Here is a 56039-nt window from a genome sequence, read left to right as displayed (position 1 = left end):
GGCGCGCTGCACAAACCGCCGCGGGCCGGCGCCGGCGGCTCATTCTGCTCTCGACCCGCGCCGAGGCGCCCTACACGGCCAGCAAATATGAGTCCGGCGACATTCTCATGGTCGGCCGCGAATCGGCTGGCGTGCCAGACGACGTCTTCGCGGCGGCGGACCTTGCCGTCACGATCCCCATGAGACCCCAGGCGCGCTCTCTCAATGTGGCGGTTTCCGCAGCCATGGTCGTCGGCGAGGCGTTGCGGCAGATCGGCGGCAACCAAACCGAGTGAACAAGCGTTACCTCCCTGCGCGCCGCCGCATATCGGGCGGGGGCCTGCCGTGCTGGATTGTCGTCGACCGCCAATTTCAAGTCGTGAGCGATTAGGGAGGAAAGAGTGATTGAAGCCGGAAAAGAGCAGACTCCAAAAGTTCAGTCGACCCTGGATATTTGCGAACGCCTGCTGAAATTTCTCAACGGCGTCCTCGTGACGCTCCTTTTCGGCGCGGGCGTCGTGTTCCTCATCGTCGAATTCCCGACGCTGAAGTCGAGCTTCAACGATCTTCTCGGGCGCATCAATCAGGTACAGTCCGTCGAATTCGTCAATCTGAAGGTCGTCTTCGGCGCGCCGGACGTGCTGGGCTCTTTAGCGATCTACAAGACGCTCGAAAAAGACGATCGGGAAAAGGCGGCGACGCTGAAACTGGATTTGCGCGAGTTGCGGCCCGAATGGTTTCCGCGCCTGCTCAACGTGGGCGCCCAAACCAAGCTTTGCGATTTCGAGCGCGCGACCGACGAGATGCAGGAGTCGCGTTTCATCGACAAGCAATTGGAGCGCATGGCTTTCGTGACGCTCTCCGCTTCTCCCGAGGACAAGGCCGCCGTCCTGCGCGATATGGCGACGGCGAAGGCGGAAAAGAAGGAATGGACGATCGGCGCGCCGCGCTCCTGTTATCGGGCGACGTTGACCGGCCGCGGCTGGAACATTCGCACCGCGATCGTCGAATATCTGACCATCGGGCTGACGACCGCCGCCTCGCCGTCGCCAACTCCCGGCAGAGGCAGGAATTTGACGATCGCGACCGACTGACCGCCGATTTGACAAGGCGCGGCGCGCGGCGTTTCTGAGCGCTCGAAAAGGAGACGCTCATGAACGCCGCTCAAGACCAGCTCGAAGCCCGCAAAAACGCCGCGCGCGAGTGGTTCGAGGCGTTGCAATTGCGCATCTGCGCGGCTTTCGAGGCGCTGGAGGAAGAGGCGACGGGCCCCTTCGCGGAAACGACTGCGCCGGGGCGCTTTCAGCTCACTCCCTGGGAGCGGCAGAATCACGACGGGGCTCCGGGCGGCGGCGGGCGCATGGGCATGATCCATGGGCGGGTGTTCGAAAAGGCCGGCGTCCATTGCTCGACGGTCTTCGGCACTTTCCAGCCCGAATTCGCCAAGCAGATTCCAGGCGCCGCCGAAGACCCGCGCTTCTATGCGACCGGCATTTCGCTCATCGCCCATCCCTGGAACCCGAACGTCCCCGCCGTGCATATGAACACGCGCTTTGTCGTAACGAGCAAAGCCTGGTTCGGCGGCGGAGCGGACCTCACGCCCGTCCTCGACGCCCGCCGCACGCAGGCGGACCCGGATTCGGTCGACTTCCACGCGGCCATGCGCGGCGCCTGCGAGCGCCACCCCATCGCCAACTACAAGCGCTTCAAGGAATGGTGCGACGAGTATTTCTATCTCGCCCATCGCAAGGAGCCGCGCGGGATCGGCGGCATTTTCTACGATTATCTCAATAGCGCGGGCGATCCGGCCAATAGCGGCTGGGACAAGGACTTCGCCTTCACCCGGGACGTCGGCGAGAGTTTCCTGGCGATCTATCCCGAGCTGGTGCGGCGCAACTTCGCCCTGCCCTGGACGCCCGAGCAGCGCGAAGAGCAGCTCATCCGGCGCGGCCGCTATGTGGAATACAATCTGCTCTATGACCGGGGCACGATTTTCGGGCTGAAGACGGGGGGCAATGTGGAGTCGATCCTGTCGTCCATGCCGCCGAGCGTGAAGTGGCCTTAACCTGCCCAGCCCTCACCCCGTCATGGCCGGGCTTGTCCCGGCCATCCACGCGGCAAACGCGCCGGCCTCCTTCAGACATTGCCATCGCTGCCCGGCGTGGATGCCCGGCACAAGGCCGGGCATGACGGCGTTACGCCTGCCTCACCCTGCCCGAAACGTCCACGCCCGGTTGAGCGCATAGGTCACGAACATGGCCAGCACCGTCGTCACGGCCTGCGCCGGCAGATAGGGCGCGCCGAGCCGCTCCACGAAGAGGCTCATGAGCAGGTAAGTCACGCAAAAGCCGACAAAGGCGACCAGCCCAAAGCGCCAGCCGGCCTCGGCATGGGGGCGGTCGCTCGCGAAAGTGTGACGGCGGTTGAGGACATAGGCCACGCCGCCGCCGGCGACATAGCCGCACAGCGCCGCCGGCACCGGCGCCCAGCCGCCCGCCTCCACCAGCGCGATCAGGATTGCGTAATGGACGAGCGTCGCGCCGACGCCGACCGACGCATAGGTTGCGAGCTGGCGGAGCATCAGCGCGGAAGCTGGGAATAGTAGCGGGCGAGGTCCTGCATTTCCTCGTCGGAGAGATGGCGGCTTTCGTAGCGCATCTCCTTGTGCGGGCGGCGGCCCGACTTGAAGTGCTGAAGCTGCAGGTAGAGGTAGCGATCGTGCTGCCCTGCGAGATTGGGGATCTCGACGTCATTGCCGATGCCGTCGGGGCCATGGCAGGCGGCGCATTCGGCGACGACCTTGGCGAGGTCGTATTTCGGCTCGGCGCGCGCAGGAGCGGCGAGAAGACAGAGAAGCGCGGCGCAGGCGGCGATGGACCTCATGAAAATTTTCTCCGAAGGGCTCTGCGCCGCTTATGAGCCGGAGGCGCGCGCCCGCGCAAGACCGGCAGAGTCGCGGCGTCTGGTGGACTTGCGCCTGAAGACCAGGGGGTTTTCCACAGGCTTCGCGCTGAAAGACCCGTCATTGCGAGGAGCGAAGCGACGAAGCAATCCAGAGCCGAGATGACGCTCTGGGTTGCGTCGCTTCGCTCGCAATGACGGCCGACCTTCCGGCGCCTGGTCTTGCCTGCCCCTTCACACTCGCGTCATTCTCGTCTAGACAGACCTCGACTTTCGAGCCGGGCGCGCCCGCTCGCCGCCTGCAAGACAGGCATTCGGGACGCGTGCTGGTCCAAAAGGCCGGGAACGCGGCCTTTTTTTATGCGCGCCCATCTCATGGCGCGCCGACGGGCGAAGGCTCCCTCAGCCTCAAGGAGGCCCCTTCAGGGGCCGTCCCGAAGCGGAGGAAGCCGCAAGGACGATTCCCTCCCCGTCCACATGTTTCGAGACGCCTGCCTCGCAGGCTCCTCGGAGATGAGGGCGGGGCTCGAGCGCGTTATCCGCGCGAAACAAAGAAGCGACATGCCGAAAAGAACCGACATATCGACTATCCTGATCATCGGCGCCGGGCCCATCGTTATCGGCCAGGCCTGCGAATTCGACTATTCCGGCACGCAGGCTTGCAAGGCGCTGAAGGCGGAAGGCTATCGGATCGTCCTGGTCAATTCCAATCCGGCGACGATCATGACCGACCCGGATCTGGCCGATCGCACCTATGTCGAGCCGATCACGCCGGAATTTGTCGCCAAGATCATCGAGAAGGAGCGCTACGCCATTCCGGGCGGCTTTGCGCTGCTCCCCACAATGGGCGGCCAGACGGCCCTCAACTGCGCCCTCTCCCTCGAGAAGATGGGCGTGCTCGAAAAATTCGACGTGGAGATGATCGGCGCCACGGCGCACGCCATCGACAAGGCCGAGGACCGCGAGCTCTTCCGCGAGGCCATGACCAAGATCGGCCTCGACACGCCGCGCTCGCACCACATCAAGACGCTCGCCGCGGCGCTCGAGGCGCTGGACGACATCGGCCTGCCCGCCATCATCCGCCCGTCCTTCACGCTCGGCGGCACCGGCGGCGGGATCGCCTATAACAAGGCCGAGTTCATCGAGATCGTCGAACGCGGCATCGACGCCTCGCCCACCAATGAAGTGCTGATCGAGGAAAGCGTCCTCGGCTGGAAAGAATATGAGATGGAGGTCGTCCGCGACAAAGCGGACAATTGCATCATCGTCTGCTCGATCGAGAACATCGATCCGATGGGCGTGCATACCGGCGACTCCATCACCGTCGCCCCGGCGCTGACGCTCACCGACAAAGAATATCAGATCATGCGCGACGCCTCGCTCGCCGTGCTGCGCGAGATCGGCGTCGAGACGGGCGGCTCGAACGTGCAATTCGCGGTCGATCCGCGCACCGGCCGCATGATCGTCATCGAGATGAATCCGCGCGTGTCGCGCTCCTCGGCGCTGGCCTCGAAGGCGACGGGCTTTCCCATCGCCAAGGTCGCCGCGCGGCTCGCCGTCGGCTACACGCTCGACGAAATCGCCAATGACATCACCGGCGGCGCGACGCCGGCCTCCTTCGAGCCGACGATCGACTACGTTGTCACCAAGATTCCCCGTTTCGCCTTCGAGAAATTCCCCGGCTCCGAGCCCGTTCTGACGACCGCCATGAAGTCGGTCGGCGAAGCCATGGCGATCGGCCGCAATTTCGCCGAGTCGCTGCAAAAGGCGCTGCGCTCGCTGGAGACGGGCCTCTCGGGTCTCGACGAGATCGAGGTCGAGGGGCTCGGCAAGGGCGACGATATGAACGTCCTGCGCGGCGCGCTGGGCACGCCGACGCCGGATCGCCTGCTCGTCGTCGGCCAGGCGCTGCGTCTCGGCATGAGGCAGGCCGAAGTGCATGAAGCCAGCAAGATCGATCCCTGGTTCATCGCGCGCGTTGCAGAGATTGTGGCGCTCGAAGAGAAGGTGAAGAAATTTGGCCTGCCGACGGACGCGGAGAATCTGCGCAAGCTGAAATTCGCCGGCTTCTCCGACACGCGCCTCGCGACGCTCACCGGGCTCGAAGAATCAGCCGTGCGCGCGGCGCGCCATGCGCTCGGCGTGCGGCCGGTCTATAAGCGCATCGACACTTGCGCAGCCGAATTCGCCTCCCCCACCGCCTATATGTATTCGACCTATGAGACGCCCTTCGCCGGCGTCCCAGCGAATGAGGCCAATCCCTCCGATCGCAAGAAGATCGTCATTCTCGGCGGCGGGCCGAACCGCATCGGCCAGGGCATCGAATTCGACTATTGCTGCTGTCACGCCTGTTTCGCGCTGGCCGACGCCGGCTTCGAAACGATCATGATCAACTGCAATCCCGAGACGGTCTCCACCGACTACGACACCTCGGACCGCCTCTATTTCGAGCCGCTGACCAATGAGGACGTGTCGGAGATTCTCGACGTCGAGAAGTCGAACGGAACCCTGACCGGCATCATCGTCCAATATGGCGGCCAGACGCCGTTGAAGCTCGCGCATGGGCTCGAAAAAACCGGCGCGCCCATCCTTGGCACGCCCGTCGATTCGATTGATCTCGCCGAGGACCGCGACCGCTTCAAGCGCCTGCTCGACAAGCTCGGCCTCAAGCAGCCCAAGAACGGCATCGCCTATTCGGTCGAGCAGTCGCGCATCGTCGCGGGCGAGCTCGGCCTGCCGCTCGTCGTGCGTCCTTCCTATGTGCTCGGCGGCCGCGCCATGGCCATCATCCGCGACAGCGGCGCGCTGGATGATTATCTGCTCGGGACTCTGCCGAGCCTCGTGCCCTCCGAGATCAAGACGCGTTACCCCAATGACAAGACCGGGCAGATCAATATGGTGCTCGGCAAAAACCCGCTGCTCTTCGACCGCTATCTGACCGACGCGATCGAAGTCGACGTGGATTGCATTGCCGACGGCGCGCAAGCGGCTATCGCGGGCGTCATGGAGCATATCGAGGAAGCCGGCATTCACTCGGGCGACTCGGCCTGCTCGCTGCCGCCGCGCTCGCTCACGCCGGAGACCATCGCCGCGCTGGAGGAGCAGACCAAGAGCCTCGCCATGGCGCTCGGCGTCGTGGGGCTGATGAATGTGCAATATGCGCTCAAGGACGGCGAGATCTATGTTCTCGAAGTGAACCCGCGCGCCTCGCGCACCGTGCCCTTCGTCGCCAAGGTCGTCGGCGCGCCTTTCGCCAAGATCGCCGCACGCGTGATGGCGGGCGAGAAGCTCTCAAGCTTCACCCTGCCCTCCACCCCGCCGAACCATATCGGCGTGAAGGAAGCGGTCTTCCCCTTCGCGCGCTTCCCCGGCGTCGACACTGTGCTCGGCCCGGAGATGCGCTCGACCGGCGAAGTCATCGGCCTCGACGTCTCCTTCGACGCAGCCTTCGTGAAGAGCCAGCTTGGCGGCGGCACCAAGGCGCCGCGCGGCGGCGTGCTGTTCGTCTCGGTGCGCGACGCCGACAAGCCGCGCATCCTGCCGGCGATCCGCCTGCTGACGGACATTGGCTTCAGCGTGGTCGCGACGGGGGGCACCGCCCGCTACCTGCAGGAGCAGGGCATCGCCGCGCAGAAGATCAACAAGGTCTCGGAAGGCCGGCCGCATATCGTCGACGCCATCAAAAACGGCGCGATCCAGCTTGTCTTCAACACGACGGAAGGCGCGCAGGCGCTCGCCGACTCGCGTTCCTTGCGCCGCGCGGCGCTTCTGCATAAGGTTCCCTATTATACGACTCTCGCCGGCGCGATCGCGGCGGCGCAGGGCGTGAAGGCTTATGTGTCGGGGGATCTAGAGGCGCGGGCGCTGCAGGATTATTTCCGGCCCGCAGCCGGTTGAAGATAAGGAAGATAGAAGGCGCGCTTCCCAAGCCGCCTTCGGGCGTTGGCGCGGCGGAATATCGCGCCAAAAGCGCTCGGAAGGCATGGCGCTGCGCCGCTTTCGCGGCAAGACTATCGGACATATGATTCGGGGTTTCCCGCGCCGGCGCATTTGGCCCGCGGGGGCGAGGAAGACATTCCCCGACAATTGATCGGAAAGGCGAAGAGCGAGACCAATGGAGAAGGTGCCCATGACAGCCGCTGGCTATGCGGCGCTCGGAGAGGAATTGCGCCGTCGTCAGCAGGAAGACCGCCCGCGCATCATCCAGCAGATCGCCGAGGCCCGCGCCCACGGTGATTTGTCGGAGAACGCGGAATATCATGCGGCCAAAGAGTCACAATCGCTGAACGAAGGCCGCATCGCAGAGCTCGAAGACAAGCTTTCCCGCGCCGAGGTCATCGACATCTCCAAGCTCACGGGCTCCACGACGATCAAATTCGGCGCGACCGTCACGGTGGTCGACGAGGACACTGAAGAGGAGAAAGCCTATCAGATCGTCGGCGAAACCGAAGCCGATGTGAAGAGCGGCCGCGTCTCCATCTCGAGCCCGATTGCCCGCGCGCTGATCGGCAAGACCGTCGGCGACACCGTGGAAGTGAAGACCCCCGGCGGCGGCAAGAGCTATGAGATTTTGAAGGTCGCCTTCGTTTCGTAAACTTCGTCCGTTTGGGGTATGCGGCGGGACCAGGAGAATTCGTGGCCGGCTCCGGCTCTCGCCCACCCCCTCTCGCCGCAACCGGAAAAGTCGAAGCAGCGCCGGCGCAGCCGACGCTCCGCATCCTCTCGGACGGCCGCGCCGGTCATGAAGCGCAGACGCTCGGCGTCGCCGAGGCGCTCGGCCTGACGCCCGACATCCGCCGGATCGCGCCCCGCCGGCTCTATGAGCTTGTTGCGCCTTTTGGGCCGCCCGATACTTTGGACGCGCAAGCCTACGCGCCGCCCTACCCCGACATCGCCATCGCCGCCGGCCGGCGGACCATCCCGGCGCTGCGGCGCCTCAAGCGCTGCTCGGGCGGGCGGACTTTCACCGTCTATCTCAACGCCCCGGCCACAGGCCTGAAGACCGCGGACCTCATCGTCGCCCCGCGCCACGATAGGCTCACAGGTCCGAATGTCATTGCGCCGATCACGCCGCCGAACCGTATCACCCCCGAGCGGCTCGCCGCGGCCCGCGCGGCGCCCGACCCGCGCTTCGCCGCTTTGCCCCGCCCGCGCGTCGCCATGCTCATCGGCAGCGCCGAGGGGCTTCTTTACGATCTCGATTTCATCGCGAGCACGCTTCTCGACGCCGGTTATGGCGTGATGGCGACCGCCTCCCGGCGCACGCCGCCGGAAATCGCCGCCGCGCTACGGCAAGCTCTCTCTGCGCCCGGGGGCTGGTTCTGGGACGGCGAAGGCGCCAATCCCTATTTTTCCATGCTGGCGAACGCCGACCGCATCGTCGTGACGGGCGACAGCGTCAATATGGTTGGAGAGGCGGCGGCGACCGGCGTTCCGGTTCATGTCCTCGAACCCTTCGTGATCCGGCGTAAAATCAAGGCCTATCTCGCGGCGCTCGAAGGCGCGGGCGCCATCCGTATCTTGCGAGGGCCTTTCGAGGACTGGACATATAAGCCAATCAATTCGACGCCGATAGTCGCGCGGCGGATCGAGAAAGACTACGTCGCTTTCCTCGCGAAGCAGCGCAGTTGCGGCGCGGCGCATAATCGCTAGATTGCCGCCCTCCCCTCTTTCCGCTGGCGGAAAGAGTGAATTGCATCGCAACCCAAGAGTCTCCCATGTCCGCCCCCAACCATGCGCGCGTCATCATCATCGGCTCAGGGCCGGCCGGCTATACGGCGGCGATCTACACGGCGCGCGCCATGTTGGAGCCCATGCTCATCGCCGGCTTCGAGCAGGGCGGCCAGCTCATGATCACGACGGAGGTCGAGAACTACCCCGGCTTCGCCGAGCCCATCCAGGGCCCCTGGCTGATGGAGCAGATGCGGCTGCAGGCCGAGCATGTCGGCACGAAGCTCGTCTCCGACCATATTGTCGAAGCCCGCCTCGACAAACGGCCCTTCACGCTCATCGGCGACAGCGGCGCGACCTACACTTGCGACGCGCTGATCATTTCGACGGGCGCGAAAGCGAAATGGCTCGGCATTCCGAGCGAAGAGAAATTCAAGGGCTTCGGCGTCTCGGCCTGCGCGACCTGCGATGGCTTTTTCTTCCGCGGCAAGAAGGTGATCGTCGTCGGCGGCGGCAATACGGCCGTCGAAGAGGCGCTTTACCTCTCCAACCTCGCCTCGCATGTGACCCTCGTGCATCGGCGCGACACGCTGCGCTCCGAGCGCGTGCTGCAGGAGCGGCTCCACAGGCAGGCGAATGTCACCGTGCTCTTCGATCATGTGATCGACGAGGTGGTCGGCACGGAAGGCCCGCTTTCCGTCACCGGCGCGCGCGTGAAACACTCCAAAACCGGCGAGACGCAGCTAATCGACGCCGACGGCGTCTTCATCGCCATCGGCCATGCGCCCGCCTCGGAGCTCTTCAAGGGTCAGCTCGAATTGAAGTCCTCGGGCTATATCGCCGTCGAGCCGGGCTCGACCCGCACGAATATCCCGGGGGTCTTCGCGGCTGGCGACGTGGCCGATGAAGTCTATCGGCAGGCGGTGACCGCCGCGGGGCTCGGCTGCATGGCGGCGCTGGAGACGGAGAAATTCCTGCTCGACGCCCCCGCCCTCACGACCGAAGCCGTTTAGAGCTCAAGAGAGAGACATGACCGAACGCGTCGTCTTCCAGAAGAAAGCCATGCCGGTCGAGGTCGAGGCCGGCAAGACCTACTACTGGTGCGCCTGCGGGCGAAGCGCCAAGCAGCCTTTCTGCGACGGCGCCCATCAGGGCACGGGGATCGAGCCCGTCGCCTACAAGGCCGAAGCGACCGGCAAGGCTTTCTTCTGCGGCTGCAAGGCGACGAAGAAGGAGCCGCTTCGCGACGGAACACATAAAGAGTTGTAAGCATAAATCGCGCACGCGAGCCCAAACCGGCTTGCCGTCATCCATTCGTCCGCTACCTCCGGCCGCAACCGGCGGGAGCGCGATATGCGGATCGGGCGCGACTTCAAATATATCGCACAGGCGGCGGTGATCGGTCTCATGCTGGTTGCCGCGGACGTCGCTTTCTATGAAGCGCTACGGCACATGATGCGCTGATTTCGCTCAGCCGTTTGATTGCATTTCGGTTTGAACAGCTCGCGTTGGGCCTTGTCATTCCCGGCGGGCTGAAAGCCCGACCGGGAATCCAGAGCCACAAAAGCGCTGGTTTTACCCAGCGCCCGTCATTGCGAGCGAAGCGAAGCAATCCAGGGCGGCGATGCGGCCCTGGATTGCTTCGTCGGCTTCGCCTCCTCGCAATGACGGCGGTGCTTCCAGTGTGTCCAAACGGCGCGAGCGTCGGGAATGACGCCGACCCAATCAAGCGGATCTCGTATGATAGCTTGACCGGGAGTAAACGCCAGAGATCGCATCCGGCGGCGCCGCTGCGTCATCGAAAACCTCCCGCTTCGAAATCGCGCTCGACAAGTCGAGCCTGCCCCATTGGCCCCGGCCGCCCCGCCCATGCTATGCCCTCCGCATGCCTTCCCTCCCCCCGCAAGCCCGCGCGCTGCTCAAATCCGTCTTTGGCTATGATGATTTCCGCCCCGGTCAGGCGGAGATCATTGCGGCTGTGCTCGACGGAGCCCCGGTGCTTGCGGTCATGCCGACCGGCAGCGGCAAATCCATGTGCTATCAGCTGCCGGCGATCATGGAGGAGGCGCTCACCGTCGTCGTCTCGCCGCTTATCGCGCTGATGCGCGACCAGGTGCGCCAGATGCGCGCGCTCGGCGTGGGGGTCGCGACGCTCAATTCCATGAACGGCCCGGAGGAAAACGAGGAGGCCCGCCGCGCCATGCGCGAGGGCGGGCTGCGGCTTCTCTTCGTCTCGCCCGAGCGGCTGATGATGGATGGCCTCCTCGCAGAGCTGAAGCGCGCCAAGCCCCGCCGCCTCGCCATAGACGAAGCCCATTGCGTCTCGGAATGGGGGCACGACTTTCGCCCCGAATATCGCGAGATCGGCCGCGCCGCGGAAGCGCTGGGCAATATCCAGGTCGTCGGCCTCACCGCCACCGCCGACGCCGCGACCCGCGACGACATTGCGCGCCGCCTCTTCCCCGCGCCGCCGCGCCTTTTCCTGCATAGTTTCGACCGGCCAAACATTGCGCTCAACTTCGCGCTGAAGGATCAGCCGCGCCGGCAATTGTCGCGTTTTCTCGAACGCCACAAGGGCGAGAGCGGCATCGTCTATTGCTCCTCGCGCCAGCGCACGGAAGACCTCGCGGCCTATTTCGCCGGGCAGGGCTATGATGCGCTGCCCTATCACGCAGGGCTCGCCCAGGAGACGCGCAATCGCAATGGCGACCGCTTCCTGCGCGAGGACGGCGTCATCGCCGTCGCGACCATCGCCTTCGGCATGGGCGTCAACAAGCCGGACGTGCGTTTCGTGGCGCATGCCGACATCCCGTCATCGGTCGAAAGCTATTATCAGGAGATCGGCCGCGCCGGGCGCGACGGCCTGCCCGCCGATACTTTGACGCTCTACGGCCTCGACGACATGGCCTTTCGCCGTCGGCAGATCGACGCGAAGGATATCGACGAGGAGCGCCGCCGCATCGAGCACGACCGCTTCTCGGCGCTCGCCATGCTCTGCGAGACGCCGCGCTGCCGCCGCCAGACGCTCCTCGCTTATTTTGCCGAGGAAGCGGGCCCCTGCGGGAGCTGCGACGTCTGCCAGGGCAAGGTCGCCGTTTTCGACGGCGTCATCCCCGCGCAAAAGGCGCTTTCGGCCGTCTATCGCACCGGCCAGCGCTTCGGCGCGACCCATATCGCCGACGTGCTGACGGGCGAGGCCACCGAGACCGTGCGCCGCCACGGTCATGACGCGATCAAAACCTTCGGCGTCGGCAAGGAACATTCGAAAACCGAATGGGCCTCGATCCTGCGCCAGCTCTTCGCCGCGGGCGCCTTGCGGACGGCAAGCGCGGAACATGGCGGCTTCGCAATGACGCCCAAAGGCGAGGATATTCTCTTCGGCCGCGAGACGATCCTGCTGCGCAGCGACCCCTTGAGGCGCCGCGAGCGGCGCGAGAAAGCGGCGGCCAATCTCGACGAGGCGACGGACCGCATTCTCTCCGCGCTGAAACGCAAGCGGCGCGAGCTCGCCCAGGAGGAAGGCGTGCCCGCTTATGTGATCTTTGCCGACCGCACGCTGATCGACATGGCCGAAAAGCGGCCTGCGACGCTCGATGAACTGCTGACGGTGCATGGCGTCGGCGAAAGAAAAGTCGCCCGCTACGGCGACGCCTTCTTGGAGGCGCTGGAGCAGGCGTTGCGGTAGAGACACCCCGTCATTGCGAGCGAAGCGAAGCAATCCAGGGCAGCCCATCGGCTCAGTTTGTTGACAAATCTCCAAGGGGCCTCGTCCTTCGAGACGCGAGCTTCGCTCGCTCCTCAGGATGAGGCCTAAGTGATTGTTGCAGAATCCCCTCATGCTGAGGAGCCTGCGCAGCAGGCGTCTCGAAGCGCGAGGGGCGTCAGCCACTTTGTCAGCAGGCCACCTTGGCGCTCTGGGTTGCTTCGTCGGCTTCGCCTCCTCGCAATGACGGCGGCTGGCGCCTTGGTTGCACAACGGCCTCAACCGAAAGGCGCGCCCAGATGAAATTTTACATGACGCCGGGCTCCTGCTCGACCGGCATCCATATTCTGCTCGAGGAAATCGGCCTTGTTTTCGAGGCCTATGTGCTCAATCTCCCGCGCGGCGATCATTTGAAGCCTGAATATCTGGCGATCAACCCCAATGGCACGATCCCGACGCTGCTGCGCGACGACGGAACCGCTCTGACGGATTTCGTCAGCATCGCGACATGGCTGGCGCAACAATATCCGCGCCGCCGGCTTCTGCCCGACGACCCGGCGCTGGCCGACGAAGCGCGCGCCATGCTCGATTTCTGCACGCGCCATATTCACGGCGAAGGCTTCCGCCGCGTCTTCACGCCCGAGCGCTACGGCCCGAACCGGGAAACCACCATCGCCGAGGGGCGCGCCATCGCCGCCTCGGCATTCGAGGCGATCGACCGTGAGATCGCGGGGCGGGATTACGCGGCGGGGGCCTTCTCCATCGCCGACGCGGCGCTGTTCTATGTCGAGTTCTGGGCCGATAAGATCGGCATGGACCTGCCCGCCAATTGCGCCGCCCATTACGCCCGCATGAAGACCCGGCCCGCCGTGCGCCAGGTGCTCGCCGAGGAGGGCTACCGCTGACGGGGCCAAAGCCCCTGCCCGCGCGGCTAGGCGGCGGCGCCGTGAGGAGTTTCAGAAAACAGCGCTAATTCAACACCTTGCAACACAGGGAAAAGCCTTTTCTTCGCTCGCATTCGCAAGCCCTTCCGGAGTAGAATGGGCTTTACGAATCAGGGGCCTCAATCCCCCAAAAAGCCGAGCGAAATGAGCGAGAACGAGAAGCCGAACGACCCCGCCGAATATGGCGCCGACTCCATCAAGGTGCTGCGTGGCCTGGACGCCGTCCGTAAACGTCCGGGAATGTATATCGGCGACACGGACGACGGCACCGGCCTGCATCACATGGTCTATGAGGTCGTCGACAACGCCATCGACGAGGCCCTCGCCGGCCATGCGACGCGCGTCACGGTCACGCTCAACGCCGACGGCTCCTGCACCGTCACCGACAACGGCCGTGGCATTCCCACCGACATCCACCATGAGGAAGGCGTGTCGGCGGCGAATGTCATTATGACCCAGCTCCACGCCGGCGGTAAGTTCGACCAGAACTCCTACAAGGTCTCCGGCGGCCTGCACGGCGTCGGCGTCTCGGTCGTCAACGCGCTCTCCGTCTGGCTCAAGCTGCGCATCTGGCGGGGCGGCAAAGAGTATTTCATGGAGTTCGCGCATGGCGACGCGCTCGAGGACCTCAAGGTCGTCGGCGCGGCGCCGATCGAGGACGGCGCGCCCAAGCGCGGCACGGAAGTCACCTTCCTGCCCTCCCCCGCGACCTTCACCATGATCGATTTCGACTATGCGACGATCGAGCATCGGCTGCGCGAGCTCGCCTTTCTGAACTCCGGCGTGCGCATCCTCCTCACCGACGCGCGCCACGCCGAGGTGAAGCAGGAGGAGCTTTATTACGAAGGCGGTCTGGAAGCCTTCGTGCGCTGGCTCGACCGCACCAAGCAGCCGCTCGTCTCGGCGCCGATCCTCATCAAGGGCCAGCGCGAGCACATCAACGTCGAAGTCGCGCTGTGGTGGAACGACAGCTATCACGAGAATGTGCTGGCCTTCACCAACAACATTCCGCAGCGCGACGGCGGCACCCATCTCGCCGGCTTCCGCGCGGCGCTGACGCGTCAGATCACCGGCTATGCCGACTCGTCGGGCCTCACCAAACGCGAGAAGGTCGATCTCTCCGGCGACGATTGCCGCGAGGGCCTCACCTGCGTGCTGTCGGTGAAAGTGCCGGACCCGAAGTTCTCGTCGCAGACAAAAGACAAGCTCGTCTCGTCGGAGGTGCGTCCGGCGGTCGAGAACGTCATGAATGAAATCCTCGGCCAATGGCTCGAGGAGCATCCGGCAGACGCGAAGAACGTCGTCTCCAAGGTCGTCGAGGCGGCGGCCGCGCGCGAGGCGGCGCGCAAGGCCCGCGAGCTGACGCGCCGCAAGGGCGCGCTCGATGTCGCGAACTTGCCCGGCAAGCTCGCGGACTGCCAGGAGCGCGATCCGGCCAAGGCCGAACTCTTCATCGTCGAGGGCGACTCCGCCGGCGGCACCGCCAAGCAGGGGCGCGATCGCGCCTTCCAGGCGGTGCTTCCCCTGCGCGGCAAGATCCTCAATGTCGAGCGCGCGCGCTTCGACAAAATGCTCTCCTCCGAGCAGATCGGCACGCTGATCACGGCGCTCGGCACGGGCGTCGGGCGCGACGAATTCAACGCCGACAAGCTGCGCTATCACAAGATCATCATCATGACCGACGCCGACGTCGACGGCGCCCATATCCGCACGCTGATCCTGACCTTCTTCTACCGGCAGATGCCGGAGCTGATCGATCGCGGCCATGTCTTCATCGCGCAGGCGCCGCTCTATAAGGTGACGCGCGGCAAGTCGACGCAATATCTCAAGGACGAACGCGCGCTCGAAGATTATCTCATCGACGCGCTGCTCGACGGCGCCGTGCTGCGCACGGGAACGGAAGATCGCGCCGGCGCCGATCTGCGCAAGGTGCTGGAGGACGCGCGCGCCTTCCGCACGGTGATGGGAAGCCTGCATTCGCGCTACGACCGCAGCGTCGTCGAGCAGGCCGCCATGGCCGGCGCGCTGAAGCCGCACGGCGAAAATGGCGAGAGCGAGCGCCTGGCGCAGGAAGTCGCGCGGCGTCTCGACGCCATCGCCGAGGAAACCGAACGCGGCTGGACGGGCGAACCGCGTGAGGACGGCTATGTCTTCAAGCGCACGCTGCGCGGCGTGACACAGGCGGTGGTTCTCGACGCCGCCATGTTGAATTCATCCGAAGCGCGCAAGCTGCAGGAGCGCGCGGACTCGCTGCGCGACGTCTTCTCGGCGCCCGCGACCTTGATCCGCCGCGGCGACGAGGCGCAGCTCTCCGGGCCTGTGGCGCTCTACGACGCCATGAACCAGATCGGCCGCAAGGGCCTCACCATCCAGCGCTACAAAGGCTTGGGCGAGATGAACGCCGAGCAGCTCTGGGAGACGACGCTCGACCGCGACGCGCGCTCGCTCCTGCAGGTGAAGGTGAAGGAAGCCGTGGAGGCCGACGACATCTTCGTGAAGCTGATGGGCGACGTGGTGGAGCCGCGCCGCGAGTTCATTCAGGAGAATGCGTTGAGCGTGGCGAATTTGGATGTGTGATCGCCCTCCATTTCTTCGTCATTGCGAGCGCAGCGAAGCAATCCAGAGCAGCGGTAGCGGCCGCTGGATTGCTTCGTCGCTGCGCTCCTCGCTATGACGGAATCAACGGCGCGCCCAGAAAACAAACCGCCCGCCCGCCTCATCGTCTGCGTCGGCCCGAACTGCGATGCTCATGGCCGCGGGCGCGCCTTGCTGGCCGAGGTTCAGGCGACGCTTTCCGTCGCCTTTCCCGACGCGCTCGCCGACGGCCGGCTTAAAATCGCGACGCGCCAGTGCCTGCGGCTCTGCACGCGCGATCCCGTCGTGCGGCTGGAGCCTTCGGGCGACGCCTTCTCCGACCCGGATGTGGATGAGCTGATCCGCGACATTTCGGCGGCGCTGCGTTAGCAGCCAATCCCCGCCGTCTGCGCGCCTAATTCAAAAAGCTGGAGCGCATTCTTATCGCGAAGGTCTATCAACTTTTGCGAAATGCGCTCTAGTTACAGGGGCGCGCCGTTATCCCGGCGCAGCGAGCCATTCCGATGCTCAAAGTGCCTTGCGCCGGCGCCCTCAAGCTGCTGGCGTCCGCCGCCATTTTCTTCGCCCTCGCGCCGGCGGGCGCGCAGCAGGAACCAGACGCGCCGCGGCCGGGATATGAGCAACCGGATAACGCCCCCGTCGCGCCGCCGCGCCGAGACGAGCAGCCTCTAGACGAACAGCCCCAAGAGGCGCAGCCACGGGTCGAACACCCCCGGCGCGCCTCACCCGCTTATGGTCCCGAAACCGCCAACGCCACCGCCGACGCCGCGCGGCGTTATGCGACAATCGCGGCGTCCGGCGGCTGGCCGCGCATCGCCAAGCCCCGCGTCGACAAGCCGCTCGGCGCCAACGCCAGCGGCAGACCGGTCGCGCTGCTACGACGCAGGCTCGCCATCGAAGGCTATCTCCCCAATGCGCAGGACAGCGGCGACAGCGCATGGGATGACGCGCTCGGCGACGCCTTGCGCCGTTTCCAGGCGCATATGGGCCTCGAGCAAACAGGCAATTTCTCGCGCGAGACATTGCGGGAGTTGAACATCCCTGCAGCAACCCGTGCGCGTGAACTGGAAATGACGGCGGCGCGTCTTGCGAAGATGCATTTTCGCTTCAGCGATCGCTACGTCGACGTCAATATTCCTGCGGCCTCCGTCGAAGCCGTGGAAGACGGCGATGCGATCGCGCGCTTCACGGCCGTCGTCGGCGGACGCCGCCACCGCTCGCCGCAAGTGGCCACACATATCGTCTCGATCGACATCAATCCGACATGGACAGTGCCGGCCTCCATTATCAAAAAGGAGCTTGCCCCGAAGCTCAGACGCAACCCCCATTATTTCGAGCGCGAAAACATCCGCATTCTCGACGCGCGCGGCCGCGAGGTCGATCCGCTCAAACTGCGGCGCGTCTCGAATAAGCGCGCGGCGCATTTCAGTTTTCGTCAGGAGCCGGGACCTAAAAACGCATTGGGTTCCCTGCGCATCTCCATGCCGAATAGCCACGACGTCTATATGCACGACACGCCGAACAAGAAGCTTTTCGACAGGGACTATCGCTTCCTTTCGCATGGCTGTGTGCGCGTCGAGGGCGTCTATGACCTCGCGTCCTGGCTTCTCGACGAAACCTCGCGTGATTGGACTCCCGACGCTCTCCGCGACGCCATCGACAGCGGCCGCAGCGAAAAGATCAGGCTGAGCCAGAGCGTCCCCGTCGCTTGGGTCTATATGACAGGCTGGGCGGAGGAAGACGGCCCCGCCTTTTTCCGCCACGACATCTATAACCTCGACAAGGGCGCGCGATCGCCGACGCGCCGCAGGTGATAGGAGATCGGCTTGATTGGTTCGCTGTCGCGCAGCGAGCGATCGGGAATCCAGAGCCACACTAGCTACTATGGCTCTGGATTCCCGGTCGGGCTTTCAGCCCGCCGGGAATGACATCCCCATGAAGAGCTGTTCAGGAGAGAAGCTTCAGAAATCCGGCTTCGCCACCATCAGCCAGAAGATCACGAGCATGGAGATAAAAGCCGGCCAGCCGAGCGCGAACCACCACCAGAAATAGCGCTTATATTGCGGCGGCAGCAGCGCGCCGGTCGTAAGGCAGTCTTCGGCGATGCGCGCCATTTGCATCTGCAGCCACACGACCGGAAGCCAGCAGGCGCCGACGAAAATGTAAAGCGCGACCGACGCCAATATCCAATGCGTGTCGAACGGCCAACCCTCTTCGAGCATGAGCGCGACGCCCGTCGCCGGCTGAATGATCACCGCCGGGGCCGTGAAGATCCAATCGGCGAGCACGACGTTTTTGTTGCCGGCGACAATGGCGCGCAGATCGCCGCGCATATTGCTCGCAAGGCCGTGAAACGCCGTGCCGAGCCCTGTGCCGAATAAAACGGTCGAGCTGATGATATGGAGCCATTTCAGAAAAGTAATCGTGTCGAACATTCATCCGGCCTCCAAGGCGATCATCACGAGAATGGCGGCGGCGATCGGCAGATTCTTCAGGATCGGCGCAAAGGGATGTAGCCAGTACTCGGTGGGAAGGCCGAGCGCGAGAAGCGTGAAGGCCGCCATGCTCGCGAGCTGCAGCCAACCGACGAGGACCGGCCGAAAGCCGCGCAAAAGCGCCGCGCCGAGCGCAAGATCGATGGCCGCGCCGCCATAGAGCGCGGCGGCGGCGAGCGGCCCGTAAAGGCCGATGGCGGCGAGCATCTCATAGCTTTTGTCGATCGGGTAAAGCCCGAAGGACAGGAGGCCGGTGGCGATCCACAGCAGCGCGAGGCTCCAGCGCAACATCGGCCGCACGAAGAAGAGCCGCGCCGCCACACGGTCCGCATACGACCCCGGCTCCCGCGCCAGCGCGCTGCGCAGATCGCGCGGCGGGCGGCCGAGCGCCATGGTCAAGGGGCCGGGATCGGAGACATTGCCGCGCGCGAGCATCTTCATCACATCCGGATTGAGCGGCCCGCTGGTGAACCGTCCGCCGATCTGCGTGGCGAGCGCCAACAGGCGGTCGGGGATGCGGATGGCGCCCGTCGGCTGCAGGCCAAGCCAGCTTCGCAGGATGCGGGTCAGCTCATAGGCCGTCATCGGCTCCGGACCCACGACGTCGATCATGCGCGGCGACTCGACGCCCTCGACAAGCCGCGCCATAAGCTCGGCGAGATCGTCGACATGGATCGGCTGAAACCGCCAATCATCGGCGCCGATACGCGGCAATATGGGCAGCGTCGCCGAGGCCAGCAGCCAGGTCGTGCTCGCCCCTCCCCGGCCGACCACCACCGAGGGACGCAGCACGCGCCAGTCGAGCCGCCGCCCGTAAGGATCGGCGTCGGCAAAGAAGGCCTCCGCCGTCCCTTTGCTGCGCTGATAGTCGGTCTCGCCCTGCGGCGCGGCGCCCAGCGCCGAGATATGAATGAAGCGCTTTACCCCCGCGGCGGCGCAGGCCGTGAACAGCCGCACGGGGCCTTCGGCGTGCACGGCGTCCATGGTGTTGGCGCCTTGGTTGCGGACGAGGCCGGCGCAATTGACGACGACCTCGAAGCCCGCCAGCTTGATCTCCAGCTTCTCGACGTCGTCGCGGGCGATGTCCACCTCGGCGCGGCCAGCGGCCGACACCGCATGCGCTTCAGCGATGAGCCGCCCGACGATGTGCCGGCCAATGAAGCCGGTCCCGCCGATCACCAAAACACGGGCCAAATGCGCCCCCTTTTTTCGAACAAACAAGCAATCCGACGCCAAGCATATAGGAACGTAGCGGGGGCACGCCCTGCGTTTTGAGCCAATTCATGCGATAAGGGGGGTATGGCGACGATTCGAAACGCATTCGACCCCGGCTTCGGCGTTTACATCCATTGGCCGTTCTGCCTGTCGAAATGCCCCTATTGCGACTTCAACAGCCACGTCCGGCGCGGCGACGTGGACGAGGATCGCTTTGTCGAGGCCTTCGCGGTGGAGCTCAAGCATCGCGCGAAGCTCGTCCCGGGCCGCGAGGTCCGCTCGGTTTTCTTCGGCGGCGGCACGCCCTCGCTGATGTCGCCCTCGACGGCGGGCGCAATCCTCGGCGAGATCGCCAAGCATTGGACCATGGCCAAGGACGTCGAGATCACGCTCGAGGCCAATCCGACGAGCGTCGAGGCGTCGCGCTTCAAGGGTTTCAAGGCGGCGGGGGTCAACCGCGTCTCGCTCGGCCTGCAGGCCTTGAACGACATCGACCTGAAGGCGCTCGGCCGCCAGCATTCGGTGGCCGAGGCGCTGATGGCGCTGGACGTCGCGACCTCCACCTTCGAGCGCGCCTCTTTCGATCTCATCTACGGCCGCACCGGCCAGACGCCCGCCGCCTGGCGCAAGGAGCTGGACCTCGCTTTGGCCCGCGCGCCCGAGCATATTTCGCTCTATCAGCTCACCATCGAGCCTGAGACCATGTTCGAGCGCCTGGTGAACACGGGCAAGATGACGCTCCCCGACCCCGACACGCAGCGCGCTTTGTGGGACGTGACGCAGGAAGTCACCGCGCGCCACGGAATGCCGGCCTATGAGGTCTCCAACCACGCGCGGCCCGGCGCGGAATGCCGGCACAATCTCGTCTATTGGCGCTACGGCGAATATATCGGCGTCGGCCCCGGCGCGCATGGCCGCATCGTGACAACGCGCGGCCGCCGCGCCCAGGCCTGCGAGCGCCACCCCGAGATGTGGCTCACTTGCGTGGAGACCGAAGGCCACGGCCTCGTCGAGGACGAATTACTCAATCCGGAGCAGGAGGGCGACGAGTTCCTGCTGATGGGTCTGCGCCTGCGCGAGGGTATCGACCCGCAGCGCTATTTCCTGCTGACGGGAAAGAAGCTCTCGCAGTCGCGCATTTCCGAGCTGATCGGCGACGGCCTCGTGGAGGTCACGCGCGAGAACAGGCTCCGCGTGAGCTCGGAAGGCTTTCCGGTGCTCGACGCAGTGGTGGCGGATTTGGCGGCGTAAACGTCACTCTCGCGCTTCTTGCTTGACTGCCGTTTCTATTTGAACAGCTCGCATTGGGATTTGTCATTCCCGGCGGGCTGAAAGCCCGACCGGGAATCCAGAGCCACAAGAACGCTGGTTCTGCTCTGGATTCCCGATCGCTCGCTCAAGCGAGCGTCGGGAATGACACGGAACACCCCGCATTTGCTCAAAGCGCGGCTGCTATTGGCACCGCGCCTCGCAGGCCTCGCCGCCCGACTCGCATCTATCCACGCAAATCTGGTTTTCATCCCAACTGGTGTTTGGATCGTCATAGGGACAACCGGCGTCGCACCGAAGGCGCTGGTTGTTGCAGTTATCGTAGCACGTCCAATAATCTGTTCTCTGGAATAGCCCGTTTGCGGCCTCTAGCGGACCTGCCGAAGGGACTACCGCAGCGGCGCCTGTCACGACTATCGCCATGGCGAAGCAGAGCGAGATTGCGCTGATCGTTTTCATAGAAAGCATCAGACCCTCCTAGACAAACGAAACCGAGCCATAGGAAGCCAGAAACCAACTATCGGCTGCCGCCGCGTCGATCCGACCGACGAAGCCGTTCGGTCTTTCGGCTTCCTTCTTCAATCTGGCAACGCGCCCGGCAATCGGCGTATCTTGGCTCTTTGCTCATACGACAAAAATTGACGGAAACTTCGTCGAGCCCCGCGCATGTTTCTGCGCGGATTGCCTCGCAGCGCATGAAACAAGCCTGGGATGCATCCGCCTTGCCCCCGCCCAAGAACATTGCGGCGGCAATTATCGCCATAACGATCTCTGCAGAACGCGCGTTCAACAACCGTTCAATGTCGACGCTGTTGGCTTTCATTTTGCCCTTCCTTCTGGTCAGGCGTGCGCCGCAATGCATGAGCGCTTGGCGTTAATTTAGGTTCCTTGCCGGCAAGCGGACCAGCAGGAAACTCGCGGCATCTCGTCGCATCGTTCAAGTCTTCTATTAAAATGTTTCAAGAACAACGCGTGTGAAAAAGGCCAGCGCAAAGGAAAGCTATCCAGCCGGAAGGGAACTCCCGCCGAGATCTTTGCGTTGACAAGGCGTGGGATCGCGAGGGAGCAATTTCATGAGATGGATGCGTTTATCGATGGCGCTTGCATTCATGGGCGCGGCCAATGCCGCTTACGCCATCACATGCGGCTCCGACCAATGGTGCTGCCGGCATGACATCGGCGGCACGGGCGAATGCGTAAAGTGCTGCGCGAAATCGAGCAGCTCGATACGGCTGCAAAAGAACAAGGTGGCCTGCGTCCAGTTGCCAATCGCCTGCAACAGCAACGCCGATTGCACCTGCAGCGGATGCTGTTCGGATTGGAACCGGTGCCAGCCGACGTGTGACGACTAGTAAGCTCGTTGTCATGCCCGACGCTCGCGCAGCGAGCGATCGGGAATCCAGAGCCACAAGAGCGCTGGTTTTGCCCGCAGCCCGTCATTGCGAGCGAAGCGAAGCAATCCAGGGCAGCAATGCGGCCCTGGATTGCTTCGTCAGCTCCGCCTCCTCGCAATGACGGCGGTGATTTCCTCTGTGTCCAAATGGCGCGAGCGTCGGGAATGGCGCCGAACCAATCGAGCGGATCTCGTCTGACACCCCCTGCAAGCTCGAGTGGAGTCAGCCGCCATTCGTCTTCATAAAACTCAACGCCCCAGGCGCAATGGTCTGGCGCGTCTCAAAGAACCCGCGCCACTCATCCTTCAAGCCAAGCGCGCTTTTGATGTCGTAATCGCTGGCGCTATCGGCGGCGGCCAGCGTCTTCCATGACAAAGGCGCCGCCACCGTCGCGCCGGGTCGGGCGCGCAGTGACCATGGCAGGATCGCCGTCGCCGTTTTTTTGTTGCGCAGCCAATCGATGAAGATGCGCCCGGCCCGGCGCCGCTTGCTCATCGTCGCGACGAAGCGTTGCGGCTCCTGTCGCGCCAGCCCGCGCGCGAAGCCCGCCGCGAACACTTCCGTATCCGCGTAAGTGAGCGAACGGTCGAGCGGCAGCACGATATGAATCCCCTTGCCGCCTGTCAGCAGCGGCCAGGATGAGAGGCCGATCGCCTTCAGATAATCGCGAATATCGGCGGCGGCCTTGCAGGTGCCGCGGAACGGCAAATCCTCGTCCGGATCGAGATCGAAAACCATCCGGTCCGGGCGGTCGAGATCGCTTGCAAGCGACATCCAGCCGTGAATTTCAATGGCGCCGAATTGCGCCGCCGTGTGCAAGCCAAGCGCGCCATCGAGCGCGATATAGGGCTCGTCTTCATTCTCGACGGTCAGAATGCCCTTGCTCATCCCTTTCAACGGATGGCGCTGGAAGAACAGCTCCTCGACCGTCTCCGGCGCGCGCAACAGGCTGATCGGCCGATCGGCGAGATGGGGCGCCATGCGCGGCGCAACGGCGTCGTAATAGGCGGCGATCTCGCCCTTGGTGATCCCATCGGCGGGAAAGACGACGCGGCTCGCATGGGTGATGCGCGAGAGCTTCGGCGGCTCCTGTTGCGCGGGCGCTTTCGGCGTCATGTCTTCGCGCACGCCGAGAAAGCGCGCCTGCCGCAATTGCCCATCCATGGTCCAGCCGCCGAAGCGCACTTCCGCCGGAAAGGGCGTTTCGATGAGGACGACGCCCTTTGGAATCTTGTCCGCCGCAAGGAGCTTCGGCCCGCTCCCCTTTTTCGCGCGCTTTGCCAATAAAGGCGCGAGCGTGCGCCTTGTGGCCGCGTCATAGCCCGTCCCGATGCGTCCCACATAACGCAGGCCCTCCGGCGTTTCTTTCGCGGCGACGAGCGAGGCGAATGTCTCGCCCTTCTCGGAAGGGCGGTAGCCCACAATCAGCACGTCTTCGCGAAAGTCGCCCTTGATCTTCAGCCAATCCGAAAAGCGCCCGCTGCGATAGGGCGCATCGGCGCGCTTGGCGATGATCCCTTCTGCGCCCGCGCGTGTGGCCTGCGCAAAGACCGTCCGCCCGTCGCCTTCGATATAATCGCCATAGCGAATGGCGCCGTCGCTTTTGGAAAGAAGCTCTTTGAGCTGCTCCTTGCGCTTGCGCAGCGACTCGCGGCGCAGATCCTTCTCATCAAGCATCAGCAGATCGAAAGCGACGAACTCCACGCGCTCACTGCGCCCGGCTTCCAGCGCCGAGACCAGCATGGCGAAATCAGAGAGCCCCTTCTCGTCGAAGACAACCGCCTCGCCGTCGAGAAGCGCATTGCGGCAGGGGAGCGCGAAAGCCGCGCGCGCGAGACCGGAAAAGCGCTCCGTCCAGTCGAGCCCCGTGCGCGTATAAACGCGCGCGCCGTCGGCACCGGTCGCAAGCTCCAGGCGGTACCCGTCGTATTTCAGTTCGAAAATCCAGTCGCCTGTGGAGGGGGGCTGTTCGGCCGTTTCACAGAGTTGCGGCGCGATGAATTTCGGCGTCGGCGCGGAGGCGATGGGCTTATCCGACCAATAGGCAGACTTCGCCCGTGATCGAGCAATCTCGGGGCTCTTATCCCTCCCCTTTACGGGGAGGGTGGCCCCGCGAAGCGGGGTCGGGTGGGGTCCGGCCCCAACATCGTCGTGGCTGCGCGGGCCCCACCCGGCGGCCTTCGGCCGCCGACCTCCCCGTAAAGGGGAGGTATGGGTGGCTAACGACGCAGCTTTCGCTTTCGCCCCCCGCTCGATCTCCTCGCGCGTGCGGCCGGTCGTGACGCTCGTCACATATCGCCCGGCGAGGTCCTCCTCCTTGTCGGCGTATTCGTCCCGCTCCTTTATCAGGAGCCAGTTTTCCCCTTTGTCGCGCGTCTTCATACGCACCAGAACCCAGCCGCCCTTCATGCGCGCGCCCTGGGCCAGGAACTTGATTTCCCCCTTCTCCAACGCCTCGAGCGGATCGCCATTCTGCGGTATAAAAGTCGCGTCCTCCCACAGCATCACCGTCCCGCCGCCATATTCGCCCTTGGGGATCAAGCCTTCGAAATCGCCGTAATCGAGCGGATGATCCTCGGTGCGGACAGCCAGACGCTTGTCGGCCGGGTCAGACGACGGGCCGCGCGCGACGGCCCAGCTCTTCAACACGCCATCCATTTCGAGCCGAAGGTCGAAATGCTCGCGCCGCGCGAAATGCCGTTGCACCACGAGACGGGGCGCGCCGCCATGCGAAACCCCTCCCTGCGGCTCCGGCGTGACCGAGAAATCGCGCCTGGCGCGATAGGCGCCGAGCGCGCTATCGTCTTTCCTGGCGCGCGTCGGCATTTATCCGGCCCGGCGCCGCGCCGGCGCCTTCGCAGCCTTGGAGGATTTCGCGGCTGGGGGTTTCTTCGCCGGTGGGGCAGCCGCCCGCTTGCCCTTCTTCGGCGGCTCAGGCGGCGCTTCCCCGCCCCCGCTGGCGGCGACCGAGCGTTTCAACGCCTCCATGAAATCGAGCACCTTGGCGCCGGGCTCGACCTGCTCCTCGACCGGCACGGTCTCGCCGCGCCCGAGCTTCGCCTTCACCAGCTCGCGCAAGGCTTCGGCATAGTGGTTGCGGAATTTCGCCGGATCGAAAGGCTCGCTGCGCCGTTCGATCAAATCCTCGGCCATCTGCACCATGTCTTCGCGCGGCTTCTCGCGGCCGATCGCGGAGAAGATGTCGTCGGCATTCTTCAGCTCGCTGTCGTAGCGCAGCGTATCGAGCACGAGCCCCTGCCCTTCGCCCATCGGGAACAAAGCGACGAGATGCTCCCGTCCACGCAAAGTGAGCTGGCCGATGCCGACCTTATGCTTGGCCCAGAGCGCGTCGCGCAGGACGCGATAGCCCTCCTCGGCGACTTCACCGTCGGGCAGCACATAGTAAGGCCGGTTGAAATAGAGCGGCTCGATCTCCTCGGCGTCGACGAATTGCAGCAGGTCGATCGTATGCCGCGTTGACAGCTTCAGCGAGTCGAGCTCCTCATCTTCCATGAAGACGTAATTTCCCGGCTCGACCTCGTAACCGAGGACGATGTCCTCCTTCTTGACCTCGCCTTTGCCCGGCGCGACCTTGAGGTAGCGGATGCGTTGCTTGGAGTTGCGGTCGACCTGGTGGAAGCGGATTTCCGACTCGGCCTTTTCCGCCGCCACCAGCCGGACGGGAATGGAGACAAGGGCCAGACGCAAATAGCCCTTCCAGAATGTGCGCGCCGACTCGGCCATCACTCGCTCCTGCACGCGCAGTTTGGGATGGCCATTAGATAAGGCGCCGCGGCGCAATGCGCAGAGGCTTCGCAGACGCCAAATGAAAACGCCCGCACTGGAGGCGGGCGCACATCACTGACGAAGCGGCGTTGACGCCCCTCGTGCTTCGAGACGCCTGCTGCGCAGGCTCCTCAGCATGAGGGGCTTCTGAACCTGCGCCAAACACTTAGGCCTCATCCTGAGGAGCGAACGAAGCTCGCGTCTCGAAGGACGAGGCCGCCTCGGAGGTTGTTTCGCGTCAAAAAATCACGCGCGGCCCTTGCGGCTCGACATTGGCGTGCGCAGCACATTGCGGCGCTCCGCGATGATCTCGCTCGCGACGGTTTTCGCGGCGCTCTTTCGGGCTGCGCGCGCGGCCTCGCTCAGCCGATCGAGGGAAGCGCTCGTTCTCCCGATCTTGGGCGCAACCGGCGCCGGCTCGGCGCGCTCTTCGCGAAGCTGCGGAACGATCTTGGCGGCGGGCGCGGGCCTTGCGCCGGCGCGCTCCTCGCTGGTGGCGGAAAGATCGCCGGTGACAACGGCGCCCTTCTCCAGCTCCATCTCCCGATAGATCACCCGCCCCTCAACGCGGCCGGTGGACCGGACGGTGAGAAGCTCGGAGATTTCCACGTGATCGCTGATCGAGCCGCTGACGTCAGCCTCTTCGGCCACGACATGGCCGCGGATCACGCCCGATCGTCCGACGACAACGCCGCGCGCCGTGACGTCGCCCTCGACCACGCCGTCGACGACGAGCAGATCAGGAACGGAGAACGCGCCCTTCACCGTCACGCCAGCGCCGATATAGACGACGTTCTCCTGCTCCGGCCTGAAACCGGCGATCGCGTTGGCAGCCATTTCCGTCCCTCTGAAGCTGAGCCATAATATTAGCTTGCGGCGACCTTACGTTAACAGAAGCCTTACCACAATAAAAAATGGGCTGACGACAATTGGACCGAGAAGCGGCGCCAAGCGTGACTATGCTTGTCGGCCGTTCGTCTTTCCAACAAAGCTGACGAATCTACCCTTGCTCCGAACGAGACTCATCCGTGAGCGGATGCAGGTCGCGAACCATGGCTCGCATTCTTTCGTCGAGCACATGCGTATAAATTTGCGTCGTCGCAATATCAGCGTGGCCGAGCAGTTCCTGCACCACGCGCAGATCCGCGCCGTTCTGCAGCAGGTGACTGGCGAAAGCATGGCGCAGCGCATGCGGATGGACCTGCGCCGCTGATAATCCGGCCGCGACGCCGAGCGTCTTGAGCTCGCGCGCGAAAGCCTGCCGTGTCAGATGGCCGCTGTCGCTATCGGCAGGAAACAGGAAAGGCCCTTGCGCAAGCTCCGGCGAGGCAGCCTCGATGAGCTTGCGGTAGTCGACGAGCGCGCGCTTGGCGCGCTCCGTCAGGGGCGCCAGCCGTTCGCGCCCGCCCTTGCCCTTGATCGTGACGAAGGGATCGCGCGCCCGCGCCGCGCTTTTAGGCAGCGACACCAGCTCAGAGACGCGCAGCCCCGTGGCGTAAAGCGTCTCCAGAAGCGCGTAGAGCCGCGCGGCGCGCAATCGCTCGCGCAGCGGACGCTTTTCATCGTCCAACCCCTCGCGCGCCGTGGCGAGCAGGCGGTCGACCTCATCGACCGACATCACCCCCGGCGCATTGCGCACCAGCCGGGGACCTTCCAGTGCGGCGGCCGGATCGTCGCTACGATGGCGGTCGACGTAGAGGAATTTGTGAAACTGCCGGAGCGCCGAGCGCCGCCGCGCCACCGTCGCGCGCGCCATGCCACGTGCATCGAGTTCAACGAGATAGGCGCGCAAATCCTCGATCGTCGCGCCGCCGGGACCGCGGCCTTGCCCGCGCAGGAAATCGATATAGTCCGTCAGGTCGCGCCGATAGGCGTCCAGCGTGTTGTGCGCCGCGCCGCGTTCGGCCGCCTGCATATCGAGGAAGGCGTCGAGCAGAAGCGCGGGAGCGCTCATCGGCGAAAGCCTATTTGTTCAGGCGCTGCGCCGGGATCGTATAAGTCATCTCGCGCGGCTGCGGCGTGACAAAGGAAACGACCGCAATCATCGCGCCATAGACCAGCGCGACGAGGGCGGCGACGATCACGAGAAAGCGGATGAGGCTCGGCAAGGCGGCGACTCTTGGTCAATGACGCTCCGAGCTATCGCCCGAAGCGCCTGCGATTGCAACCGTGAGCGCTCAGCGGACGACCACCCGCGCGCCTACGCCCACGCGATTATAAAGATCGACCACATCGTCGTTCATCATGCGGATGCAGCCGGATGAGACATTCTGACCGATCGTATGCGGCTCATTGGTGCCGTGAATGCGGTAGAGCGACGAGCCAAGGTAGAGCGCGCGGGCGCCGAGCGGATTGGCCGGACCGCCCGCCATATGACGCGGCAGATCGGGGCGGCGGGCGAGCATCTCGGCCGGCGGCGTCCAATCGGGCCATTCCGCCTTGCGGCTGATGGTCTTCACGCCCGACCATTCGAAGCCCGGCCGGCCCACGCCGATGCCATAGCGGGTGGCGTGGCCGCGGCCGTGAACGAGATAGAGGAATTTGTTCGGCGTATCGACGACAATGGTGCCGGGCGCCTCGGCGCCGTTGTACTCGACATCGGCCCGCATATATCTCGGATCGACGGCGCGCTCCATCTCGACAGATTGCGGCGCGTAAGCCGCCGTTTGCGTGCGCGGGTTCGGATAGGCCGCCGGCGGCGCGGCGTAGCGCACAGGGCTGGGCGCGTCGCCGACGAGCGCCTCGATGAGCCCACCGCCGAGCGGGCTCTGCTGTTGGTAATAATAACCGGGAGCGGGCGGCGCGGCCGTGACGACCGGATTGGCCCGAGCCGGGGCGACGAGGAGCGCGGCAGAAGCCGTGCAACAGAAAAGGACGGTCCGTTTACGCATGACAAAAACCATTGCGAGCGCGCCATTTGCTTGTCAGATGGCGCGATTGGCGATGGTCATGATGATATAGCGTCAAATTTTACGGTAAATACTAAGCATTATTCGTGGTTATCAATGAGAAAATGTCAACCATTACTTGGTTAGGCGGGGGTGAATATTAATGATAAAGAATGAGTTACCACAGGCTGCCGGATTGGTTGAGGCTGTCATTCCCGACGCTCGCGCAGCGAGCGATCGGGAATCCAGAGCAAAACTAACGTATTTGTGGCTCTGGATTCCCGGTCGGGCTTCCAGCCCGCCGGGAAGGACAAGTCCCAATGCGAGCTATTCAACCGGAAACAGTATGACACGGCCCCACGCTAGCCGTTCAAGCGAAATTATGAGCGTTTATCGGAACATAGAGGCGTGCGTCCGCCATTGGCGCAGGTCTAGAAATGCGACTCCGATTCCGGGGTATCCTCTTCCTCCGGTATCTGGTGCTTCATGATCAGCGGCGCCTGGGAGATCGCGAAGAGGATCGTCAGCGGGAGAATGCCGAAGACCTTGAAATTCACCCACTCGTCCGTGGTGACGACGCGCCGCACCACCTCGTTGAGGCCGGCCAGGAAGAAGAAGAAGAAGCCCCAGCGCCAGGTGAGCTTGCGCCATCCTGCGTCGTCGATATGGATCGCCATGTCGAAGACGATCGGCAGCAAGAGCTTGCCGAAGTAGAGCGCGCCGATCAGCGTCGCGCCGAACATCGAATAGAGGATGGTCACCTTCAGCTTGATGAAGGTTTCGTTCTGCAGGAAGACCGTCAGCCCGCCGAAGACCAAGACCAATAGCGCCGTTACCACCGGCATGGCCGGCAGATGGCGCGTCACCGACCAGGAGACGGCGAGCGTCACCAGCACGCCGACCATCAGCACGCCGGTGGCGTAGAAGATGCCGAACTTGCTGTTGACGATGAAGAAGATGATGAGAGGCCCAAGCTCGAGGGCGACTTTCAATCTCGGGTCGAGCTTCTTCTTTGGAGCCGCCGGCCGTTCGAGGCCGGGCGCGGTCGTCGTTTCCTGCGTCATCCCTATCAACTTTCCGGCGCCGCCTCCGGCGCGTCTTCCTCATTCAGGCCGGCGATCGCGCGGGCGAAATCGCGGGCGGTGAAGGGCTCGAGATCGTCCTGGCCTTCGCCGACGCCGATGAAGTGGATCGGCAGGCCATGAGCCTCGGCGATCGCCACCAATATGCCGCCGCGCGCCGTGCCGTCGAGCTTGGTCATCACGAGACCCGTGACGCCCGCCACACGGCCGAAAATCTCAACCTGCTGGAGCGCGTTCTGACCCACGGTGGCGTCGAGCACCAGCAACACCGAATGTGGGGTCTCCGGGTCGGCTTTTTTCATGACCCGGACGATTTTTTCAAGCTCGGCCATCAGCTCCGCGCGGTTTTGCAGGCGCCCGGCCGTGTCCATCAGCAGAATGTCGGCGTCCGTCTCGCGGGCGCGCTTGATCGCGTCGAAGGCGAGGCCGGCGGCGTCCGCCCCCTCCTTGCCCGCGACGACCTCGGCCCCGAGCCGGTCGCCCCAGATCTTGAGCTGGTCGACGGCGGCGGCGCGGAACGTGTCGCCCGCCGCAAGCACCACCTTCTTGCCCTCGCTCCGCCATTTCGCGGCGAGCTTGGCGATGGTCGTCGTCTTGCCCGAGCCATTGACGCCCACGACCAGGAAAACGAAAGGCTTCTTCGTCTCGTCGATTTCCAGGGGCTGGGCGACGGGCGTGAGAACCGCTTCCACCTCGCGCGCGAGGATCGCGCGCACCTCTTCGGGGGCGATGTCCTTCTCGTAGCGGGCCTTGCCGACGGCGTCGATGATGCGCGAGGTGGCGCCGACGCCAAGGTCGGCCCGCAGCAGCACATCCTCCAGCTCCTCGAGCTTCAGCGCGTCGAGCTTGCGCTTGGTGAAGATGTCCGTGACGCCCTGGCTGATCGCCTGCGAGGTTCGCGAAAGGCCGCCGGTGAGCCGCTGCCACCAGGAGCGCTTCGGCGCTTCCTCCGGCGCCTCCTCGACCGGCGCCTCGGGCGCCTCCGCCGCCGGCTCCGCGCCGCCCCTGCCGAAGAGGCGGGCGAACATGCCACGCTTTTTAGACCCGTCTGCGTCCGTGCTCATGCGTCCCTCGATTGACGAAATGCCTACACCAGTCGGGCATAAAGGGCCAGCAGGACGCGCACGGAATGCGCCGTTACGAAAAACTTCGCTATCAAATTATTGTCGCGCCACGCTTTTCTCAGGCAGGCGCGCGCCTAGATGTTACGGGGGCCGCGTTGCGGCGGCGTATCGCCGTATGGCCCTTCGAGGGCGGGCGGACGCAAAGTCCGCCTGCCTGAGCTTCACATCACCGCAGCCTCACCACCGCAGGACGGCGCCGCCCCAGGTCATGCCGGCGCCGATGGCCATCATGGCGATGACGTCGCCCTTCTTCAGCTTGCCGGCGCGATTGGCCTCGTCCAGCGTGATCGGCATGGAGGCGCTCGACGTATTGCCGAAGCGGTCGATGTTGATCCAGCATTTGTCGCGAGGCACGCCGAGATTGTCGAGCGCGGACTCGATGATGCGCTGATTGGCCTGATGCGCGATGACATGGGTCACGTCATCGGCCGAGAGCCCCGCCTTGGCCAGGGTCTCCGCCACCACCTCCGGCAGCAGCCTTGTCGCGACCCGATAGACCTCGCGGCCGCGCATCTTGATCTTGCTGTCTTTGGTCGCGAGCATCTCTTCCGATAACGGAAGACGGCTGCCGCCGCCGGGGATGCCGAGGATTTTCGTCAAAGAGCCGTCCGTTCGGAGCGTCGCCGCCAACAGGCCGTGCCCCTCCTCCTCCGTTGCGCCGAGCAGGATCGCGCCCGCCGCGTCGCCAAAGAGCACGCAGGTCTCGCGGTTGGTCCAGTCCACGTAGCGGCTCAAGGTCTCGGCGCCGATGACGAGGGCCCGCTTGACCATGCCGGTGCGGATGAACTGATCGGCGATGGTGAGGCCGTAGAGCGAGCCGGCGCAAGCGGCGGCGACGTCGAAACAGAAGGCATTGCGCGCGCCGAGCAGCTCCTGAACATAGGCGGCGCAGGAGGGCGTCGGCGTATCGCCGGTCACCGTGCCGACGACGATCATATCCACTTCCGCCGCGCTGACGCCCGCAAAATCCAGCGCCTTGCGTGCGGCCGCCGCAGCGAGGTCGGAGGTCGCCTCGTGATCGGCGGCGATATGCCGCTCCTTTATGCCGGTGCGGCTGACGATCCACTCGCTGTTGGTGGCGACCATCTTCTCCAGATCGGCGTTGGAGAGGACGCGCTCGGGCGCATAGGAACCGGTCCCGAGAACAATGGAATTCGGCAAGGTCAGGGTCTTTCTGAAAGGCTCGGGCGGCGCGCCAAGCGTTAACGAGCCGAGGCGCCCATCGCGCCCGGAAGGCTCCGGCGCGGCTATTCATAGTGGCGCGCGCCGGAAGCGCAAAGGATTTTTGCCGTCTCTTATTAAGATATTGTTTCAAAGACATAAAAAAGCTTCTGCCGCGGTGCGGCGGGTGCGGTCGCCCAAACTTTCGACCTGCGAAATCCGCCCGGTCGAAACTTTTTCTTAAGCTCTCGAAACTATTAACGAGAAACCAAAGCGGCGGGCCGCCGTCCGGTTCCAATAATAGAAAATTTCGATCGCCTTGCCGCGCTTCATTCCGCGCGCCAGTTGGAGTTTGCGTCCATGATCCATGCCCTTGTTCTCGCGCTCGTCGCCATCTACGCCCTCGTCGGCGCCCTGACGGTCTGATCCCTCGGACCGCGAGCCTTCAGGCTCGCATCATTTTGTAGATAATCTCCAAGACGGCTTCGCCCTTCGAGACGCGAGCTTCGCTCGCTCCTCAGGATGAGGCCTAAGTATTTGGCGTAGAGGCAGAAGCCCCTCATGCCGAGGAGCCTGCGCAGCAGGCGTCTCGAAGCACGAGGGGCGTCGAGACGTTCCCCCGGCAATCGCGTTTTTCGAGCGAGCCTGAAGGCTCGCGGTCCATTGCTATTCGCCGCGCGCCATGGCAATCGGGCGCGATGCAGGAAAACCCAAAATCGGCCGCCGCCCCGCGCGTTTCTTTCGTCTCGCTGGGCTGCCCCAAGGCGCTTGTCGACAGCGAGCGCATCGTCACGAGATTGCGCGCCGAAGGCTATGAGCTCGCACGCCATCACGCCGGCGCGGATGTCGTCGTCGTCAATACCTGCGGCTTTCTCGACAGCGCCAAGGCCGAGTCGCTCGAAGCCATCGGCGCGGCGCTCGCCGAAAATGGCAAGGTCATCGTCACCGGCTGCATGGGCGCCGAGCCCGAGGCCATCACCGGGCGCTTTCCCGGCGTTCTCGCCGTCACCGGCCCGCAGCAATATGAGAGCGTCGTCGAGGCCGTGCACCGCGCCGCCGCGCCCGCGCATGATCCTTTCGTCGATCTCGTGCCCGAGCAGGGCGTCAAGCTCACGCCGCGCCATTACGCCTATCTGAAAATCTCCGAAGGCTGCGACAACAGTTGCTCCTTCTGCATCATCCCGCATTTGCGCGGGCCGCTCGTCTCGCGCCCGGCCGCCGACGTGCTGCGCGAGGCGGAAAAGCTCGCGCGCGCCGGCGTGAAGGAACTGCTCGTTATTTCGCAGGACACCAGCGCCTATGGCCGCGATCTGCGCTACGCGGAGAGCCTGTTCGGCGACCGCGCCGTGCGTGCGCGTTTCCTCGACCTCGCCAAGGAGCTCGGCGAGCTCGGGATGTGGGTGCGGTTGCACTATGTCTACCCCTACCCTCACGTCGACGAGGTCATCGACCTCATGACGGAAGGAAAGGTCCTTCCCTATCTCGACATCCCCCTCCAGCACGCCGCGCCGAATGTTTTGAAGGCCATGAAGCGGCCGGCGAATGAAGAGAAGACGCTCGCCCGCATCAAAAGCTGGCGCGCCGCCTGCCCCGACCTCGCCCTTCGCTCGACCTTCATCGTCGGCTTCCCCGGCGAGACGGAGCAAGACTTCGAAACCTTGCTTCAGTGGCTGGACGAAGCCGAAATCGACCGCGCCGGCGCCTTCAAATATGAGCCCGTCGCCGGCGCCCCGGCCAACGACCTCGGCCTCGCGCCCGTGCCCGACGAGGTGAAGGAAAGCCGCTGGAAGCGCTTCATGGAGAAGCAGCAGGCGGTCTCCGCCCGGCTGATGAAGCGCAAGGTCGGCAAACGCCTCCAGGTCATCATCGACGAGGCGGGGGGCGGTCCCACGGGCACGCTCGCCAAGGGCCGCACCAAGGCCGACGCGCCGGAGATCGACGGAACGGCATTCGTCGCCTCGCGCCGCCCGCTGCGTCCCGGCGACCTTGTGACGATCAAGGTGGACCGCGCCGACGCTTACGATGTGTATGGCGCCGCCGGTTGAGCCTCGCGCGGGCCTATGGCGTAAGCCTGCGCCCTGGCCCATATTGAGAGCTGAGGAAAACGCTCAGGGAGCAAAAGAAGATGTCGGAAGACCCCAAGGACAGCCGCCCGCAGCAGAACCAGAAGCCCGGACGAAATCCGCCGCCGACGCTCCTCATTCCGAAGAGCTTTTTCTATGTCACCGGCGCGATCATCATCGGCTCCTTCGTGCTAACGCTCTTCGTCCGAAATCCCTACTCGCAAGCTGTGCAGGAAGGCAGCAGCTTCTACGAGAACGGCGTCGACAACTCGGCCATGATGTGGGTCGCGATCTTCGTCGGCATCCCGGCCAGCTTCTGGGCCTATAAACGCTGGATTCTGCCGCTCTTCGATAAGAAGTAATCAGCGCCCGGCCTTCCGCCGCAGCGCCGTTGATGACGACGGGCTGCGCGGCCCATGCAGATAGATCAGCGCCGGCGGCGTCGCCGTCGCGAGCAGCGGCGCCTCCCGCTCTTTCACGCGAGCGCCGGGAAAACGCAGCGCCGCCATGGCGCTGGCGGCCTTCAGCGTTGCGCCCGGCCGGTCGATCACGGCGATCGGCGTCGTGCGCATGATCTCCTCCCAGCGCCGCCAGCGATGGAATTGCAGGAGATTATCGGCCCCCATGATCCAGACGAACTGCACGCCGGGGCAGCGCCTGTGCAGAAAGCGCAGCGTATCGGCGGTGTAGCGCGCGCCGATCTCCGCCTCGAGCCCCGTGACCACGATGCGCGGATCGCGCGCCGTCTTGCGCGCCGCGGCGATGCGCGCCTCGAGCGACGCCAGCCTCTGCGTGTCTTTCAGCGGATTGCCGGGCGTGACGAGCCACCACAGCCGATCGAGCCGCAGCCGCGTCAAAGCGAGGCGCGAGACGAGCGCATGGCCTTCATGCGGTGGATCAAAGGAGCCGCCGAAAAGGCCGATGCGCATGCCGGGCGCGTGGGGCGGGAGGCGAGGCGGCGGGCTCAAAATTTGAGCCCCGCGCCTGACGCCCGGAAACTCCAGAGCAATCTCTGAGATCGTCGTGGTGGCCCTGGATTCCCGGTCGGGCCTCCGGCCCGCCGGGAATGACAACCGCCCCCAGGTCGTGGACCGCGAAAGACGCCCACTGTCATTCCCGCGAAAGCGGGAATCCAGGGCAGCAACGCAGCGCTCAGAAATCGAAATCCCTTCACACTATCAGGCTTCAACGCGCGCTGGGGACCCCAGAGCACACTATGAGATCGTCGTGGCGGCCCTGGATTCCCGGTCGGGCCTCCGGCCCGCCGGGAATGACAACCACCCCCAGGTCGTGGACCGCGAAAGACGCCCACTGTCATTCCCGCGAAAGCGGGAATCCAGAGCAGCAACGCCACGCTCAGCAATTGAGATCCAGATAAAGATCCCGCCACATCGGATTCACGCTCTCGATCAGCTCCAACTTCCAGCGGCGCTCCCATTTCTTCAACTGCTTCTCTCGGGTGATCGCTTCAGTGACATCGGCATAGGTCTCGTACCAGACAAGCATCTGCACGTTATACCTGGACGTAAAACCGGGAAGCTGCTTCGTCTTGTGTTGGTGAACCCTGCGGGAAAGATCGTTTGTTACGCCGATATAGAGCGTCCCGTTCCGCTGACTGGCAAGCATATAGACAAAATAGCTTCGTTCCATCGCGCTGCTCACGCGCCCAATGTTCGGACTAGATCAACCTCCAAGACGGCTGCCGCGGCCCTGGATTCCCGGTCAGGCCTTCGGCCCGCCGGGAATGACAGCGGCCCACAGCGACCCGTGTCATTCCCGCGAAAGCGGGAATCCAGAGCGGCGGCGACACACCTGCGAAATCGCCTGCCCTACCCCCGCACCTGCCCCGCGCCATGCACGCGATATTTGAACGACGTCAGTTGCTCGACGCCCACCGGCCCGCGCGCATGCATGCGGCCCGTCGCGATGCCGATTTCCGCCCCGAAGCCGAACTCGCCGCCATCCGCAAATTGCGTCGAAGCGTTGTGCAGCACGATCGCGGAGTCGACTTCCTGCATAAACCGCTGCGCCACAGCGTCGTCGCGCGTGATGATGCAGTCGGTGTGATGCGAGCCATAGGTCTCGATGTGTTCAATCGCCGCCTCGACGCCGTCCACCACTTTCGCGGCGATGATCGCGTCGAGATATTCGGCGCGCCAGTCCTCCTCCGTCGCTGGCTTCACGCGCGCATCCGCGGCCTGCGCCGCCGCGTCGCCGCGCACGTCGCAGCCGGCGTCGATCAACATGGCAATAAGCGGCGCGAGATGCGTCCCGGCGCAGGCCTTATCGACGAGGAGCGTCTCCGCCGCGCCGCAAACGCCGGTGCGGCGCATCTTGGCGTTGAGCAGCACGCGCTTGGCCATGTCGAGATCGGCGTCCTTATGGACGAAGACATGCACAATGCCTTCGAGATGCGCGAAGACCGGCACGCGCGCCTCATGCTGGACGCGCGCAACGAGGCTCTTGCCGCCGCGCGGCACAATCACGTCGATATTGCCGTCGAGCCCCGCGAGCATGGCGCCGACGGCGGCGCGGTCGCTGGTCTCGATCAGCGAGATCGACGCCTCCGGCAGCCCGGCGGCGGCAAGGCCCACGACAAGACAGGCATGGATCGCCCGCGACGAGCGCAGGCTCTCCGAGCCGCCGCGCAGAATCGCGGCGTTGCCGGCCTTGAGGCATAGAGCGCCGGCGTCGGCGGTCACATTGGGCCGGCTCTCATAGATCACGCCAATGACGCCGAGCGGCGTCGCGACCCGTTCGATGACAAGGCCGTTCGGCCGCTCGAATCGCGCCAGCAGCCGTCCGACCGGGTCCGGCAAATCCGCAATCTCCTCGACGCCCCGGGCGATGGCCTCGACGCGGCCGGGGTCGAGCGTCAACCGGTCGATGAAGGAGCCCGCCGTTCCGCGCGCCCGCGCGTCAGCGACATCGAGGGCGTTGGCGGCGAGAATCGCGCCGCTCTGGCGGCGGATTTCGGAGGCCGCGACGCGCAACGCCTGATCCTTGACCTGCGCTGGCGCGAGCGCCACGGCCCGCGCCGCCTTGCGGGCGGCGCGCCCGAGGGCGGCAAGCGCGGCCTCGAGGCTTTGCGCCGCGGGCGTTTCTTTGGTCAGGATCTGCGTCATCGTCATCGTCCCAAAATCAGGCCCGATGGCTATCACGGCAAAAGAAAGCGCGAAAGTCTCGGCGAGGCCCTTGCCGAGCCGCTCCGGCCGGTCTATAGAGCGGCTCCCCGCTCCCTTCGTCTAGCGGTCTAGGACGTCGCCCTCTCACGGCGAAAACAGGGGTTCGAGTCCCCTAGGGAGCGCCAATCACTTTTCCATCAAATTGATTTATCTGTCTTTTTTCGGCGATTTCCCAACCTTGCCGGGGGTGGTTTGGGAATTTTGTTCGCCCTCTGCCCCTCCAATCTCACGATCGCCGCTTCAGCGAGACGCCTCTGGTCGGCGTCGCGCGTGTAGCGCTCCGCCTCGCTCAGCGTCTTGTGACCGAGGATGGCCATGATCTCGCGGGCGGAGCATCCCGCCTCGGCGAGGCGGCGGCCGGCCGCCTTTCGCAGGCCGTGAGGCTGACATTCGAGCGGGAGGTCGGCGGCCGAGATGGCGTCGCGCAGGAATTGAGAGAAGCCGTCGACGGTAAAGGGCTTCCCGAAAGCCGTGTTCAGGATCGTCACATGGTCGCGGGGCGCCGCCGCGAGGATTTGGCGCAGATTGGCGTGAAGCGGAATGACCAGGCGCGCGCCGGTCTTCTGCTGCGTCACCGTCACCGTGGCGTTCGTGGTCGCGGCCCAGGTCATTCGGTGAACGTCCGAGCGGCGCTGGCCCGTGTAAAGCATCAGGGCGAAGGCCAGCCGCTCTCTTGTTCCGGCTGGCCAGTGGGCCTCGAACTGCGCGATTTCCTCATCCGTCCACGATCGCACCTCGCCGATTTTCGGGCGTTTGATGCCAATCGAGGGATCGTGGTTCAGCCACCCGATATCGATTGCGTGGCGGATCAGGATGCGGAGCATCTTCAAAATCGAAAGCGCTGCGCCGGGGCGTCCGGCGTAGGGCGCGAGGATCTTCGTCACGATCCCTTCCCGGGTCATCCCCGAGATAGTTCGGTTGGCGTGGCCTTTTCGAAGGGCCTCGATCCTGGAGGCGTAGCCCTTCCGCGTCGTCTCGCGAAGTTCAATATACCCGGCGCTCTGTTGGTAGCTCAGGATCAGCGCGCCGACCGTCCCCGGCGCGGCGGTCTCTTCCTTCTTCTTTCGAGCGGCGACGTCGCCAGCGAGCGCGGCGGCGTAAGCTTCCTGGAATGCGTCCGAACGGACGTCGTCGGGCAAAGGAATTCGCGGACCCTTCCCGCGCCGGAAATAGATACGCCGTTTCCCGTGGCGATCTTCCCAGAGCTCGACATACTTGGGGAGCTTACGCGGCACGTGCTCAATCCCATGTTTCATCCGGTTGACCGGCGGGCCCATCATATTCGAGCCGATCAGCGAGCGCGTCGAGGTCGCGCGCATCCCAAACCCGGAAGGAATGAAGCTTCTTAGGCGGCGGCAAAATGCCGGTTTTGACCAATCTGTCGAAAGAAGCCGGCGACATATCTAGATAAGCAGCCGCTCTTTCGCGCCGTAGCAAGCGCGGGATAACTCTCGGGGGTTGGCGAAGCGCTGTCGCGGGCATGGTCTAAGCCCCCTTCTCGGCGCCCGCCGCCCGATCGCATCTCGCGATCCGCGCCGCCACCAGACGCGCTCGGGACAGCCGCCACTTGCTCAGCGCGCGGGGCCAGAAGCACGATTCCGCACGCGGACGGTCGCGACACCGACCAGCGCGCAAGTCGATTGCGTGAATGGAAGCGCCGCAGTGGATGCAGCGAGGGAGCGAGGCTTTCATCGATTGCGCCTAGAAGTTATCGCCGTCAAAATGGAATGTCGTCGTCGATCCTATCCGCCAAGCGCTGAGGCGCTTTCTCGCCCATAGCCATGCGCGGATCGTCGTAGCTCTTCTGCTGCTGCGTCGCCCCGCGCGTCGACTGGGTTCCGTAGCTCCCCTCGTCAGGCGCGGAGCGGGAGCCGCCGTCGAGCAGGCAAAGCTCGCCGTGGAACTGCTTCAGCACGACCTCGGTTATCTTGCGAGCGTTCCCCTCTCGATCGGTATAATCGCGCGTGCATTGCATGCCCTCGACATAGACACGCGAGCCCTTCCGTAGGTAGCTCTCAGCGATCTTCGCGAGGCCTTCGTTGAAGATCACGATATTGTGCCATTCCGTTCGCTGCTTGCGATCGCCGGAATTCTTGTCGCGCCATGTCTCGTCTGTCGCGAGGGAGAAACTGATGACGAGCTGGCCGCTTTGCGTCGTGCGCACGTCCGGATCGCGGCCCAAGCGCCCAACGAGGATCACTTTGTTGACGCTTCCAGCCATAGCCTACTCCGCAAACTTGCGACCGCATTGCGGGCATCGCTCGGGCTCGCTGATGGCGCGCGCGGGCGTCGGATCGAAGACCGTCTCTATGATCGTGAGCGACACGCGAACGATGCGCGCGTCGAAATCGGCAAAGAGGCGTTCCTTTTGGGCCTGTTCGAGCGTCGTTCCTTCGGACAGGACGCCGAATGAGCCGTCGGAATGCTGCAGGGCGAGCCGTTCCATCATTGCGCCCCTTTGGCCGCCGGCTGCGGATCTCGCAGCGCTATGTTGAGGTAATGCACGCCTGTCTTGAACCGCTTCTTTTCCACGCCGATCGCGGCGATGACTTCCCCGAATTCGCGAAGGGCGGCCTGTTTCGATTTGGTCGCCTGGGCGAAAGACGAATAAGCCTCGTAAAGCTCGCTGGCCTTCAGGCGACCGGCGTCGAGCGCCTCGTTTCCGAAGTGAACCTGGCTGCGCAGGAACTGGCCCAGGGCCGGATAGGCCGAACATGCTTCCGCGATCTTCGTGTCGAATGGGTCGGCCTGTTTCTTCGCGCCTCGCGCCGGCCGCGCCGATTTGCTCTCGTCGGCGTGGATCGCATCGCGCATCGCCTGCGCAAGCGGCGCCTCTCGGTCGGAAAAGATCGCCTCTTCCAGCGCTCCCGGCCGCGTGGGGAAGGCCATCCAATTCGAGAAGGGCGGCGGTAAATGGCCCTGCTCTTTCGAGAGCGTCGCGGCATATTCGGCGAGCTTGTTTTTCTTCCGGCCCCTCACGCGGTCGGCCTCGGCCGGGCCCACCAACGCGGCAACAACGCGCAGCGTGCGCTCTTTTTCCGACGCTTCGAAAAATGCCCTGCGATCCACGGCGCGGGAGAGCGCGCCTGTCACGTCTCCGCCGCGCGCGGCCACGTTGCGGAACAGAACGCCGATTGCGTCGAAGCCGACGCCCTGCGTCTCGATCCCCGCGGCCACGATGCGCGCCAAGGCAACCGTGAGATCGCAGGTCGAGGCCTCGGCGCATGCGGCGAGCGCGTCGGGAAAATTGAGCGGCCGAATGCGCTTCAGCAGTTCATTGTCTTCCGGCTCATGCGATTGCACGGGGCGCAGGCTGGCGCCGTAAACCCCATACTGGCAGCCGAGCGCCGCCACGGCGAGCATCATGGCGATGTCGGGCCGCTGGCGCACGGCGTCGCGCAACGCCGCCGTCGCGCCAATGTCGATGATGGCGCGAAGCTGCTTGCCTGGCTCGCCAAGAGGCTTTGGAACATCGTCGGCCTCAGCGTGTTCATCCGCCAGCGCAAGCTTCTCACCACTGTCGCCCGGCGGCGATTCTGGCTCATCGCCGCCGGACGCACTCGCGGCTTCGTCGGGGAGCGCGACGCCGCGAGAAAAGCAGATCAGTCCCTCACTATTCAGCCACGCCTCGACGCCGGCGCACGAGCGCTCTTCCGGAGAGAAAGCGCGCAACGTCGCGGCCGCGAAAATGCTCTCGCGCTCTTCGTTAAGCGCGACATAATCCGCCCCTTCAATTTCGAGCGCATCGTCGATTTTGTTCAGCCGCTCGTCTTCGTCGTCGTTGAACGGCGGATCGGCCATGCCGCCGAAGGTGGCGCGGTCGCCCTTCGCGAGGCCAAATCCCCAGCCCTCGGCCGCCGCGACGCGCTCCGCCTCTTTGCGCAGCAAATCATTCGCGACGCGAATAGCGATGCGCGGATCGCGCAGGCCGGGACGCTCGGCGAAGAGATCGTCGAGCACGCGACCGCCGCCGGCGAGATAGGCCTCCAGCCGCTCGGCGTCGGCGGTGAGGAATTTCGCGACCGGCTCGCTTGCGACCATCGCATCGCCGCGCAGCGCGGCGCGGATGGCGATGGCGTCATCGAGCTTGTGGGGCGCACGCGCGGCCCAATCGTCGAGTAGCGCCTCCTGCGCCTCCAACGGCGCGATCGTATAGGCCTCCGCCGCCTCGCGCGACATCACGCCCTTGCGCCACATTTCCCGCACGCGCGGTGCGAGCGATGCGAGCGCCAGGCGCTGGCGGACGATCTTCTCGGTTACGTGAAAAACCTTCGCCACATCGGCGAGGCGCATGCCCGCGTCGACAAGCTCGGAGAAGGCCTCATAGTCGTCGACGGGATGCAGGGGGCGCGAGGTTGTGGAAACGGCGAGCGCGACAAGGCGCGCCGAGACTTCGTCGCCCTCATGTATCTCGACCGGAATGGCGTCGAAATCGCGCAGGTTACGCGGCGCCGGGCCGCCCTCGGCGGCGAGCTGCGTCAGCGCCCGCCAACGGCGGCCGCCGTCGAGCACTTCATATTCGCCGGGCTGCCCCGGCGTCGGCCAGACGATCAAATCCTGCTTGAGGCCGATCACGGCGAATGTCGCGGCGAGCTGTGCGACATCGTCTATTCCGCGTCGTGGATTGAGCGGTGAAATGCGCGTGATGCTCGAAAGGGGAAGCGTTGTGGTCATTGCAAATTCCGATTTGGGAAATGATCTTTCGCTTTCGCGCTTTTTTGGATGAGCGACCGAAAAGGGCTTGGTGCACTCGGACGACGAGTGCCGCCCTATTCGGCGTGAGTGAGCAGATCGCGGAATAGCCACTGCCCCGCGGCGAAGCCGGCGGTGAGGAGGAGGCAGGGTGAAGCGACAAGAAGCGTCACGAGCTGATTGTCGGAGAGAATTTGCATCTTGGGTCTCCATCGCCGCATTGAGATGCGCGGCGATGGAGATAATACAAGTATACTTGTATATCGTCAACAAGCATCAACAAGCGCACTTGTTGTCGCTAAATGTTTCACACGACTCGGTCGCCCGACTAGGAAGTTCCAAGCCTGCCCCGCGGCCCTAAGAACCCAGACCACCTATGCATGGAGGCTAACGACCGCCAGACAGCGAAATCGGCTTCGGCTGGTGCTTTTTGGCCCTCGTCGCACATTCCTGGGTTCCAGCAAAAGCTTACCATATGCTCCTTAGCAGCGGTCGGCTTGACCTAGTAAGGTATGCTCAAGTAGCGGTACGGTAGGTATGCCGAAATTTGAATGTGTAAAAATAATCGCGAAGCCATGGCCTTTAGGGAGGGAGACCGAATGAACGACAGTTCCGAAGCGGTGGCCGAACTACAGGTCACTGCGGGCGTTGTCGGACTGGCCCGCGTCATGGCAGGCGCCACGAGCTTTAAAGACTCGGGCATTGCCAATTTGAGCGATACGTACCGTGGTCAGATTTTAACCGAGGGCGGAGCGTTCAAGACTGCAATATTAAAGGACCTTCCTCCGAGGGAGCTTGCAAACGAAGTCTTGGCCGCCGGCCTTGCCGCAATGATTGGGTTGCCTGTCCCCTCAGCTTTCATCGGGATCACGGCACCGCACAGTAGTTACGCTTCTCGGTCACGTCTTCCCGACGGCACAGGGCTCATGTTCGCGAGTGTTGATGTTGCCTCGCCATCTGTCGCGCAACTCATTGTAGCGCCTTCGGACCGGGAAAAATGGGCTCTCCTCAAGCCAATTGTTGACGTCCTGATGCAGCAGGCTTGGCTAGGAGACCTCTACGGGTTCGACGCTTGGGCTGCGAACGTTGATCGGCACGTCGGCAATATTCTCTTCGGCTCAGGACCGAATGTTTGGATCATTGATCATGGGCGATGTTTCACAGGGCCAGCCTGGGTCCCCGCCGATCTCGTCCCCGCAGGTAACTTCCGGCATCGGCTGAAGGAATGGTTGACGCCTTTTCTTGAGGAGCGTCAGCGCAAGAGCCTCGCCGTTGAAGCAAGTGCCTTAGTCACCCGATTGCAGCGCATTGACGTCTCGGATGTTGGGATACAAAATCGGGTGAACGGACTTCTCGACGAAGCTGCTTTCAATGCGCTCGTCGCATTCCTGCTGGAAAGGATTGCTCACGTCCCGCGCGCCGCCGGGAACGCACTAAACGAGCCCAGGCTGGCGTGACATGATCTCGCTGAACGCAAACCAGTTCCCGAGCGCCGAAGGCCTCCAAAGGGCTATATGGTGTCCTGTGCTCTTTCGACCCATTCTTGGATCACCAGAGCAATTCGTTATAGGAGTTGCTGTCGCAGGAGCGGACAGTATCCACCTTGAGCGGGCAAATCAACTTGACCGCTTGCGCTGCATATTCTCAGACCTTTCGGTCATGGTAATTCTGGCAGCTGAGGCAGCGTTGAACGCTATCGAAAGTGATCTGCTACAAAGGTCGACTGCTGCGATGACAGACTTTAAGCCGCTCTTTTCTGGCGTCATACTGGGGGACGTCAGGGAAGCTGAAGGACAATCGCTGCAGCAGATCGGTGCTTCTTGGATGGCCTCCATGTCCTCCTTGTACGATAGCAACTCTACCGTTCAACTACTGGAGCAGGAATTCGCTCAGGAGGCAGCCGCCATCCGGGAGACCGCCGACCGACTTCCCGCGCTCGTATTGGAGTACGTCAAGGAAAAGCGTCCGGGACTTGAGCGCTTTTTTAGTGAAGAGATTCAGGAAAGCCGCCGGCGACGGCGTGATGCGCACGCTGTCATAATTGACTTCGCGGGGTCTCGTCTTGTTGCCAATTTCGGCACCCTGGCGACGGGCAACTTCACCGCGTCTATCGGACGAATCAAGACACGGCTTTGGGAGCTAAAGGTTGATCGAGACAGCGAGCGGGAAGCCCTGGTGAAGCGCGAGCACGAAATGATTGTGCAACATCCAAAGCGAAACGATCCGCAGCTCACTAGGAGCCAGGCCGAACGCATGGAAGAAGTTCTGCATGCCCTCGAAAAGCAAGCAGACCAGGAGGAACTTAGTCTTCGCCCGCTAAATACGATCGAAGAGATCGGGGAACATATCCTACAAAAGGAAGCGGCCTAGGCCATAGCTGGCCTGCACCGGCTCCGCCAATTTCAGAGTCATAAAATCGCATGACCTGTCACCCGCCCATGTATCCTTCGCAAATAAGTGTCTGTCATGCCTGCAAGAAAATCGGTGACAGCCAGAATTTTGGTATAGGTCGGCGCGGCATCGTCGTAATGAGGCACAATTTTTAAAAGCATAGCATTCCGGTAGGATCCCGGAGCTTCTATGGCAAAGACCAACTTTTGAAGAACGTCGGTAATCATCTGGGCTCCAGCTATCTCGGCCGAAACGATTCTGTCCCACCCAAAAACATGTTTTTTAACGGCAGCGTATGCCGTCTCGACCGCGGAAGCCGCGGAGATGCAGTCGATCAGAGGCTCGGAAAAATCTCCGCTCATGAGGGCCGGAAGATTTGACTCAACGCTTTCTCTTACCTGCTCAATGAGAGCCCCGATTGCCTTAGCACGTAGCCAGCTAATTGTATCGTCTTCGCCCCATTGATCACTCCTAGCATAGGAGGGGACTATGGCTCCGAGTAACTCTTCCGCTTCCCTAAAGGACAGCCTGCCGAGTTTAAATGCGTCCTCGACATCAATGACCCGGTAACAGATATCATCGGCCGCTTCCATTAAGAAAACGAGCGGATGTCGCCTCCAGCCACGGGCATACATAGGCAACCCGACTGTGTCGGCGATGTCTGCGAAGTAGGGAACATCATCTGAGAAGAAACCGTGTTTCTTTGCTCCGATATATCCGTTTGTCTCGGTCTCAATAGAGGTTGTTGGGTACTTTGTAAAAGTGGCTAAGGTGGCATAAGTCAGCCGAATGCCGCCTTCGTCGCGGAAATCCTGTAGACGCGTTAGCAGCCGAAAACCCTGAGCATTACCCTCGAACTTTTCGAGATCGTTTCTCTGCTGCTCCGAAAGATCCTTCTTAAGGCCGCTAGGAAGCTCGTCTTTGAACCATGATCCAATTGCCTTCTCTCCAGCGTGGCCGAACGGGGGGTTACCGATATCGTGCGCCAAACACGCATTGGCTACTATCTGGCCTAGGTCGAAGGGCAGCGTCGGACTAAGCGTTCTATCGCTTCTCAGTAAGAAATAGCCAAGATGGGTACCGAGTGACCGGCCCACGGACGAAACTTCTAAAGAGTGAGTCAAGCGACGGCGCACATAATCAGAATCGGGGAACGGGTGAACTTGGGTTTTGTCTTGCAGCCGTCTAAATGCGGCAGAGAAGATAATCCGGTCAGCGTCCCGCTGGAAAGGTGAGCGTTGCCCTTCCGCTTGCCGAGGCGCTTTAAAACGTGCTTCCGAAAGTAATTGAGCCCAATCCATACTACGTTCCTCCAAGCGCTTCGAAGCCTTTCCAGCCTCGTCGCTTAATCCGCAGCGCCGCCATCTCTCCACCTCGGTCAGTGGCTACCGCTTCCAAAGCGCATAGAGGAATGCGCCCAGGAAGATCACAAACAGAGCGATGCTCGGCCAATCATACCGCTTGCGCAGTGGTAGCTTGCGCCATTCAGCGTCTTCCGCTTCGTCTCGATTATGTTGTCCCTGCCAGCCCATTAGATCGACTTCGCTCAAGTTATCGCCCAGTTTAACCCAGTCCGAAAAGCGCAAAATACACTCACATCTTTGAGATGCGACCCGCGACACGGCCAATGATAGCCACGTCTTCTCCATCAAGGATCAACTCGAAGGGTTTGTAGGTCGGATTGGAGGATGTACAAATAATCCTCGGAGGCTCCGTGTCCCGGATAAGCTGGACATGCTTGATAATGACAGAGTCCCCGTCGCGGATCGCAAAAATTGCGTCCTGCTTGGGATCACGGTTCGACCGATCGATAAGGACCCGATCGCCTGGCGCGAGATCAGGCAACATCGACGGACCGTCAACGGCGATTATGTCGGTGGATTGTCGGCTGAGCCGCATTTCGCCGCGCAGCCAAGATTCGGGGAAAAACCATTCCGCCTTTACGGCCTCGTCCCCATCTATGCGGCGAACCACGTAGCCTCCGCCGTAGGAAGCACCCCCGCGAAGATCAAATTCGGGAATAGCTCCTGCCGCCCTAGTGTCCCGCGGCGGGGTCTCTTGCTCCAGCGCATCTGGATCAAAACTTGTGACGAGGCTCTTTGCAACCGGCGCCCCCGGCGGTAATGGCGGGGAGCCTTCATTGTCTCTTATCCATTTCAGACTCACGCCTAGAACTTCACAGATCGCAGGAAGCTCGCTGCTCCTGCGAGAATCCCCTTTTTCCAATTGGGCATACGCCTGTTGAGAAAAGGACGTTTTTCTAATGCCGGCAACACGCCTCGCTACCTCAGCTTGACTAATGCCAAGCTGCTTTCTGCGAAATCTGAGGCGATCGCCCATGGTTTTCATGTCTGTCGGATTTACAAGGTTGTTTGTTAAACGTCTCGACAAGAGTACTTGTTGACAAGCGACAAGCCGGCTTGTATTAGTCACCCCATGGAAACCTCATCTGCACTGGCGAAAGCCATCCAGATTTGCGGATCGCAGGCCGCATTGGCGACGAAGATCGGCGCGACGCAGCAGCGCGTTTCTCTCTGGCTGAAGAAGCCGAAGTGCGGCGTGCCGGCTGAATATGTCCTGCCGATTGAGCGAGCGACGAGAAGCGCTGTCACGCGATTTGAGCTGCGTCCAGATCTCTACCCGGTCGACGATATCGCGCCGCCGGTCCCGGCATGCTTTGCGCAAGAGACTTTTCGATGAGCTCAATAAAGAGCCATGTCGAAACCCCAGCTTGCGGTAGCGCGCAACCTTCTCTTGACGGCATGAATAACCCGACCCCGTGCGAAGTCGGTGCTTTGTTCACCTCTGCGTCCGATCTTGCTCGCCGGGTCACGCGCGATCTCTCCGAGCTGCGACGCATTCTCGATTGCGCCGGCTTGGAAGAAGCGGATTTCGTCGGCGAGATCGCGGGCGAATTCGAAGAATTCGCACAGCATCTCGCCGGTTTGAACGAGAAGCGCGCGGGATTGCCTTCCCGCGCGCTCCAAAGTTTATCCGCGGCGCTGCCAACGCCGAAGTCCAGTGAGTGAGTGTTCGTGATCTCCCCCATGCGTTTCTTAATCGCATGGGAGTGAGCGTCGATGCGTCCAGAGGGAATGGATAAAATGTCGGTTGCGGAAAGGCTCGAAACATGCGCGCGCGATTGGCTCGCCTTCGCCGAGGCGAGCGAAGCCAGGCTGCTCGGCGTGCGGCGCGAGGAAGCGCGCCCGCTGCTCGCTGCGCGCATGCAGGAAGCGCCGGGAACGCTGGAAAATCTGTTCCGCGGCCGCCTGAAGGGCCTTCCCGCAACGCTCTATGAAAAAGCCCGCCGCGAATACATCCGCGCCGTCGAACGCGAAATCGGAAAGCTCGAAAATGAACTGGCTGTTGCGCGCGCGGGACATAGCGACGCTGATTTCATCGATGCTTGCGAGATTGAAACGCACCTTGCGGCGCTCCGCACGCTCGTTGAGCGGCGCAAGAAGGTGAGGCGCACGGCGTAGCCGGGCCGCAGCGCCCGCGTTCGGGAGAGGCGGATATGCAACATGATCTCGATCTCTTCGCCGCCCCTCGCCGCGCGCCGAGAACGCCGCGCGTTGCGCCGCCAACGGCAACACGAACGCTCGCGCCGGCGCCGCATCGCTGCGTCATCTGCGGCGCCTTTGGGCCTTTTGGTAAGGGCGACGTGCGGCGCCCGGAAAGCATCATTTGGGCATGCAGGGAACATCGGAGGCGTCTTGGCTGACGAGACTCACACGCAGGGGCGTCGCGAGCCCCTCCCCTGCCGCCGCGCGGGCGAGACCTTCGAGACGTTTTTCGAAGGCCAGAGCTTCCGCGTCACCTATGGCCGTTTCGAAGACGGGCGCCTTGCGGAAGTTTTCATCAACGCCGTCAAGACGACGACGCTTTTCGACCATTTGGCGCGCGACACGGGGCTGTTGCTCTCGCTGGCGCTGCAGCATGGCGCGACGGCCGTGCAACTGGCGAGCGCGGTCTCGCGCGACAGCGAAGGCCGCCCGCAAGGGCTCGCCGGCCATGTGCTCGATGCGATCGATGGGGAGTGACAATGAACGATCTCGCACGCAAGGTCTTGCCGCTCGACGAAGTACGGCGCCGACTCCAGCGCGGGCCGCTCGATCGCGCCGCCATCGCGACGATTATCGCCGAGCAATTGAGCGACGCGGAATATGACGGCCTGACCGAAAAGCAGCGCGTCGCCGTGGCGCTGCGGCGGCTCGGGCTGACGGCGACGCAATGCGCCGACGCGCTCGACCTCTCCAGTGGGAATTTGATCGATCAACTGCTCAGCAAGGCGAAAAAGCGCGGCGTCGAGCCGACCTATGCAGCGGCGCGCGCCGAAACCAAGAAAGCGAGGTTTTATGACCATCGCACATGATCTCGCCTGGCGGGATTGGATAGAAGAAGCGCGCCGCGTGAGCGTCGCGAGCTATTGCACGCTGCGTGGCGTCAAGATCAGGCCGGGGGACGCCGGGCAACCCTGCCCCGGTTGTGGCGGGCAAGACCGCTTCTCCGTGAACACGCGCAAGAATGTATGGAACTGCCGCGTGTCGGGCTTTTCCGGCGATGCGATCGCGCTCGCGCAGCATATCGACGGGCTCGATTTCGTCGGCGCTTGCGAGGCTGTGACAGGACGACCGCCGCCGGGGCGGGAGGCTAGCGAAACGCTGGAAGAGCGGCGCGAGCGTGAGGCACAGCTCGCCAGGCGCGAGGAAGAGCGTATCGCCGAGGAAGAGCGACGCGCGCATGAACGCAACGTCTTCCGCGAAGCCGAGCGTCGCCGCGCCTGGGGATTTTGGCGACGATCTCTCCCGCTCTCGCACACGCCCGTCGAGGCCTATCTCGAAAAGCGGCGGATTTGCCCTCACCCCTCTTCACGCCTGCGCTTTGCGCCGGAAATGGAGCTGTGGAACGAAACGAAGCGCTGCATCGCGCGCAAGGGCCCGGCGATGATCGCAGCGATCGAAGGCGTCGACGGGCGCTTTACCGGCGTGCATGTCACCTGGATCGATCTCGACGCGCCCAAGGGCAAGGCGGAAACGGTCGATCCGGAAACCGGCATGATGCTGCCGGCGAAGAAGGTGCGCGGCTCGCTCAAGGGCGGCTCGATCCGCATGGTCTCAGGCGGCGACGAACCGAAGCGCTGGTTTCTCGGTGAAGGCATAGAGACGGTGCTCTCCGTCTATTGGTCTTTGATGGAAGCGGGCTCGCCGCTCGTCAATGGGGCGGAATTTCGTACGAGCGTCGATCTCGACAATCTCGGCGGCAAGGCAAAGGGGCGCGTGAAGCATCCGACGAAGACCTTCGTCGACGCGCGCGGCCGCAGGCGGGCGGTGATGGCGCGGGACGACACGCTTGTCGCGCCGCAAGACGATTGGCGCGTGATCTATGTGCCGCCCTCAGTTGAAGAGCTGGTCCTGCTCGGCGACGGCGACAGCGATCCTTTCACGACGCGGCTCGCGCTGCTTCGCGGGGCCAAGCGATTTTCGCGCGAATATCCCTCTCTCACCATCAAGCTCGCGATGAGCCGCGAGGGCGCGGATTTCAACGATATGCGCATGCGGGCGTTCGAGGGCGAGGCGGCGTGATGGGGAAAGACGAAATCGTCCAGGTCGTCGAGGGCGCAGAGATCCTGGCCTTCCCCGGCGCGCGAAAAGCGGCGCTGGCGGATGGCAGTTCGGCCGCTGCGCCGGACGATGCTCAGGCAGGCGGCGACTCCGAGCCGCCGGAGAATGACGCGCCGCCGCCGGATGATGGGGACGATGGGCCACGCGATTTCATAGACGAGTTCAATCGCGAATGGAGCTTCGTTCTCATGGGCTCGCGCGCTGTCGTCATGCGCGAAATGCCCGATGCGCCCATTGAAGACCGGACGCGCGTTCTCTCGGTCGACGCCTTCAAGGCCTATTTCCAGAACCAGTTTCGCGCTGTGCTGAAGCGCGAGCGGCAGGAAGACGGCTCTTATCAGACCGTGCGCCGCTATGTGTCCGTCGCGCCCTATTGGCTCAAGCATGCGCGCCGGCGCACCTATGACGGAATCGAGTTTTTCCCCGATCCGAACAATGCGCCGGGCACGAAGGGCTATTTCAATTTGTGGCGAGGTTTCTCTGTCTCGCCGGACAGGGAGACGCCCGCCAAGGAGCGCTGGAAGAAGTATTTCACCTTCCAGGACCATGTGAAGGCGAACATCTGCGATAGCGACTATCAAATCTATCGCTGGGTCTGGCACTGGTTCGCGCATCTCGTTCAACGGCCGCGCGAGCGCATCGGCACGGCGATCGTGCTGCGCGGCAAGATGGGCACGGGCAAGACCGTCGTCGGCGACGTCATCGGCTCGCTCTTCGCCTCGCATTACTTTCTCGTTGACGATCCGCGTTACCTCGTCGGCCAGTTCAACGCCCATATGGGCTCTTGCATTCTGCTGCAGGTGGATGAGGGCATTTGGGCCGGCGACAAGGCGGCGGAGGGGCGCCTGAAAGGCCTCGTCACCGCGCCGAAGCAGATGATCGAAGCCAAGGGCGTCGATCCAATACGCCTCGACAATTATGTGCGGCTGCTCTTCTCGTCGAATGAAAGCTGGGTTGTGCCGGCCGGCATGGATGAGCGTCGCTTCGCCTGTTTCGACGTGGCGGACCACTGGAAGGAAGATCACGGCCGCTTCGCGAAGCTTTACGCCGAGCTCAACGATGGCGGGAGAGAGGCGCTGTTGGCGGATTTGCTGGAGCTCGATCTCGACGCGCCAGATGCGCCCAATCTGCGCGTGATCCCGAAGACGGGCGCGTTACTCGAACAGAAAATACGGTCGCTCGATCCGATCGCGGCTTGGTGGCTTCAGCGCCTCGAAGATGGCGCGCAGACGCATCGCGCGGGCGCCTGGCGTGAGAAAGTGCCGGCGGCGACACTCTTCAACGATTACCTGCGCACCAATGAGAAGATCGGCGTGCGGCGCAAGGCAAGCGAGACCGAGTTCGGGATCGCTTTGCGCCGCCTCGTGCCGGGCGTTGAGCGCGTGCGCTCCGTCGAGGAAATCGAAGTGTGGGACGAAGAGACACTGAAGACCGTCCAGGTCATGCGGCGCGTTTGGTGTCTGCGTTTCCCTTCACTCGGGCAATGCAAGCGCAGTTTCGATGCGGCGCTGAAGCAGGCGTTTCCTTGGGGCGAAGCCGTGCCCGAGGAAGAAGCGGAGCTAGACGCGAACTGAAAGTGTCCCACCTTGTCCCACCTTCTCGCAGAGGTGGGACGCTGTAAGCAACTGAACTCAGGGGCGTTGTCCCACCTGTCCCACCTGTCCCACCTTTTTCGGCGGTTCGGACAAAAGGGCCGGCGTGGCCCGAATGGCAAAATAGGTGGGACAGGTGGGACAGGTGGGACAAACAGCGTGAGATCAGATGGTTATGTGCGTCCCACCTTTGTTTTTTATTCAATCAAGGTGGGACAGGTGGGACACTTTGAGTTGGTGTGGCGTGGAAGGCGTTTGGTGAGGCAACGAGCGAGGCGAGCGGCGATGAGCGAGTGCTGGCATGTAATCGAGTGCTACGAGGGTAAGGATAAGGAAGCTTACGGCCGCCTGGCGGCGATGGGCTTCAACGTATGGCGTCCAACGATAGCGGTTCGCTCAACGCGGCGTTGGGCGGGCAAGCCCGCTCTGAATGGCGCGCGGATCACCATCTATGCGCCACTCTTCGGACGATATCTGTTTCTCCGCGTCGAGATGAGCGATTCAGTGCGTTCGGCGGTCAAGGAACAACGGGGCGTGCGTTCCTGGTTGTGTTATGCGGGCTCGAACGATCCCGCCATCATCCCCGATGAGTTGATCGAACATTATCGCAACTTCCCGCATGAACGCGTTGATATGAAAGTTGCTATGACTATCGGCGACACGGTTCGAGCGCTCCATGGTCCGTTCGCGGGTCTCGAAGGTAAGATCAGTAGGGTTGACTTGCGTGGCGTTGTGTGCGCGGAATTGTGCATCTTCGGCAGACCGACGCCTGTCATCTTCCCAGTCGGTCACGTCGCGCTTGTGGAGCAAGGCCGCCGGCCTCCGATCGAGCGCCACGTTCAGCAACGTCCGCGTAAGCGAGCGTAAGTGCGAAGCTATAATCCTTGCCATCATCGCCAAAGACGGCGCGTCCTTCCTTCCGATGCGACGCGCCCGATAACGACTATGAGCAGCGCCGCCGCAAGCGCGCGCCCTGGCGCGCTTGGTATGGCACGGCGAGATGGCGTCGCATCCGCGCGAACCAACTCGCAACCGAACCGCTCTGCGCCATGTGCTTGCGCGAGGACATCGTGACAACGGCGACGGTCTGCGACCATATCGATCCGCATCGCGGCAATCCCGAGCGCTTCTGGAACGGCCCGTTCCAATCGCTCTGCAAACCGCACCACGACAGCGCCAAGCAGCAAGCCGAAAATCGAGTCAGCCGACAGGGGGGGCGGGTCAACCCCGCCACCCCCTCCCCCGCGACCGGTAGCTGAATAGCCTGAGAAATCCCGCGAAATTGGCGAAATATTTTTTTTGAGACCATGAAAGGACGGAAAGCGGACCATCCTGCCCTTGCCGAGGCGAAGGGCAACCCCGGCAAGCGTCGCCCTCGCAAAACAGCGGCGGCTGGCGGGGGTTCGGGGGGCTTGCGGCCGCCGCCATGGCTGAAAAAGAGCCGCGAGGCCATGAAGGTCTGGAACGAGACAGCGCCGCTCCTGATCCGGATCAACGCCCTCACCGATCTCGATCGCAATCCCTTCGCCCGCTACTGCCGCTATGTCGTCGACTGGCTCGCGGCCGACGCCGCCGTCCAGGCCGAGGGCGTCTTCTTCGACGCGATCGACACCAACGGCAACGCCACGAAGAAGCGCCACCCAGCCTTCCACGCCCGCGAGGCGCTCGAAAAAACCCTGTCCGCGATCGAGGCCTCCTTCGGCATGCGCCCAGACAAGCGTTTCGAGATGCTCCGCAACCAGGCGGCGCTGGGTGGGGTCGGCTTCGGCGACCTCTTCAACCGCCCGCCGCCGCAACCGGATGCGCCGGAGACCGACACGCCTGTGAAGCCCGACGACATTATCAACACCGCCGCCCGCCTCAACTCGGCGCCGCCGACCCGCTTGCAGTGACGCATGGAGCAATCCGCCGCGGCTACAGCGGCGTCGAGCGCAGCGCCGGCCGCAATACAGGCTTCGGTCGGCGCCGATCTTTGGCCGGAGCCAGAGTGGATAACCCGCGCTTCCGCGCTCGGCTGGAAATGGCCGTCGATCGCCTGGCGCCGCGCCGCTTGCGTCCCCGGCGCATGGTTCGACTACGCCAAGGCCGACGCGATCGTCGATCTCTGGCCCAAAGTCTTTCGCCTCACGGAAGACCGTTTCGCCGGCCAGCCGTTTTACCTGTCGCTCTGGCAGGAAATCACGACGCGGCTGCTTGTCGGCTGGAAAGTCCCGGTCGAAGTCGTCGACCCGGCGACGCAGCGAACAACATTCGAGCATGTGCGGCTGTTTCGCCGCCTTATGCTCTGGGTTCCGCGCAAGAATGGAAAATCCGAATTCCTCGCTTGCCTGGCGCTCCTCTTCTGGGCGCTCGACGGCGTTGTCGGCGGCCAGGGTTTCGTCTTCGCTCGCGACGAAAAGCAGGCGAAGATTGTCCTCGACAAAATGAAAGCCGTCATCGCGCAGGACGCGCGACTGGCGAAAAGCATCACCCCTTTCGGCAAGAGCCTATTCATTGCGGTCACGCGCAGCGGTTTCTATCTCCTCTCAGGCAAAGCGGAAGGAAAGCACGGCCGCTCACCAACGGTTTCCGTCGGCGACGAAATGCACGAATGGAAATCGCTCGAACTGGCGACGACGCTGCGGCAGGGCATGGGCGCCCGCCTGCAGCCGATCGAACTCTTCGCATCGACCGCCGGCCTCAAATCGGCCCTGGTCGGCTACGGCCTTTGGGAAGAAAGCGGCAAGATACTCGACGGCCCGATCGGCCCGCCGCAAAACGACAATGACGCCTCGGCCGGCATATATGAGCCCTCGACGCTCGTCGTCATCTTCGGCGCTGACGAAGACGACGATTGGCGAGACGAGGAAGTCTGGCGCAAGGCCAACCCCAATCTCGGCCTCTCGCCCACGATCGATTTTCTGCGGCGCGAGGCCGCGCTCGCCAAGGACAATCCGCGCGCCGAGTCTCACTTTCGCCGCTACCACCTCAACCAATGGGTGGAAAGCGTCACCCGTTGGCTCCCGATCAAAAAATGGGACGCCTGCGCGAGCGATAAGAACGTCTGGCGCGAGCGCGCCGAGCGGCTCAAGGGCCGGCGCTGTTTCGGCGGCTTCGACGTTTCGTCGACGCAAGACATCACGGCGCTCGTCTGGTGGTTTCTCCCCGAGAACGATGCGGAGCGCATCGAGCTTGTCTGCCGCTTCTGGGTTCCTGAGGACAATATCGAGCTGCGCGCCCGCCGTGATCGCGCGCCCTATGACCGCTGGCTGAGGATCGGCGCCTTGGAAGCGACGCCTGGCGACTATGTCGACCAAAGCTATGTCCAGCGCGCGATCGCCGAAGGCGTCGAAATGTTCGACGTGCAAAAGATCGGCTACGACCCTTGGAACGCGGCAAAGCTCATTGGCGATTTGCAGAATGACGACGGGCTGCCCGCCGATCTCTTCCTCAAGGTGCGGCAGGGCATTCCCTCGCTCGGCGAGGCGACCAAGGATTTCGAGCGCCTCGTCTTCGCCGGCCTGCTCGATCATGGCGGCCATCCCGTTCTGCGTTGGATGGCGCAAAATGCTTTGGTGCGCTTCGACCGCAACATGAATTTTGCGCCGGACAAGGAAAAGTCCCGCGAGAAAATCGACGGCGTCGTCGCTGCCGTCATCGCCGACGCGGCGCGCATCGCGGGCGAAGAGCCGCCGGGCGTCGGCGTCATTCTCTAAAACCAAGAAAAGCTCTTGAGCAAAAAATCCAAGGCGAGGAAGCGCGCCGAGCGGGAGGCCGCGAGCGCGCAAGTCGCCAACCAGCAGAGCCCGACGGCGACCTATCCGCTATCGGACCCAAACGCCTGGGACAAGCTTTTCGGGCCGCAGCTCAACGCGATCTCGCCGCAGACGGCGATGACGCATGGCGCCGTCTATCGCTGCGTCTTTCTCATCGCCGGCTGCATTTCGATGCTGGATTTTCGCAGCTATCGCAACGCCGGCACGCCCGACGAAGAATGGGAGACGGACAGCCCCCAGGCGCGCCTCATCGGCGAACGGCCCAATCCGCGTTACAGCCTCACCGGCTTCTGGCGCAGCGTCGTTTCAGACATGCTGCTCAACGGCAATGGCGTTGCTTGGATCGAGCGCGCCGTCTCAGGCGTCCCGCTGGCGCTATGGTGGATACCCTGGGGTCGCGTCGGCATTCACTTCCAGAAAATGCCCTGGGGAGACGTCGACCTCGTCTACACGCTGACCCTCGATAGCGGCGAATGGGTTGTCGCCCATCAAGACGATGTGATGCACTTCGGCGGCACGCCGCAGTGGAAC

The 56039-nt window shown here is 63.5% G+C and carries 56 protein-coding genes and 1 tRNA gene (2 of these 57 running past the window's edge); 32 read left to right on the top strand and 25 right to left on the bottom strand.

Features of this window, described 5'->3' with window-relative positions; translation table 11 throughout:
- The 3 genes from QMG84_RS07690 to hemF form a co-directional block, all read left to right on the top strand.
- Positions 1-275 carry the 3' portion of a tRNA (cytidine(34)-2'-O)-methyltransferase gene (locus QMG84_RS07690; RefSeq protein ID WP_281931574.1) on the top strand. 211 nt of this gene lie to the left of the window's left edge, so only the last 275 of its 486 coding nucleotides appear in the window; the start codon falls outside the window, past its left edge; its stop codon occupies positions 273-275.
- 105 nt (positions 276-380) lie between these two features.
- A complete protein-coding gene (locus tag QMG84_RS07685) occupies positions 381-1073 on the top strand; it encodes a hypothetical protein (RefSeq protein WP_281931573.1) in 693 nt (230 codons plus the stop codon).
- 59 nt (positions 1074-1132) lie between these two features.
- Positions 1133-2044, top strand: a complete 912-nt coding sequence (hemF, locus tag QMG84_RS07680) for an oxygen-dependent coproporphyrinogen oxidase (protein WP_281931571.1) — start codon at positions 1133-1135, stop codon at positions 2042-2044.
- A 141-nt stretch (positions 2045-2185) separates the two neighbouring features.
- Here the strand turns inward: hemF and QMG84_RS07675 are convergent, their stop codons facing one another.
- Positions 2186-2560 carry a GtrA family protein gene (locus QMG84_RS07675; protein WP_281931570.1) on the bottom strand — a complete coding sequence of 125 codons (375 nt, stop codon included), beginning with the start codon at positions 2558-2560 and terminating at the stop codon, positions 2186-2188.
- A complete protein-coding gene (locus QMG84_RS07670; RefSeq protein ID WP_281931569.1) occupies positions 2560-2862 on the bottom strand; it encodes a c-type cytochrome in 303 nt (100 codons plus the stop codon). The genes QMG84_RS07675 and QMG84_RS07670 overlap by 1 nt, the downstream gene beginning before the upstream one ends.
- A gap of 579 nt (positions 2863-3441) precedes the next feature.
- Here QMG84_RS07670 and carB point away from each other — a divergent pair.
- The 10 genes from carB (at position 3442) to QMG84_RS07620 (ending at position 17606) form a co-directional block, all read left to right on the top strand.
- Positions 3442-6777: a carbamoyl-phosphate synthase large subunit gene (carB, locus tag QMG84_RS07665; protein WP_281931568.1), complete on the top strand. Its 3336-nt coding sequence runs from the start codon at positions 3442-3444 to the stop codon at positions 6775-6777.
- Positions 6778-6994: 217 nt separating this feature from the next.
- Positions 6995-7474, top strand: a complete 480-nt coding sequence (gene greA / locus QMG84_RS07660) for a transcription elongation factor GreA (RefSeq protein WP_202072651.1) — start codon at positions 6995-6997, stop codon at positions 7472-7474.
- Between the two features lie 41 nt (positions 7475-7515).
- Complete coding sequence (locus QMG84_RS07655) at positions 7516-8532, top strand: mitochondrial fission ELM1 family protein (protein WP_281931566.1); 1017 nt, start codon at positions 7516-7518, stop codon at positions 8530-8532.
- Between the two features lie 65 nt (positions 8533-8597).
- Positions 8598-9563, top strand: coding sequence for a thioredoxin-disulfide reductase (gene trxB / locus QMG84_RS07650; RefSeq protein WP_281931565.1), 966 nt, complete (start codon positions 8598-8600; stop codon positions 9561-9563).
- Positions 9564-9579: 16 nt separating this feature from the next.
- Positions 9580-9819, top strand: a complete 240-nt coding sequence (locus QMG84_RS07645; RefSeq protein ID WP_281931564.1) for a CDGSH iron-sulfur domain-containing protein — start codon at positions 9580-9582, stop codon at positions 9817-9819.
- A gap of 616 nt (positions 9820-10435) precedes the next feature.
- On the top strand, positions 10436-12235 hold the full coding sequence (gene recQ, locus QMG84_RS07640) for a DNA helicase RecQ (protein WP_281931563.1): 1800 nt from the start codon (positions 10436-10438) through the stop codon (positions 12233-12235).
- A gap of 317 nt (positions 12236-12552) precedes the next feature.
- Positions 12553-13158 (top strand): glutathione S-transferase family protein, encoded by a 606-nt coding sequence (locus QMG84_RS07635; protein ID WP_281931561.1) that lies wholly within the window; start codon positions 12553-12555, stop codon positions 13156-13158.
- A 183-nt stretch (positions 13159-13341) separates the two neighbouring features.
- Positions 13342-15774 carry a DNA topoisomerase (ATP-hydrolyzing) subunit B gene (gene gyrB, locus QMG84_RS07630; RefSeq protein WP_281931560.1) on the top strand — a complete coding sequence of 811 codons (2433 nt, stop codon included), beginning with the start codon at positions 13342-13344 and terminating at the stop codon, positions 15772-15774.
- Positions 15775-15867: 93 nt separating this feature from the next.
- Positions 15868-16161 carry a (2Fe-2S) ferredoxin domain-containing protein gene (locus QMG84_RS07625; protein WP_281931559.1) on the top strand — a complete coding sequence of 98 codons (294 nt, stop codon included), beginning with the start codon at positions 15868-15870 and terminating at the stop codon, positions 16159-16161.
- Between the two features lie 134 nt (positions 16162-16295).
- Positions 16296-17606, top strand: coding sequence for a L,D-transpeptidase family protein (locus tag QMG84_RS07620; protein ID WP_281931558.1), 1311 nt, complete (start codon positions 16296-16298; stop codon positions 17604-17606).
- A 147-nt stretch (positions 17607-17753) separates the two neighbouring features.
- Here the strand turns inward: QMG84_RS07620 and QMG84_RS07615 are convergent, their stop codons facing one another.
- Both QMG84_RS07615 and QMG84_RS07610 read right to left on the bottom strand, forming a co-directional pair.
- Entirely contained in the window at positions 17754-18227 is a 474-nt protein-coding gene (locus QMG84_RS07615; RefSeq protein ID WP_281931556.1) for a DUF2269 family protein, read from the bottom strand.
- On the bottom strand, positions 18228-19481 hold the full coding sequence (locus tag QMG84_RS07610) for an SDR family oxidoreductase (protein ID WP_281931555.1): 1254 nt from the start codon (positions 19479-19481) through the stop codon (positions 18228-18230).
- A gap of 105 nt (positions 19482-19586) precedes the next feature.
- Between QMG84_RS07610 and hemW the strand changes: the two genes are divergently transcribed.
- Positions 19587-20753 (top strand): radical SAM family heme chaperone HemW, encoded by a 1167-nt coding sequence (gene hemW / locus QMG84_RS07605; RefSeq protein WP_281931553.1) that lies wholly within the window; start codon positions 19587-19589, stop codon positions 20751-20753.
- A 535-nt stretch (positions 20754-21288) separates the two neighbouring features.
- Here the strand turns inward: hemW and QMG84_RS07600 are convergent.
- The gene (locus QMG84_RS07600) at positions 21289-21594 is read right to left on the bottom strand and encodes a hypothetical protein (RefSeq protein WP_281931551.1); all 306 of its coding nucleotides are present in this window, start codon (positions 21592-21594) and stop codon (positions 21289-21291) included.
- 369 nt (positions 21595-21963) lie between these two features.
- Here QMG84_RS07600 and QMG84_RS07595 point away from each other — a divergent pair, with 369 nt between their 5' ends.
- Complete coding sequence (locus tag QMG84_RS07595; protein ID WP_281931549.1) at positions 21964-22116, top strand: hypothetical protein; 153 nt, start codon at positions 21964-21966, stop codon at positions 22114-22116.
- A gap of 271 nt (positions 22117-22387) precedes the next feature.
- On the opposite strand, the gene ligD is transcribed toward QMG84_RS07595, so the two are convergent.
- From ligD to QMG84_RS07550, 9 genes are all read right to left on the bottom strand, one after another.
- Positions 22388-24991, bottom strand: a complete 2604-nt coding sequence (gene ligD / locus QMG84_RS07590) for a DNA ligase D (RefSeq protein ID WP_281931548.1) — start codon at positions 24989-24991, stop codon at positions 22388-22390.
- Positions 24992-25909, bottom strand: a complete 918-nt coding sequence (ku, locus tag QMG84_RS07585; RefSeq protein ID WP_281931546.1) for a non-homologous end joining protein Ku — start codon at positions 25907-25909, stop codon at positions 24992-24994.
- A 288-nt stretch (positions 25910-26197) separates the two neighbouring features.
- A complete protein-coding gene (locus QMG84_RS07580) occupies positions 26198-26788 on the bottom strand; it encodes a bactofilin family protein (RefSeq protein WP_281931545.1) in 591 nt (196 codons plus the stop codon).
- Positions 26789-26951: 163 nt separating this feature from the next.
- Positions 26952-27905: a tyrosine recombinase gene (locus tag QMG84_RS07575; protein ID WP_281931544.1), complete on the bottom strand. Its 954-nt coding sequence runs from the start codon at positions 27903-27905 to the stop codon at positions 26952-26954.
- A 10-nt stretch (positions 27906-27915) separates the two neighbouring features.
- Positions 27916-28059 carry an oxidoreductase gene (locus QMG84_RS07570; protein ID WP_281931542.1) on the bottom strand — a complete coding sequence of 48 codons (144 nt, stop codon included), beginning with the start codon at positions 28057-28059 and terminating at the stop codon, positions 27916-27918.
- 69 nt (positions 28060-28128) lie between these two features.
- Positions 28129-28842 (bottom strand): L,D-transpeptidase, encoded by a 714-nt coding sequence (locus QMG84_RS07565; RefSeq protein WP_281931541.1) that lies wholly within the window; start codon positions 28840-28842, stop codon positions 28129-28131.
- Positions 28843-29270: 428 nt separating this feature from the next.
- Entirely contained in the window at positions 29271-29903 is a 633-nt protein-coding gene (locus QMG84_RS07560) for a septation protein A (RefSeq protein ID WP_281931540.1), read from the bottom strand.
- A 5-nt stretch (positions 29904-29908) separates the two neighbouring features.
- On the bottom strand, positions 29909-30985 hold the full coding sequence (gene ftsY, locus QMG84_RS07555; protein WP_281931539.1) for a signal recognition particle-docking protein FtsY: 1077 nt from the start codon (positions 30983-30985) through the stop codon (positions 29909-29911).
- A 237-nt stretch (positions 30986-31222) separates the two neighbouring features.
- The gene (locus QMG84_RS07550; RefSeq protein ID WP_281931537.1) at positions 31223-32206 is read right to left on the bottom strand and encodes a beta-ketoacyl-ACP synthase III; all 984 of its coding nucleotides are present in this window, start codon (positions 32204-32206) and stop codon (positions 31223-31225) included.
- A 698-nt stretch (positions 32207-32904) separates the two neighbouring features.
- On the opposite strand from QMG84_RS07550, the gene rimO reads away from it, so the two are divergent.
- Both rimO and QMG84_RS07540 read left to right on the top strand, forming a co-directional pair.
- Positions 32905-34251, top strand: coding sequence for a 30S ribosomal protein S12 methylthiotransferase RimO (gene rimO / locus QMG84_RS07545; protein WP_281931535.1), 1347 nt, complete (start codon positions 32905-32907; stop codon positions 34249-34251).
- Between the two features lie 80 nt (positions 34252-34331).
- Entirely contained in the window at positions 34332-34631 is a 300-nt protein-coding gene (locus tag QMG84_RS07540; protein ID WP_281931533.1) for a hypothetical protein, read from the top strand.
- Here the strand turns inward: QMG84_RS07540 and QMG84_RS07535 are convergent, their stop codons facing one another.
- The 3 genes from QMG84_RS07535 to QMG84_RS07525 all read right to left on the bottom strand — a co-directional run bounded on the left by QMG84_RS07535 (position 34632) and on the right by QMG84_RS07525 (position 37394).
- Positions 34632-35198: a nicotinate-nucleotide adenylyltransferase gene (locus QMG84_RS07535; RefSeq protein ID WP_281931531.1), complete on the bottom strand. Its 567-nt coding sequence runs from the start codon at positions 35196-35198 to the stop codon at positions 34632-34634.
- Positions 35199-35625: 427 nt separating this feature from the next.
- A complete protein-coding gene (locus QMG84_RS07530; RefSeq protein ID WP_281931530.1) occupies positions 35626-35919 on the bottom strand; it encodes a GIY-YIG nuclease family protein in 294 nt (97 codons plus the stop codon).
- Between the two features lie 179 nt (positions 35920-36098).
- Entirely contained in the window at positions 36099-37394 is a 1296-nt protein-coding gene (locus tag QMG84_RS07525; protein WP_281931528.1) for a glutamate-5-semialdehyde dehydrogenase, read from the bottom strand.
- A 109-nt stretch (positions 37395-37503) separates the two neighbouring features.
- Between QMG84_RS07525 and QMG84_RS07520 the strand changes: the two genes are divergently transcribed.
- A tRNA-Glu gene (locus QMG84_RS07520) sits at positions 37504-37579 on the top strand.
- 12 nt (positions 37580-37591) lie between these two features.
- On the opposite strand, the gene QMG84_RS07515 is transcribed toward QMG84_RS07520, so the two are convergent.
- From QMG84_RS07515 to QMG84_RS07495, 5 genes are all read right to left on the bottom strand, one after another.
- On the bottom strand, positions 37592-38593 hold the full coding sequence (locus QMG84_RS07515) for a tyrosine-type recombinase/integrase (RefSeq protein ID WP_281931526.1): 1002 nt from the start codon (positions 38591-38593) through the stop codon (positions 37592-37594).
- 578 nt (positions 38594-39171) lie between these two features.
- A complete protein-coding gene (gene ssb, locus QMG84_RS07510; RefSeq protein ID WP_281931524.1) occupies positions 39172-39675 on the bottom strand; it encodes a single-stranded DNA-binding protein in 504 nt (167 codons plus the stop codon).
- Between the two features lie 3 nt (positions 39676-39678).
- A complete protein-coding gene (locus QMG84_RS07505; RefSeq protein WP_281931522.1) occupies positions 39679-39903 on the bottom strand; it encodes a hypothetical protein in 225 nt (74 codons plus the stop codon).
- Positions 39900-42128 (bottom strand): ParB/RepB/Spo0J family partition protein, encoded by a 2229-nt coding sequence (locus QMG84_RS07500; RefSeq protein WP_281931521.1) that lies wholly within the window; start codon positions 42126-42128, stop codon positions 39900-39902. The genes QMG84_RS07505 and QMG84_RS07500 overlap by 4 nt, the downstream gene beginning before the upstream one ends.
- A 95-nt stretch (positions 42129-42223) precedes the next feature.
- Entirely contained in the window at positions 42224-42346 is a 123-nt protein-coding gene (locus QMG84_RS07495) for a hypothetical protein (protein ID WP_281931519.1), read from the bottom strand.
- A gap of 399 nt (positions 42347-42745) precedes the next feature.
- Here QMG84_RS07495 and QMG84_RS07490 point away from each other — a divergent pair, with 399 nt between their 5' ends.
- On the top strand, positions 42746-43603 hold the full coding sequence (locus tag QMG84_RS07490; RefSeq protein ID WP_281931517.1) for a HipA family kinase: 858 nt from the start codon (positions 42746-42748) through the stop codon (positions 43601-43603).
- Positions 43604-43832: 229 nt separating this feature from the next.
- Complete coding sequence (locus QMG84_RS07485; protein WP_281931516.1) at positions 43833-44516, top strand: hypothetical protein; 684 nt, start codon at positions 43833-43835, stop codon at positions 44514-44516.
- 38 nt (positions 44517-44554) lie between these two features.
- Here the strand turns inward: QMG84_RS07485 and dgt are convergent, their stop codons facing one another.
- From dgt to QMG84_RS07470, 3 genes are all read right to left on the bottom strand, one after another.
- Positions 44555-45838 (bottom strand): dGTP triphosphohydrolase, encoded by a 1284-nt coding sequence (gene dgt, locus QMG84_RS07480; RefSeq protein ID WP_281931515.1) that lies wholly within the window; start codon positions 45836-45838, stop codon positions 44555-44557.
- 84 nt (positions 45839-45922) lie between these two features.
- Complete coding sequence (locus tag QMG84_RS07475; RefSeq protein ID WP_281931513.1) at positions 45923-46087, bottom strand: hypothetical protein; 165 nt, start codon at positions 46085-46087, stop codon at positions 45923-45925.
- Positions 46088-46130: 43 nt separating this feature from the next.
- Positions 46131-46886: an XRE family transcriptional regulator gene (locus QMG84_RS07470; protein ID WP_281931511.1), complete on the bottom strand. Its 756-nt coding sequence runs from the start codon at positions 46884-46886 to the stop codon at positions 46131-46133.
- 51 nt (positions 46887-46937) lie between these two features.
- Here QMG84_RS07470 and QMG84_RS07465 point away from each other — a divergent pair, with 51 nt between their 5' ends.
- From QMG84_RS07465 to QMG84_RS07410, 12 genes are all read left to right on the top strand, one after another.
- A complete protein-coding gene (locus QMG84_RS07465; protein WP_281931509.1) occupies positions 46938-47237 on the top strand; it encodes a transcriptional regulator in 300 nt (99 codons plus the stop codon).
- Positions 47238-47332: 95 nt separating this feature from the next.
- A complete protein-coding gene (locus tag QMG84_RS07460; RefSeq protein ID WP_281931507.1) occupies positions 47333-47566 on the top strand; it encodes a hypothetical protein in 234 nt (77 codons plus the stop codon).
- A 75-nt stretch (positions 47567-47641) separates the two neighbouring features.
- Positions 47642-48019, top strand: a complete 378-nt coding sequence (locus tag QMG84_RS07455; protein ID WP_281931506.1) for a hypothetical protein — start codon at positions 47642-47644, stop codon at positions 48017-48019.
- A gap of 234 nt (positions 48020-48253) precedes the next feature.
- The gene (locus QMG84_RS07450; RefSeq protein ID WP_281931505.1) at positions 48254-48580 is read left to right on the top strand and encodes a hypothetical protein; all 327 of its coding nucleotides are present in this window, start codon (positions 48254-48256) and stop codon (positions 48578-48580) included.
- A gap of 2 nt (positions 48581-48582) precedes the next feature.
- A complete protein-coding gene (locus QMG84_RS07445; protein WP_281931503.1) occupies positions 48583-48912 on the top strand; it encodes a hypothetical protein in 330 nt (109 codons plus the stop codon).
- Complete coding sequence (locus QMG84_RS07440; RefSeq protein ID WP_281931502.1) at positions 48896-50122, top strand: DUF7146 domain-containing protein; 1227 nt, start codon at positions 48896-48898, stop codon at positions 50120-50122. Before QMG84_RS07445 ends, QMG84_RS07440 begins: the two co-directional genes overlap by 17 nt.
- Positions 50122-51735, top strand: a complete 1614-nt coding sequence (locus QMG84_RS07435) for a primase-helicase family protein (RefSeq protein ID WP_281931501.1) — start codon at positions 50122-50124, stop codon at positions 51733-51735. The genes QMG84_RS07440 and QMG84_RS07435 overlap by 1 nt, the downstream gene beginning before the upstream one ends.
- 303 nt (positions 51736-52038) lie before the next feature.
- The gene (gene nusG, locus QMG84_RS07430) at positions 52039-52620 is read left to right on the top strand and encodes a transcription termination/antitermination protein NusG (RefSeq protein ID WP_281931498.1); all 582 of its coding nucleotides are present in this window, start codon (positions 52039-52041) and stop codon (positions 52618-52620) included.
- Positions 52621-52637: 17 nt separating this feature from the next.
- Complete coding sequence (locus tag QMG84_RS07425) at positions 52638-53012, top strand: HNH endonuclease signature motif containing protein (RefSeq protein WP_281931496.1); 375 nt, start codon at positions 52638-52640, stop codon at positions 53010-53012.
- A gap of 192 nt (positions 53013-53204) precedes the next feature.
- A complete protein-coding gene (locus tag QMG84_RS07420) occupies positions 53205-53645 on the top strand; it encodes a P27 family phage terminase small subunit (protein ID WP_281931495.1) in 441 nt (146 codons plus the stop codon).
- Between the two features lie 3 nt (positions 53646-53648).
- Positions 53649-55448 carry a terminase large subunit gene (locus QMG84_RS07415; RefSeq protein ID WP_281931494.1) on the top strand — a complete coding sequence of 600 codons (1800 nt, stop codon included), beginning with the start codon at positions 53649-53651 and terminating at the stop codon, positions 55446-55448.
- A gap of 15 nt (positions 55449-55463) precedes the next feature.
- Positions 55464-56039, top strand: the beginning of a protein-coding gene (locus QMG84_RS07410) for a phage portal protein (protein ID WP_281931493.1). 750 nt of this gene lie beyond the right edge of the window; 576 of the gene's 1326 nt are visible here — the first part of the coding sequence; the start codon lies at positions 55464-55466; the stop codon falls past the right edge of the window.

It is taken from the genome of Methylocystis iwaonis (assembly GCF_027925385.1).
GTDB lineage: Bacteria > Pseudomonadota > Alphaproteobacteria > Rhizobiales > Beijerinckiaceae > Methylocystis > Methylocystis iwaonis.
The sequence above is the reverse complement of the archived record's forward strand: the minus strand, read 5'-3'. Positions and strand labels throughout refer to the sequence as shown.

Excerpts from the sequence above, each read along its gene's own strand:
- QMG84_RS07575 (WP_281931544.1), bottom strand. The coding sequence starts at position 27,905 with ATGAGCGCTCCCGCGCTTCTGCTCGACGCCTTCCTCGATATGCAGGCG.
- QMG84_RS07635 (WP_281931561.1), top strand. The coding sequence starts at position 12,553 with ATGAAATTTTACATGACGCCGGGCTCCTGCTCGACCGGCATCCATATT.
- recQ (WP_281931563.1), top strand. The coding sequence starts at position 10,436 with ATGCCTTCCCTCCCCCCGCAAGCCCGCGCGCTGCTCAAATCCGTCTTT.
- QMG84_RS07500 (WP_281931521.1), bottom strand. The coding sequence starts at position 42,128 with ATGACCACAACGCTTCCCCTTTCGAGCATCACGCGCATTTCACCGCTC.
- carB (WP_281931568.1), top strand. The coding sequence starts at position 3,442 with ATGCCGAAAAGAACCGACATATCGACTATCCTGATCATCGGCGCCGGG.
- QMG84_RS07615 (WP_281931556.1), bottom strand. The coding sequence starts at position 18,227 with ATGTTCGACACGATTACTTTTCTGAAATGGCTCCATATCATCAGCTCG.
- QMG84_RS07530 (WP_281931530.1), bottom strand. The coding sequence starts at position 35,919 with ATGGAACGAAGCTATTTTGTCTATATGCTTGCCAGTCAGCGGAACGGG.
- gyrB (WP_281931560.1), top strand. The coding sequence starts at position 13,342 with ATGAGCGAGAACGAGAAGCCGAACGACCCCGCCGAATATGGCGCCGAC.
- QMG84_RS07495 (WP_281931519.1), bottom strand. The coding sequence starts at position 42,346 with ATGCAAATTCTCTCCGACAATCAGCTCGTGACGCTTCTTGTCGCTTCA.
- QMG84_RS07670 (WP_281931569.1), bottom strand. The coding sequence starts at position 2,862 with ATGAGGTCCATCGCCGCCTGCGCCGCGCTTCTCTGTCTTCTCGCCGCT.
- QMG84_RS07600 (WP_281931551.1), bottom strand. The coding sequence starts at position 21,594 with ATGAAAGCCAACAGCGTCGACATTGAACGGTTGTTGAACGCGCGTTCT.
- trxB (WP_281931565.1), top strand. The coding sequence starts at position 8,598 with ATGTCCGCCCCCAACCATGCGCGCGTCATCATCATCGGCTCAGGGCCG.
- QMG84_RS07625 (WP_281931559.1), top strand. The coding sequence starts at position 15,868 with ATGACGGAATCAACGGCGCGCCCAGAAAACAAACCGCCCGCCCGCCTC.
- ligD (WP_281931548.1), bottom strand. The coding sequence starts at position 24,991 with ATGCCGACGCGCGCCAGGAAAGACGATAGCGCGCTCGGCGCCTATCGC.
- dgt (WP_281931515.1), bottom strand. The coding sequence starts at position 45,838 with ATGGATTGGGCTCAATTACTTTCGGAAGCACGTTTTAAAGCGCCTCGG.
- QMG84_RS07620 (WP_281931558.1), top strand. The coding sequence starts at position 16,296 with ATGCTCAAAGTGCCTTGCGCCGGCGCCCTCAAGCTGCTGGCGTCCGCC.
- QMG84_RS07490 (WP_281931517.1), top strand. The coding sequence starts at position 42,746 with ATGAACGACAGTTCCGAAGCGGTGGCCGAACTACAGGTCACTGCGGGC.
- QMG84_RS07445 (WP_281931503.1), top strand. The coding sequence starts at position 48,583 with ATGAACGATCTCGCACGCAAGGTCTTGCCGCTCGACGAAGTACGGCGC.
- QMG84_RS07540 (WP_281931533.1), top strand. The coding sequence starts at position 34,332 with ATGTCGGAAGACCCCAAGGACAGCCGCCCGCAGCAGAACCAGAAGCCC.
- rimO (WP_281931535.1), top strand. The coding sequence starts at position 32,905 with ATGCAGGAAAACCCAAAATCGGCCGCCGCCCCGCGCGTTTCTTTCGTC.
- QMG84_RS07470 (WP_281931511.1), bottom strand. The coding sequence starts at position 46,886 with ATGAAAACCATGGGCGATCGCCTCAGATTTCGCAGAAAGCAGCTTGGC.
- QMG84_RS07675 (WP_281931570.1), bottom strand. The coding sequence starts at position 2,560 with ATGCTCCGCCAGCTCGCAACCTATGCGTCGGTCGGCGTCGGCGCGACG.
- QMG84_RS07455 (WP_281931506.1), top strand. The coding sequence starts at position 47,642 with ATGTCGGTTGCGGAAAGGCTCGAAACATGCGCGCGCGATTGGCTCGCC.
- nusG (WP_281931498.1), top strand. The coding sequence starts at position 52,039 with ATGAGCGAGTGCTGGCATGTAATCGAGTGCTACGAGGGTAAGGATAAG.
- QMG84_RS07525 (WP_281931528.1), bottom strand. The coding sequence starts at position 37,394 with ATGACGCAGATCCTGACCAAAGAAACGCCCGCGGCGCAAAGCCTCGAG.
- QMG84_RS07535 (WP_281931531.1), bottom strand. The coding sequence starts at position 35,198 with ATGCGCATCGGCCTTTTCGGCGGCTCCTTTGATCCACCGCATGAAGGC.
- QMG84_RS07645 (WP_281931564.1), top strand. The coding sequence starts at position 9,580 with ATGACCGAACGCGTCGTCTTCCAGAAGAAAGCCATGCCGGTCGAGGTC.
- QMG84_RS07415 (WP_281931494.1), top strand. The coding sequence starts at position 53,649 with ATGGAGCAATCCGCCGCGGCTACAGCGGCGTCGAGCGCAGCGCCGGCC.
- ku (WP_281931546.1), bottom strand. The coding sequence starts at position 25,909 with ATGGCCGAGTCGGCGCGCACATTCTGGAAGGGCTATTTGCGTCTGGCC.
- hemF (WP_281931571.1), top strand. The coding sequence starts at position 1,133 with ATGAACGCCGCTCAAGACCAGCTCGAAGCCCGCAAAAACGCCGCGCGC.
- QMG84_RS07580 (WP_281931545.1), bottom strand. The coding sequence starts at position 26,788 with ATGGCTGCCAACGCGATCGCCGGTTTCAGGCCGGAGCAGGAGAACGTC.
- QMG84_RS07595 (WP_281931549.1), top strand. The coding sequence starts at position 21,964 with ATGCGTAAAGTGCTGCGCGAAATCGAGCAGCTCGATACGGCTGCAAAA.
- QMG84_RS07565 (WP_281931541.1), bottom strand. The coding sequence starts at position 28,842 with ATGCGTAAACGGACCGTCCTTTTCTGTTGCACGGCTTCTGCCGCGCTC.
- greA (WP_202072651.1), top strand. The coding sequence starts at position 6,995 with ATGGAGAAGGTGCCCATGACAGCCGCTGGCTATGCGGCGCTCGGAGAG.
- QMG84_RS07505 (WP_281931522.1), bottom strand. The coding sequence starts at position 39,903 with ATGATGGAACGGCTCGCCCTGCAGCATTCCGACGGCTCATTCGGCGTC.
- ftsY (WP_281931539.1), bottom strand. The coding sequence starts at position 30,985 with ATGAGCACGGACGCAGACGGGTCTAAAAAGCGTGGCATGTTCGCCCGC.
- QMG84_RS07560 (WP_281931540.1), bottom strand. The coding sequence starts at position 29,903 with ATGACGCAGGAAACGACGACCGCGCCCGGCCTCGAACGGCCGGCGGCT.
- QMG84_RS07440 (WP_281931502.1), top strand. The coding sequence starts at position 48,896 with ATGACCATCGCACATGATCTCGCCTGGCGGGATTGGATAGAAGAAGCG.
- ssb (WP_281931524.1), bottom strand. The coding sequence starts at position 39,675 with ATGGCTGGAAGCGTCAACAAAGTGATCCTCGTTGGGCGCTTGGGCCGC.
- QMG84_RS07435 (WP_281931501.1), top strand. The coding sequence starts at position 50,122 with ATGGGGAAAGACGAAATCGTCCAGGTCGTCGAGGGCGCAGAGATCCTG.
- hemW (WP_281931553.1), top strand. The coding sequence starts at position 19,587 with ATGGCGACGATTCGAAACGCATTCGACCCCGGCTTCGGCGTTTACATC.
- QMG84_RS07420 (WP_281931495.1), top strand. The coding sequence starts at position 53,205 with ATGAAGGTCTGGAACGAGACAGCGCCGCTCCTGATCCGGATCAACGCC.